At 69.5% G+C, this 57,671-nt stretch carries 44 protein-coding genes and 2 pseudogenes (1 of these 46 running past the window's edge); 23 read left to right on the forward strand and 23 right to left on the reverse strand.

The window, feature by feature from the left end; genetic code table 11:
• Window positions 1-31 precede the first annotated feature (31 nt).
• Both AB0M88_RS09130 and AB0M88_RS09135 read right to left on the reverse strand, forming a co-directional pair.
• Window positions 32-1,957: a right-handed parallel beta-helix repeat-containing protein gene (locus AB0M88_RS09130; RefSeq protein WP_364097805.1), complete on the reverse strand. Its 1,926-nt coding sequence runs from the start codon at window positions 1,955-1,957 to the stop codon at window positions 32-34.
• A gap of 102 nt (window positions 1,958-2,059) precedes the next feature.
• A complete protein-coding gene (locus AB0M88_RS09135) occupies window positions 2,060-2,830 on the reverse strand; it encodes a FadR/GntR family transcriptional regulator (protein ID WP_364097808.1) in 771 nt (256 codons plus the stop codon).
• Between the two features lie 159 nt (window positions 2,831-2,989).
• Between AB0M88_RS09135 and AB0M88_RS09140 the strand changes: the two genes are divergently transcribed.
• From AB0M88_RS09140 to AB0M88_RS09160, 5 genes are all read left to right on the forward strand, one after another.
• Window positions 2,990-4,333 carry an extracellular solute-binding protein gene (locus tag AB0M88_RS09140; protein WP_364097810.1) on the forward strand — a complete coding sequence of 448 codons (1,344 nt, stop codon included), beginning with the start codon at window positions 2,990-2,992 and terminating at the stop codon, window positions 4,331-4,333.
• A complete protein-coding gene (locus AB0M88_RS09145) occupies window positions 4,330-5,268 on the forward strand; it encodes a sugar ABC transporter permease (protein ID WP_364097813.1) in 939 nt (312 codons plus the stop codon). The genes AB0M88_RS09140 and AB0M88_RS09145 overlap by 4 nt, the downstream gene beginning before the upstream one ends.
• Before the next feature lie 5 nt (window positions 5,269-5,273).
• Window positions 5,274-6,185 carry a carbohydrate ABC transporter permease gene (locus AB0M88_RS09150; RefSeq protein WP_364097816.1) on the forward strand — a complete coding sequence of 304 codons (912 nt, stop codon included), beginning with the start codon at window positions 5,274-5,276 and terminating at the stop codon, window positions 6,183-6,185.
• A gap of 31 nt (window positions 6,186-6,216) precedes the next feature.
• The gene (locus tag AB0M88_RS09155) at window positions 6,217-7,386 is read left to right on the forward strand and encodes a mandelate racemase/muconate lactonizing enzyme family protein (RefSeq protein WP_364097819.1); all 1,170 of its coding nucleotides are present in this window, start codon (window positions 6,217-6,219) and stop codon (window positions 7,384-7,386) included.
• 238 nt (window positions 7,387-7,624) lie between these two features.
• On the forward strand, window positions 7,625-10,012 hold the full coding sequence (locus tag AB0M88_RS09160; RefSeq protein ID WP_364097822.1) for an RICIN domain-containing protein: 2,388 nt from the start codon (window positions 7,625-7,627) through the stop codon (window positions 10,010-10,012).
• Window positions 10,013-10,065: 53 nt separating this feature from the next.
• Here the strand turns inward: AB0M88_RS09160 and AB0M88_RS09165 are convergent, their stop codons facing one another.
• Window positions 10,066-11,814 carry an RICIN domain-containing protein gene (locus AB0M88_RS09165; protein ID WP_364097825.1) on the reverse strand — a complete coding sequence of 583 codons (1,749 nt, stop codon included), beginning with the start codon at window positions 11,812-11,814 and terminating at the stop codon, window positions 10,066-10,068.
• Window positions 11,815-12,168: 354 nt separating this feature from the next.
• Between AB0M88_RS09165 and AB0M88_RS09170 the strand changes: the two are divergent.
• Window positions 12,169-12,648: pseudogene (locus AB0M88_RS09170) on the forward strand (prolyl oligopeptidase family serine peptidase); the annotation flags it as partial.
• 263 nt (window positions 12,649-12,911) lie between these two features.
• On the opposite strand, the gene AB0M88_RS09175 reads toward AB0M88_RS09170, so the two are convergent.
• Window positions 12,912-13,100, reverse strand: a complete 189-nt coding sequence (locus tag AB0M88_RS09175) for a glycine zipper domain-containing protein (RefSeq protein WP_364098074.1) — start codon at window positions 13,098-13,100, stop codon at window positions 12,912-12,914.
• A 7-nt stretch (window positions 13,101-13,107) separates the two neighbouring features.
• On the opposite strand from AB0M88_RS09175, the pseudogene AB0M88_RS09180 reads away from it, so the two are divergent.
• Window positions 13,108-13,389, forward strand: a pseudogene (locus tag AB0M88_RS09180) (cellulose binding domain-containing protein); the annotation flags it as partial.
• A gap of 133 nt (window positions 13,390-13,522) precedes the next feature.
• On the opposite strand, the gene AB0M88_RS09185 reads toward AB0M88_RS09180, so the two are convergent.
• The 3 genes from AB0M88_RS09185 to AB0M88_RS09195 form a co-directional block, all read right to left on the reverse strand.
• On the reverse strand, window positions 13,523-14,938 hold the full coding sequence (locus AB0M88_RS09185; RefSeq protein WP_364097827.1) for a non-reducing end alpha-L-arabinofuranosidase family hydrolase: 1,416 nt from the start codon (window positions 14,936-14,938) through the stop codon (window positions 13,523-13,525).
• A 360-nt stretch (window positions 14,939-15,298) separates the two neighbouring features.
• On the reverse strand, window positions 15,299-15,796 hold the full coding sequence (locus tag AB0M88_RS09190) for an N-acetyltransferase (RefSeq protein ID WP_364097830.1): 498 nt from the start codon (window positions 15,794-15,796) through the stop codon (window positions 15,299-15,301).
• A gap of 96 nt (window positions 15,797-15,892) precedes the next feature.
• On the reverse strand, window positions 15,893-16,813 hold the full coding sequence (locus AB0M88_RS09195) for a helix-turn-helix transcriptional regulator (RefSeq protein ID WP_364097833.1): 921 nt from the start codon (window positions 16,811-16,813) through the stop codon (window positions 15,893-15,895).
• 144 nt (window positions 16,814-16,957) lie between these two features.
• Here AB0M88_RS09195 and AB0M88_RS09200 point away from each other — a divergent pair, with 144 nt between their 5' ends.
• The 6 genes from AB0M88_RS09200 to AB0M88_RS09225 all read left to right on the forward strand — a co-directional run bounded on the left by AB0M88_RS09200 (window position 16,958) and on the right by AB0M88_RS09225 (window position 22,552).
• Complete coding sequence (locus tag AB0M88_RS09200; RefSeq protein WP_364097835.1) at window positions 16,958-17,176, forward strand: hypothetical protein; 219 nt, start codon at window positions 16,958-16,960, stop codon at window positions 17,174-17,176.
• A 29-nt stretch (window positions 17,177-17,205) separates the two neighbouring features.
• Window positions 17,206-18,348, forward strand: coding sequence for an aminotransferase class I/II-fold pyridoxal phosphate-dependent enzyme (locus tag AB0M88_RS09205; protein WP_364097838.1), 1,143 nt, complete (start codon window positions 17,206-17,208; stop codon window positions 18,346-18,348).
• Window positions 18,345-19,268 (forward strand): NAD(P)-dependent oxidoreductase, encoded by a 924-nt coding sequence (locus AB0M88_RS09210; RefSeq protein ID WP_364097841.1) that lies wholly within the window; start codon window positions 18,345-18,347, stop codon window positions 19,266-19,268. The genes AB0M88_RS09205 and AB0M88_RS09210 overlap by 4 nt, the downstream gene beginning before the upstream one ends.
• 164 nt (window positions 19,269-19,432) lie before the next feature.
• The gene (locus AB0M88_RS09215; protein ID WP_364097844.1) at window positions 19,433-20,740 is read left to right on the forward strand and encodes a sugar ABC transporter substrate-binding protein; all 1,308 of its coding nucleotides are present in this window, start codon (window positions 19,433-19,435) and stop codon (window positions 20,738-20,740) included.
• 12 nt (window positions 20,741-20,752) lie between these two features.
• On the forward strand, window positions 20,753-21,694 hold the full coding sequence (locus tag AB0M88_RS09220) for a sugar ABC transporter permease (RefSeq protein ID WP_364097846.1): 942 nt from the start codon (window positions 20,753-20,755) through the stop codon (window positions 21,692-21,694).
• Window positions 21,695-21,700: 6 nt separating this feature from the next.
• Window positions 21,701-22,552, forward strand: a complete 852-nt coding sequence (locus AB0M88_RS09225; RefSeq protein WP_364097849.1) for a carbohydrate ABC transporter permease — start codon at window positions 21,701-21,703, stop codon at window positions 22,550-22,552.
• A gap of 9 nt (window positions 22,553-22,561) precedes the next feature.
• Here the strand turns inward: AB0M88_RS09225 and AB0M88_RS09230 are convergent, their stop codons facing one another.
• The 7 genes from AB0M88_RS09230 to AB0M88_RS09260 form a co-directional block, all read right to left on the reverse strand.
• Entirely contained in the window at window positions 22,562-23,548 is a 987-nt protein-coding gene (locus tag AB0M88_RS09230; protein WP_364097852.1) for a LysR substrate-binding domain-containing protein, read from the reverse strand.
• A gap of 24 nt (window positions 23,549-23,572) precedes the next feature.
• Window positions 23,573-25,465: a beta-L-arabinofuranosidase domain-containing protein gene (locus tag AB0M88_RS09235; protein WP_364097855.1), complete on the reverse strand. Its 1,893-nt coding sequence runs from the start codon at window positions 25,463-25,465 to the stop codon at window positions 23,573-23,575.
• Window positions 25,462-26,973 carry an alpha-N-arabinofuranosidase gene (locus AB0M88_RS09240; protein WP_364097858.1) on the reverse strand — a complete coding sequence of 504 codons (1,512 nt, stop codon included), beginning with the start codon at window positions 26,971-26,973 and terminating at the stop codon, window positions 25,462-25,464. Before AB0M88_RS09240 ends, AB0M88_RS09235 begins: the two co-directional genes overlap by 4 nt.
• A 4-nt stretch (window positions 26,974-26,977) precedes the next feature.
• Window positions 26,978-27,859 (reverse strand): carbohydrate ABC transporter permease, encoded by an 882-nt coding sequence (locus AB0M88_RS09245; protein WP_364097861.1) that lies wholly within the window; start codon window positions 27,857-27,859, stop codon window positions 26,978-26,980.
• Between the two features lie 2 nt (window positions 27,860-27,861).
• Window positions 27,862-28,812 (reverse strand): sugar ABC transporter permease, encoded by a 951-nt coding sequence (locus AB0M88_RS09250; protein WP_364097864.1) that lies wholly within the window; start codon window positions 28,810-28,812, stop codon window positions 27,862-27,864.
• A gap of 17 nt (window positions 28,813-28,829) precedes the next feature.
• Window positions 28,830-30,155, reverse strand: coding sequence for an extracellular solute-binding protein (locus AB0M88_RS09255; protein ID WP_364097866.1), 1,326 nt, complete (start codon window positions 30,153-30,155; stop codon window positions 28,830-28,832).
• 158 nt (window positions 30,156-30,313) lie between these two features.
• A complete protein-coding gene (locus AB0M88_RS09260) occupies window positions 30,314-32,395 on the reverse strand; it encodes an acyltransferase family protein (RefSeq protein ID WP_364097869.1) in 2,082 nt (693 codons plus the stop codon).
• 198 nt (window positions 32,396-32,593) lie between these two features.
• Between AB0M88_RS09260 and AB0M88_RS09265 the strand changes: the two genes are divergently transcribed.
• On the forward strand, window positions 32,594-33,340 hold the full coding sequence (locus tag AB0M88_RS09265; protein ID WP_364097872.1) for a GAF and ANTAR domain-containing protein: 747 nt from the start codon (window positions 32,594-32,596) through the stop codon (window positions 33,338-33,340).
• 79 nt (window positions 33,341-33,419) lie between these two features.
• Here AB0M88_RS09265 and AB0M88_RS09270 read toward each other — a convergent pair whose 3' ends face one another.
• Both AB0M88_RS09270 and AB0M88_RS09275 read right to left on the reverse strand, forming a co-directional pair.
• Entirely contained in the window at window positions 33,420-33,974 is a 555-nt protein-coding gene (locus AB0M88_RS09270) for a hypothetical protein (protein WP_364097875.1), read from the reverse strand.
• Between the two features lie 13 nt (window positions 33,975-33,987).
• Window positions 33,988-42,219 (reverse strand): DNRLRE domain-containing protein, encoded by an 8,232-nt coding sequence (locus tag AB0M88_RS09275; RefSeq protein ID WP_364097878.1) that lies wholly within the window; start codon window positions 42,217-42,219, stop codon window positions 33,988-33,990.
• A 358-nt stretch (window positions 42,220-42,577) separates the two neighbouring features.
• Here AB0M88_RS09275 and AB0M88_RS09280 point away from each other — a divergent pair, with 358 nt between their 5' ends.
• Entirely contained in the window at window positions 42,578-43,216 is a 639-nt protein-coding gene (locus AB0M88_RS09280; RefSeq protein ID WP_364097881.1) for a sigma-70 family RNA polymerase sigma factor, read from the forward strand.
• Window positions 43,213-43,812: a hypothetical protein gene (locus AB0M88_RS09285; protein ID WP_364097883.1), complete on the forward strand. Its 600-nt coding sequence runs from the start codon at window positions 43,213-43,215 to the stop codon at window positions 43,810-43,812. The genes AB0M88_RS09280 and AB0M88_RS09285 overlap by 4 nt, the downstream gene beginning before the upstream one ends.
• Window positions 43,813-43,905: 93 nt before the next feature.
• On the opposite strand, the gene AB0M88_RS09290 is transcribed toward AB0M88_RS09285, so the two are convergent.
• Window positions 43,906-44,247 (reverse strand): DUF6223 family protein, encoded by a 342-nt coding sequence (locus AB0M88_RS09290; protein WP_364097886.1) that lies wholly within the window; start codon window positions 44,245-44,247, stop codon window positions 43,906-43,908.
• Window positions 44,248-44,463: 216 nt separating this feature from the next.
• On the opposite strand from AB0M88_RS09290, the gene AB0M88_RS09295 reads away from it, so the two are divergent.
• From AB0M88_RS09295 to AB0M88_RS09305, 3 genes are all read left to right on the forward strand, one after another.
• A complete protein-coding gene (locus AB0M88_RS09295; RefSeq protein ID WP_364097889.1) occupies window positions 44,464-45,579 on the forward strand; it encodes a histidine kinase in 1,116 nt (371 codons plus the stop codon).
• A complete protein-coding gene (locus AB0M88_RS09300; RefSeq protein WP_364097892.1) occupies window positions 45,576-46,238 on the forward strand; it encodes a response regulator transcription factor in 663 nt (220 codons plus the stop codon). Before AB0M88_RS09295 ends, AB0M88_RS09300 begins: the two co-directional genes overlap by 4 nt.
• Window positions 46,239-46,385: 147 nt before the next feature.
• Entirely contained in the window at window positions 46,386-46,985 is a 600-nt protein-coding gene (locus AB0M88_RS09305) for a TetR/AcrR family transcriptional regulator (RefSeq protein WP_364097895.1), read from the forward strand.
• 132 nt (window positions 46,986-47,117) lie between these two features.
• Here AB0M88_RS09305 and AB0M88_RS09310 read toward each other — a convergent pair whose 3' ends face one another.
• Both AB0M88_RS09310 and AB0M88_RS09315 read right to left on the reverse strand, forming a co-directional pair.
• Complete coding sequence (locus AB0M88_RS09310) at window positions 47,118-48,077, reverse strand: aldo/keto reductase (protein WP_364097898.1); 960 nt, start codon at window positions 48,075-48,077, stop codon at window positions 47,118-47,120.
• An 85-nt stretch (window positions 48,078-48,162) separates the two neighbouring features.
• Window positions 48,163-48,441: a hypothetical protein gene (locus AB0M88_RS09315; RefSeq protein ID WP_364097901.1), complete on the reverse strand. Its 279-nt coding sequence runs from the start codon at window positions 48,439-48,441 to the stop codon at window positions 48,163-48,165.
• A gap of 142 nt (window positions 48,442-48,583) precedes the next feature.
• Here AB0M88_RS09315 and AB0M88_RS09320 point away from each other — a divergent pair, with 142 nt between their 5' ends.
• Window positions 48,584-49,288: a hypothetical protein gene (locus tag AB0M88_RS09320; protein ID WP_364097904.1), complete on the forward strand. Its 705-nt coding sequence runs from the start codon at window positions 48,584-48,586 to the stop codon at window positions 49,286-49,288.
• Between the two features lie 66 nt (window positions 49,289-49,354).
• On the opposite strand, the gene AB0M88_RS09325 is transcribed toward AB0M88_RS09320, so the two are convergent.
• The 3 genes from AB0M88_RS09325 to AB0M88_RS09335 all read right to left on the reverse strand — a co-directional run bounded on the left by AB0M88_RS09325 (window position 49,355) and on the right by AB0M88_RS09335 (window position 52,583).
• Entirely contained in the window at window positions 49,355-50,560 is a 1,206-nt protein-coding gene (locus AB0M88_RS09325; RefSeq protein ID WP_364097906.1) for a pectate lyase, read from the reverse strand.
• Between the two features lie 122 nt (window positions 50,561-50,682).
• A complete protein-coding gene (locus AB0M88_RS09330) occupies window positions 50,683-51,690 on the reverse strand; it encodes an aldo/keto reductase (protein WP_364097909.1) in 1,008 nt (335 codons plus the stop codon).
• Window positions 51,672-52,583 (reverse strand): EamA family transporter, encoded by a 912-nt coding sequence (locus tag AB0M88_RS09335; protein ID WP_364097912.1) that lies wholly within the window; start codon window positions 52,581-52,583, stop codon window positions 51,672-51,674. The genes AB0M88_RS09330 and AB0M88_RS09335 overlap by 19 nt, the downstream gene beginning before the upstream one ends.
• A gap of 116 nt (window positions 52,584-52,699) precedes the next feature.
• On the opposite strand from AB0M88_RS09335, the gene AB0M88_RS09340 reads away from it, so the two are divergent.
• Window positions 52,700-53,155 carry an Lrp/AsnC family transcriptional regulator gene (locus AB0M88_RS09340; RefSeq protein WP_364098077.1) on the forward strand — a complete coding sequence of 152 codons (456 nt, stop codon included), beginning with the start codon at window positions 52,700-52,702 and terminating at the stop codon, window positions 53,153-53,155.
• A gap of 21 nt (window positions 53,156-53,176) precedes the next feature.
• Here the strand turns inward: AB0M88_RS09340 and AB0M88_RS09345 are convergent, their stop codons facing one another.
• Window positions 53,177-54,331 carry an ROK family transcriptional regulator gene (locus tag AB0M88_RS09345; RefSeq protein ID WP_364097915.1) on the reverse strand — a complete coding sequence of 385 codons (1,155 nt, stop codon included), beginning with the start codon at window positions 54,329-54,331 and terminating at the stop codon, window positions 53,177-53,179.
• A gap of 113 nt (window positions 54,332-54,444) precedes the next feature.
• Here AB0M88_RS09345 and AB0M88_RS09350 point away from each other — a divergent pair, with 113 nt between their 5' ends.
• The gene (locus tag AB0M88_RS09350) at window positions 54,445-56,715 is read left to right on the forward strand and encodes a glycoside hydrolase family 95 protein (RefSeq protein ID WP_364097918.1); all 2,271 of its coding nucleotides are present in this window, start codon (window positions 54,445-54,447) and stop codon (window positions 56,713-56,715) included.
• Window positions 56,716-56,879: 164 nt separating this feature from the next.
• On the forward strand, window positions 56,880-57,671 hold the 5' portion of the coding sequence (locus AB0M88_RS09355) for a right-handed parallel beta-helix repeat-containing protein (protein ID WP_364097921.1). 720 nt of this gene lie beyond the right edge of the window; the window shows 792 of its 1,512 coding nt (coding positions 1-792); it begins with the start codon at window positions 56,880-56,882; its stop codon lies beyond the right edge, outside the window.

Here is a 57,671-nt window from a genome sequence, read left to right on the forward strand (position 1 = left end):
GGCCGGGCCCCCGGGCCCGGGCCCCGCACTGTCAGTGGGTGTCGATGCCGGCGTTCGCGATCACCTGCTGGGCGTCCGCCGGCCACGCCGTGCCGGTCACCTCGACGTTGTCGACCAGCTGGTTGTTGTGTTCCACCGCGTTCGGCGTCTGGGTCACGCCCGCGTTGTACCAGTTGTGGGCGATGACGTTGTCACTCGTGTTGTTGATCGTGCCGTACGAGTTCGTGAACACCCATACGCCGCAGTCCTGCACAACGTTGTTCCGCTCGGTCACATACCGGGAGCCCTCGTCGAGGTAGAGCCCGACCGTGTGCTGCGTGTCGTAGATGTAGTTGCCGCTGAAGACCGAGCCGGGATTGGCGGAGAGGTTGTACAGACTGCCGCCGTCGTGGAAGACCTTCTTGACTCCGTGGACCAGGTTGTCGGTGACCTGGGTGTTCCGCAGAGTCGTCGGCGTGGTGTAGACCGGCTGGTAGGCGTAGAGCCCGCGGTTCTGGTAGTCGGTGCTGCCACCCGCGTCGTTGGCTCCCCAGCCCCAGCCGACGTCGATCCCGTCGTAGGCGAGGTTCGACACCTCGTTGTGAGCGATGACGGTGTGGTCGGCGTAGGTCGAGAGAATGCCGGACATCTCCTTGTAGTCCCTGGCGACATCGGTCACGAGGTTGTTGTCGATGGTGATGTTCCGCAAGGCCATCGCGGCCGTTCGAGGATGATGTGCGTCCGGCTGGACGCCGCCCGCCACGACACCGGCGCCCCCGAGGTCGGTGAACACGTTGTGGTGGACGGTCGTCTCGGTGACGCCGAGGCCGATCCCGGTCGCGTTGGCATCGGCGTCCAGGCCGAGCCCCAGGCCGACCTGGCCGAGGTGAGCGAAGGTGTCGTCGGCGAAGCGAACCCGGGTGGCCGCGGCCACCTGCACCGCGGCCGGCATCTGGTTCCAGCCGTTGCGGGCGCCCTCGAACTGCGGACAGCCGGACTGACAGCTGGTCAGGTAGTCGGCCGGTTGCGGGTAGGCCTTCGGGATGAAGGCGCCGTTCTGCTGATCGGCGTAACCGATCGGGCTGCCCGGCGACAGCCAGGTCGAATACGAGAACTGAAGCCCGGAGAAGCTCAGGTCGTGGACCGGGCGAGCGTAGGAGCCGGCGATCTGGACCAACGACTCCAGCGACGGCAGAACGAACGACTCCTGGTTCGGGTTCTCACCGGCCGCGGCCCGGTAGTACAACTTCCCGGACGCCGGGTCCAGGTACCACTGACCTTCCTGCAGGAAGGCGTACGCGTTCTCCAGGAACAGCTGGCCGCCCGCGAAGGGGTGCGCCAGGGTGTCGTACCCCCAGTTGTTGTTCTGCCAGGCCGGCTGCCGCATCGTGACCGTGGTCCCGCTGATGCTCTGGACCGGGGCGTACCGGTCGGTGAACGAGTCCTGGCTCTCGACTTCGATCCGCTTCTGGTCCGGCAGGGTCGCCAGATAGTCGAGAGCGGGGTTGTTGATCTGCATGCCGGCCGTCGTGACCGTCATGTCGCTCCGAGAGATCTTGACGGCGGCCCGAGGGGCCGACTGGTCGTTGCGATAGAGCTGCCGGCTGTCCCGCCCTTTCGGCACCCGCGCCACGAAGATGTTCTTGGTCTTGTCGTAGGAGGTCCATCCGGTCACGTCCCGCCCGCCGGAGAGCACGGGGTGCGCTCCGGGAGCCGCGGTCCAGCTGACCCCGGAGTCGGCGGCGGTGAAGCGCAGCGGCCGGTCGAGCCGATAGGTGCCGTTCTTCAGCTCGACGGTGACCGTGCGTCCGGCGCGGACCGCCGCGCGGGCTCTGGCCTGTGCCTGGCTCAGCGCGCGGTCGTTGCCGGTGGGTGAAACCACGATCGTGGTCCGGCTGGGTTGAGGTGGTGCGGCGAGCGCCGGGCCGCCGCCGGTTACCAGTACGCCGGCTGCGGCGATTATCGGAAGGAGTCTCACGCGTTGCCTCCTCGTCTCGCGACGATCACGGCCATCATTCGTATGACGTCTGATCTATAGATACGCGTGACCCGGAAAGCCGTCAAGCCGGAAGGGGCGGCGCTAGCGCTGCAGGCGGCCGGGAGCAGTCCGGCCGCTGCGGCGGACGACCCACGCCTCGGTGATGTGCGTGAACATCGCCTCGGAGGCGCCGGAAGGATCATGGGCCGCGATGCGCTCGTAGATGTGGCGGTGGCCGGCGTTGGACGCGACACACAGCGTCCGGTCGGTGCGACCCAGATAACGAGCGGTGTTGATGGCCTGACTCTCCAGCGCGCGGACCACCGCGCGGGCGATCCGGTTGCCGGAGGCTCGCATGATCGTGTCGTGGAAGGCGCGGTCCTGGTCGGCGTAGGCCACCGGGTCGTCGACCAGCTCGTCCATGCGTCCGACGAGGCTGAGCAGCTGCTCGACGGTCTCCTCGTCAGCTGAGCGCGCCGTCACGTTGGCCATGTCCGACTCGAGCAGCCGCCGGGTGACCACGAGATCGTCCAATATCGCCAGAGTGCCGTCCTCGGCGATGGCGACCCCCAGCACCAGCTCGTCGAGCATGTCCCAGCTCGTCGCGGGGGTGACGATCGTGCCGGAACCCTGGCGGACCTGCACCAGGCCCTTTTCCTGAAGAACCTTCATGGCTTCCCGGACGACGGTGCGGCTCACCGAGAAGGTCTCGCACAGCACCGGTTCGGGCGGCAACGTCGAGCCCGGCGGATGCACCCCGCGGACGATCCGGTCGACCAGCTCGGCGGTGAGGGCCCGGGCCAGGCTCGCCGGCCGCTGTGACCACGCCGGGGCGGGAGGGGCACCGTCCGTCGCTCGCTGCCCTGCCGTCATGTCTCCTCCGGATGGCGCCCGCGCGGCCAGCACCGCCGGATGAGTGTACGCCGCAGAACCGGTCGGCCGTCAGGCGCGGTCTTGCAGACATCATACGTATGGCCTTACTCTCCTCGGCGTGGCGCTCCTTAACAGGGTCGACAAACAAAGGAAACCCCTATGTACGGTTTGACACGGGTGTTGAGCGGTACGGCAGTCGTGCTCCTCGGTCTCAGTCTCGTCGCCTGCGGCAACAAGGGTGGCTCCTCCTCTTCCGGCACCTTCGGCTTCCCTCAGGTCAAGCAGGACGACACCGCCACGATCACGGTGTGGGTGGACGCCGACCGGTCGACCGCGGTCGACGCCTTCAAGAAGGCGAACCCCGGCGTGAAGCTCAAGGTCGTCAGCTACGACGGCTCGGCGAACGGGTCGAACTCGTTCCGCACCAAGATGCAGCTTTTCGACCGGGCGGGCAGCGGCTGGCCGGACGTGGTCTTCTCAAGCCAGAACAACGACGCGGCGTGGGCGAGCCAGAAGAGCAACGGCAAACCGGCCTTCGCCGCGGTCCTGAACCAGGGCCTGGTCCCGAAAACGACCCTCGACGGCTTCACCGCCGGCTCGCTCGGGCCGTGCACCGTCGAGGGCAAGGTCTACTGCCTGCGTAATGACCTTGCCCAGGTGGTCCTCTGGTACAACAAGAGCCTGCTCGACAAGTTCGGCTACACCGTCCCCACCACGTGGGAGCAATACCAGGCCCTCGGCGAGAAGGTGGCCCAGCAGCACCCGGGCTACATCGTCGGCACGGTCGGGGACGCCTGGACCCCCGAGGTCTACTTCTGGGCCAGCAAATGCCAGGCCAACGACGTCACCGGCCCGAAAACGGTCACCGTCAACACCGCCACCGACGAGTGCAGGCGTGCCGCCACGATGCTCGACACGCTGATCAAGAACGGCACCACGCCGAACGTCAGCGTGTTCACGCCCGAGTTCGTCAAGAAGTACGCCGGCAAGGTCCTGATGGCGCCCGGCCCGGCCTGGTACGCCGGTGCGATCTTCAACAATCCCCAGTCGCTGAACGTGCCGAAGGGCCAGCTGGGCGTGGCCGCTCCGCCGGCCTGGGGTGGCGACACCCCGGTCACCGGCAACGTCGGCGGCGGCACCTGGTTCGTCAGCAGCCATTCGGCGAACCTCAAAGCGGCCGAGAAGTTCGTCGAGTTCGTCACGACCGCGGACGATTACCAGGTGAACCTCGCGCCCGGTTACCCGGCGTTCGCCGCGGCCGCCGACAAGTGGATCAAGAAGCAGCAGTCCAGCGGCTACTACGCCAGCGATCTGCAGCCGGTGATCAAGGCGGGCACGGAGATCTGGGACGGCTGGGGCTCCGGCATCTTCAGCCAGGAAGCGATCTGGGCCAAGACGATGACGCCGGCCGTCGCCGGCGGCAAGAATCTGACCGACATGCTGCCGCAGTGGCAGACCGCGATCAAGAACCAGGCCCAGGTCGACGGCTACACGGTCAAATGACGATCGCCGACGAACTGGCTACCCGATCCGCCAGCGCTCCGCGCCACCGGCCTTCCGGCCGGCGGCGCGGGGGCACCACGCGCAGCGCGACGAGCTACGGCTTCGTGGCGTTGTACGGGGCGTTGTCGCTCGCGTTCGGCGTCCTGCCGGCCCTCTACGCCGTGTACCTCGCGTTCACCGATGGTGACGGCGGCTTCGCCGGAATCGGCAACTTCCGCAAGGTGACCAGCGACTTCCGCTTCCTGCCCGCCGTGGCCCACGTCGCTCTGTATCTGGCGATCTGGCTGGTGGCCCTCGTCGTGCTCGTCACCCTGCTGGCCATCGTGGTGCACGCGGTGCGGGTGCGCTGGCTGAGCCGGACCCTGCGACTGGTCTTCTATCTCCCCGGCGCCCTGGCCGGAGCCTCGAGCGTCCTGCTCTGGCTCTTCGTGCTCGACCCGACGGCGAGCCCGGTCGGCGGGCTGCTCCGGCTGATGGGCTTCACCAGTTTCGTCCAGGTCATCGTGCCCGGTCATCTGCCCGTCATCTTCGCCGTCATCGCCTTCTGGACCGGAGCGGGCGGCTGGATCGTCATCATGTACGGCGCCCTGAACAACATCAGCGCCGAGGTGATCGAGGCCGCGCGGATCGACGGCGCCGGAGCGCTGCAGATCGCCTGGCGCATTCAGCTGCCGCTGCTCCGCAAGTGGATCTCGTACATGGGGATCATGTCGCTGGCCGCCGGCACGCAGCTGTTCGTCGAGCCGCAACTCCTCTCACAGGCCAGCAACGCGGTCGTGCCCAACGACTACTCGCTCAACCAGCTCGCGTACCAGTACGCCTTCCAGCAGAACGACTTCAACGGGGCAGCCGCGATCTCGCTGCTGCTGCTCGTCATCGCCCTCGCGTTGTCGGCGGTCTTCGTGACCCGCGGCGGCCTCTTCGAGACGGACTGACGGTCATGGTCACAGCGGAAATGGATCAGCCGGCGGCGGACCGCCGCGGCATCAGCGGATGGAGCGTACGGGCGATCCTCGTCGTCGTCCTGACGGTCTTCGTACTGTTTTTCGTCATCCCGATCGTCTGGTTGCTGCTGGCCACGACGAAGACGGCGCACGGGCTCATCGTCAGCGACCCGTTCCTGCCCGGCAGTCTCGGCAACGCGGCCGAGAACTGGAAGCAGCTCTTCGGGTTCCAGGACGGCGCGGTGACCACATGGGTCGGCAACTCGGCGCTGTACGCCCTCGGCGCTCTGGCGATCACGCTCGTCGCGAGCATCCCGGCCGGCTACGCGATGGCGCTGACCGAATTCCGGTTCCGGCGGCTGATGCTGGTCATGACGCTGATCGTCATGCTCGTCCCGGGCACCGCCCTGGTGCTGCCGATCTTCCTCGAGCTGAACGTCGTCGGGTTGATCGGCAGCCCGCTGGCGGTGATCCTGCCGATGGCCTTCTTTCCCTTCGGCGTCTATCTCACCTACATCTACTTCTCGACGAGCATCCCGCGCGACCTGCTCGCCGCGGCCCGGATCGACGGGTGCACCGAGTTCCAGGTCTTCCGCAAGGTCGCGCTGCCTCTGGCCGCGCCGATCGTCGCGCTCGTCGCGTTCTTCAGCTTCGTGCAGAGCTGGAACAACTTCTTCCTGCCGTTCGTGATGCTGCCCTCCAGCGACGGTTACCCGATCCAGGTCGGCCTCACCTCGCTACTGGCCTCGACGCCGGCGTTCAACCCCAGCTCGGCCGGCACCCAGTCCGTGCAACTGCCGACCCTGGCCCTCGCCACCGTCATCTCGGTCCTGCCGGTTCTCATCGTCTTCCTGTTCGCACAGCGCTTCCTGGTCGCCGGCATGACGGCCGGCGGCACCAAGGAATGAGCCCCACCACCGACGACACGATGGAGCATCTGTGAAGGTCACCGGGTACCGCAGCCTGACCACACGACACGACTGGCGACGGCTGATCGGTGACGCCAACGGAGTGATGCCACAACCGCTCACCGACGTACACGTCCTGATCCTCCAGACCGACACCGGCCTCGAGGGAATCGGCCTCGGCGAGCACGGCGACATCGAGCGGGTCTTCGCCGCGGTGGAGGGCCAGGACCCGCGGGCCGTCTCGGCGCTCTACGACCGGATGCTCGACCGTGTCTTCAAGACCGGCCATTCGGGAGCGACGTTCGGCGCGATCGGCGCCATCGACATGGCTCTGTGGGATCTCAAGGCCAAGGCGGCCGGTGAGCCGCTCTGGCGTACGCTCGGCGCGCTCGACCGTTTCGTACCCGGGTACGCCTCCGGCCTCGACATCGCGCTCGACGACGACGCCCTGATCCGCCTGTACGAACGCTTCGCCGAGCGCGGGTTCCACGCGGCCAAGCTCAAAGGGGGTCGCGACCTTGAGAGCGATCTTCGCCGGCTGGAGGCGCTGCGCGACCTGCTCGGTCGCAACTCCACCCAGCCGGCATTGATGTTCGACGCCAACGAATCATGGAATCGCTCGCAAGCCGTACGGTTCGTCACCGCGCTGGAGCGCCGGGTCGACCTCACCTGGGTCGAAGAGCCGGTGCGCCGCTGGGACGCGGCCGGCCTCGCCTCGGTCCGGCGCGGCATTCGGGCCGCGGTCGCCACCGGCGAGAACCTCACCGGCCTGGAACAGTATCGGCCCCTTCTGGACGCCGACGCGATCGACATCGTCCAGGTCGGCAACGTCTGGGGCATCACCCACTTCCTGCGGGTGGCCGCCGTCGCGCACAGCCGTGATCTGCCGGTCAGCCCGGTCGCGTACCACGCCAACCCGCTCGCGCACGCCGCCGCCGCGATCCCGAACCACCTGGCCTTCGAGGTGCAGGACCTGATCCCGCCGATCGGCCTGGCCGTCGACCAGGAATTCACCGATGGAGGCATCGTGCTCGGCGACGAACCGGGGCTCGGCATCCGAGTCGACGAGAGCCGCATCGAAGCCGCGCCGGCGGTCAACCCGTCGGCCGCGACAGCGGGCCCGCACGTCCGGCCCGGCCGCGCCGGTCTGCGACTGGTGCCCGACTCCGCCCGGGAGTACCGGGCCGGCGCGCCGGCCTGAGAGCGCGCGCCACCACGGTCGCATATCGATGAATGCCACTTGACATTCATCATACGTACGACCTATGTTGCAGGAACTTTACGCCCCGATTGCCTTCGAACCGGTTCGCGCGACTCCGGGTCCTCCACCGACCCGATACGGCGTCGCGCCGGTCGCTCCCCGACTCCCCGCCGGTCGACGCCGCCCGGCCGACGCGACCGTCGGCCGACCTCAGGCAGCGTTGAGGAGGACGAATCGCATGAACAGACATCGAAGCGGCCGCAACCCGCGCCGCCTGGCAACGGCCGCGGCCGCCCTCGCGGTAGCCGCGTCAGCCGTGGCGGCCCCCGCCTCGCCGGCCCTCGCGGCCACCACGACCCTCTACGCATCGCCGTCCGGCACCGGCAGCAGTTGCTCGAGCGCGCAGCCCTGTTCGCTGACCGCCGCTCAGACGGCGGTGCGGTCCGCGACCGCCGGCATGTCCGGCGACGTCGTGGTCCAGCTCGCCGACGGGACATACCGGCTCGCGACCCCGCTGCGGTTCACCGCGGCCGACTCGGGCGCCAACGGTTACACCGTGCGCTGGCAGGCCGCGTCCGGCGCGCATCCGGTGGTCACCGGCGCCCGGCAGATCACCGGCTGGCACCTCGCCGACACGTCGAGGAACATCTGGCAGGCGGGCGTCGGCACCGGGATCGACGCCCGGCAGCTCTCCGTCAACGGAAGCCCGGCGATCCGGGCACGCACCCAGGTGAGCCGCTCCGATTTCAGCGCGAACGGCACCGGCCTGCGATTCACCAGCTCCGCTCTGACCTATCTGAACTCCGTGCCGAATCAGAGCCGGATCGAGGTGGAGGCCGTCAACTCCTTCACCGACCGGTATTCGCCGGTGCAGAGCATCGCCGGCAACCTGCTCACGATGCAGCAGCCGGCCTGGAACAACAACAACTTCGGGTACGACACGCTCACCAGTCCCTTCCGGGCCGGACCGATGTACCTCGAGAACGCCTACGAATTCCTCGACGCCGCGGGGGAATGGTATCTGGACCCGGGAACGGGAACGTTGTCCTACATTCCCCGCTCCGGTGAGAACATGGCGACCGCCGACGTCGAACTACCCACCCTGCAGTCGCTGGTCGACGTGGGCGGAACCTACGCCTCACCCGCACACCACATCGCGCTGTCCGGGCTGACCTTCACCGGCACCAGCTGGCTCGGTCCCAGCAGCAGCCAGGGCTACGCCGACCAGCAGACCGGCGCCTACCTCGCGGGCAACTGGTCGTGGCCGTCGTTCGGCTCCTGCTCGTCCGGGTGCACCGCGTTCGAGGCGGCCCGCCCCCACTGGAGCCAGATGCCGGCCGCCGTCCAGGTCTCCGCCGCCAACACGATCACCTTCAGTGGCGACCAGTTCACCGGTCTCGGCCAGGCCGCGCTCGGCATCGGCAACGACGCCGGCGCGCACGCCTCCGGGATCGGGCTGGGCGCCTCCTCGATCAGCGTGACCGGCTCGACATTCACCGGAATCGCGGCCGGCGCCGTCGTCGTCGGGGGCGTGCAGGCGGACGCCCACCATCCCAGCGACACCCGCATGACCAACCAGAACATCACCGTCAGCGGCAATGTGATCCACGACGTAGGCCTCGACTATCGCGGCGTCACCTCGGTCCTCGCGACCTATGTCACGAACGCGGTCGTCGACCACAACGAGATGTACAACCTGCCGTACTCCGGCATCGCGATCGGGTACGGCTGGGGGGCCAACGACGCCGGCGGCAGCAACGACTACGCCAACCGGGGCCTCTACAACTACCAGCCCCGCTACAGCACGTCCACGACCGAGACCGGCAACCGGATCACCGGGAACTACGTCCACGATGTCATGCAGCAGATGAACGACGGCGGCTGTGTCTACACGTTGTCCGCCAACCCCGGCGCCGTCATCAGCGGCAATTACTGCCTGCACACCCACGGCTATTTCGGCCTCTATTTCGACGAGGGCTCCCGGTACTACAGCGCCACCGGCAACGTCTTCTCCGACGTCGGCGTCTGGTCCACGGCCAACGCCAACGGCAACAACAACACCGGCAACCTGACCGTGACGGGCAACTGGACGACGAACGGGACGACCTACATCGCCAACGGCGACCGGGGGAACAACGTCTCCGGCAACACCACCGTCTCCGGCGGCGGCTGGCCGTCCGGTGCTCAGCAGGTGATGGCCTCCGCCGGCGTCACCTCGTCGTCCTCCCCCGGCGGCCAGACCGGCGAGATCGTGGGGGTGGCCTCCGGGCGATGCCTGGACGTGCCGAACGCCGCCACCGCCAACGGCACCCAGGAACAGCTCTACGACTGCACGGGTGGCTCGAACCAGCGCTGGACGTACACCTCGAGCAGGCAGCTGCAGGTGTACGGCAACAAGTGCCTCGACGCCAACGGCCAAGGCACCACCAACGGCACCGCCGCGATCATCTGGGACTGCAACGGCCAGACCAACCAGCAGTGGAACCTCAACACCAACGGCACGATCACCGGCGTGCAGTCGGGCCTGTGCCTGGACGCCAACGCCGCCGGGACGGCCAACGGCACGAAGATCATCCTCTGGTCGTGCAACGGCGGCCCCAACCAGCGGTGGAGTCTGAGCACCTGACAACGGCTGAGGTGGCCGGCCCGGCAGACCGGGCCGGCCACCGCCGCGGGATGTCAGGCCCGGGCGAAGTTCCAGAGGTGGTCGGCGGTGCCGCTGTCCGACCACTGGAGCACCTGGGCGCCGGAGGCGGTGCTCATGTTGGTGACGCCGAGCAGCAGGCCGCTGTTGACGTTCCAGATCTTGTAGTGGCCGGAGCCGTCGGGAACCGCCGTCCAGAGGTGGTCGGCGGTGCCGGAGTCACCCCACACGAGGGCCGGCGCCCCCTGGCTGGTCGAGGCGTTCTGGATGCCGAGGACCAGGCCGTCGGCCTTGTTGGTGATCTTGTAGTGGCCGGCGCCGTCCGAGACCATGGTCCACACCTGTGACGTGCTGCCGTTCGCCGTGGCCTGGACGGCCGCGGTGCCCCACGCGGTGCCGCCGTTCAGCGTGGCCAGCGGCAGACCACTGTTGGCGTTGGAGATGCGGTAGTCGCCGGACAGCGACGGCGTGGAGCCGCCGGAGCCGGCCGTGATCGTGATGCGGTAGGCGTTGTTCGTGGCCATGGTGACCGGGATCGAGATCGAGCCGTTGGCCGGCGTGTAGGTGGCGGTCGAGACCGTGCTCGGCCCCGCGGACGCGACCGTACGGCCGAGCGACACCGTCTCCTCCACCTTCACCGTGACCGTGCTGCCGAGATTGAGCGAGTTGAGCCCGTTGACCGTCACCGCGCACGACCCGGAGCAGTTCCCGGCGACGATGCTGACCTGGTTGCCGCCGGACGGAACGGCCGCGAATCCGTCGATGCCGGTCTGGGCGGGCGGAGTGGTCGCCACCATGTTGCCGGTCATCGCGGCGTACCAGGTGTAGAGCCAGTACGCGGCGTTCGGGCTTCCGCCGCGTCCGGTCAGGAGGTCTCCGAGGGCACCGGACTGGTTCCAGAAGGCCAGCTCGGCATCGTGGATACCGAGCCGTTCGAACTTCGAGATGTAACCGACGAGCGGTCCGGGCAGCCCGACCTCGCTCGGAGCGGCGTACTCCTCGATCGCGATCGGCCGCCGGCTGATGCCCAGCGAGTCCTCGATCCCCTGGACGGTGGCCACGTCGCCGGCGATCTTCGACGACCGCGTGAGTTCGTGCCAGGCCAGGATGTCCGGCACGGTGCCGGTCGCGACCGCGTTCTGCAGGAAGTTCCGCATGTCGCCGATGTTGTCGGAGAAGCTGGGGCCCTGGATCGGCTTGTTCGGATCGAGCGAGCGAATCTGCCGGAACGTGGTCGTCCAGAAGGATTCGTAGGTGCCGTTGGCCGAATTCCAGGTGTTGTCCGACTCGTTCCAGGGCGCGTAGGCGGCGATGCTGTTGTAGTACGACGACTGCTTCATCGCGGTGATCTGCGAGTTGACGAAGGGCGTCCAGGTGCTCCAGCTGAACTGGTAGGGCCAGCCGGCGTAGTAGTCGGACAGCCGGTTGACCAGCTTCGCGCCGACGGCGACCGCGGTCGGAGCCACGACCGAGATGTCGCCGGTGGGCTGCTGGTGACCACCGGCGGGCATCTGGACGAAGGTGTTCGGCTTGATCGCGCTCGCCAGCGCGACCGACGGCTGTGTCGCGTTGGCCAGGCCGTAGAGGCTGCCGGTGGCGACGTGGGTCACCGGCCGCAGCACCTGGGCCGCGTTGACGGTAAGGGTGTTGGAGGCGGTCGCGGCCGACGCCGGGACGGCGGCGAGGCCGCTCACGACGAGGGCGCCCGCGAGGAGCGCGGCCGAGGACGCCAGCGGGTAGCGGCGAGGCGTCCGGCGGGAACCGACGGGGACGGTCGGGGTCATGGACAGGGGTCCTTTCCGAGGTCGCGTTTTCTGGCCCGGCTCGGTGGAAGCCGGATCCATCGTGGACGGCGCCCGCCCGGCGAGGCCGCGGGACAGGCGGGTGATCAGGAAACTAGGAAAACGTTTTCCGCCTCAACGTAGGAACCTCGCCCCCGCCTGTCAAGACACAACTACCTCGTGAAAAGCCGTTATGAGCGGCCCACTCGAATGGTCGGACCTGTTGCGTTCGGCAACGAGTTGGCAACATTGGTGAACGTAGATGGAAGCGCTCCCAAGACCTGCCCAGGAAGGAACCACCCCATGTTCAGACGTGCACTCGCCGCCGCTGCCACGCTGGCGCTCGGGGCCGCACTCATGACCGGACTGCTCGGTGGGACCGCCTCAGCGGCCGCAACCTCCACCACCGCCGGATGCGGCAAGTCACCCGCGCTCGCGAACGGCACTCACACGATCGTCAGCAGCGGTCTCAACCGGACCTACATCCTGCACATCCCCGACAACTACGACCGGAACCGGCCGTACAAGCTGATCTTCGCTTTCCACTGGCTGAACGGAACCGCCAACGACGTGGCGACCGGCGGCCCGGACGGATCGGTGTGGGCGTACTACGGGCAGCAGAAGTTGTCGGACAACGGCGCGATCCTGGTGGCACCGCAGGGGATCGACAACGGATGGGCCAACACCGGCGGCCGCGATCTGACCCTGGTCGACGACCTGACCAACCTGATCGAGGGCGGCCTGTGCGTCGACACGTCGCAGCTGTTCGCTCTCGGCTGGAGCTACGGCGGCGCCATGAGCTACGCCGTCGCATGCGCCCGCCCCACCGTCTTCCGCGCCGTGGCCGTCCTCTCCGGCGCCAATCTGAGCGGCTGCGACGGCGGCACGCAGCCCGTCGCCTACCTGGGAATCCACGGCATCCACGACAGCGTGCTCAACATCTCGCTCGGCCGCTCACTGCGCGACACCTTCGTCCGCAACAACGGCTGCACCGCCCAGAGCCCGCGCGAGCCGGCCCAGGGAAGCCTCACCCACATCGCGACCAGCTATGCCGGGTGCCGGGCCGGATATCCGGTGGAGTGGGCCGCCTTCGACGGCGATCACACCCCGGACCCGGTGGACGGGTCCACGGCGACCAGCGGCGCCCGGACCTGGACCGCCGGCGAGATCTCGAAGTTCTTCTCGCAGCTGCCCAGCACCATCCCGCCGAGCACGCCGCCCACCAGTGCACCGACCAGCGCGCCGACCAGTGCACCGACCACTCCCCCGGCCCAGTCCGCCGGGTGCACGGCCGGCTACCACGTCGTCAGCAGCTGGCCGGGAGGTTTCCAGGCCGACATCGCCGTCTCCAACACCGGCTCGGCGAGCACCACCGGCTGGCGGGTGAGCTGGACGCTCGGCTCCGGGCAGTCGGTCAGCCAGGTCTGGAACGGGTCGCTGAGCACCAACGGGAGCACGGCGACGGTGACCAACGCCGCCTACAACGGCACGCTCGCGCCAGGCGCCGGCACCAGCTTCGGTGTGATCGTGTCGGGAACCGCAGCCGCGACACCGACCATGACCTGCACCGGAATCTAGGACGCCGGTAACCGCCCGGTCCCCTTGGTCGTCGACAGTGGACGACCGCGTCGTACAGCATCGGCCAGGTCCGCCGGAGCGGCGGGCCTGGCCGAAGTCGGTTCCTGGGCGGAAAAGCCCCCGCCCTGTTGCGTCAGCGCTTCAGGGTCAGCACACCCGGCCGCCACGGCAGCTGGTCGTAGGAGCCGCCCGCGCTCGGGTCCTTGCCCTGATAGAGCAGCTGCAGGTTGCAGGGGTCGACGGTCATGGTCTGGTCGGGGTTGCTGCGCACCAGGTCGCCGTGGCTGATGTCGTTGGTCCACGTCGCGCCGCTGTTGGCCTTGCCCGCGAACGGGTTGCTCTCACTGGCCGCCTGCGGGGTCCACGAGCCGCCCAGGCTGGAGGCCGTGAACGAGCGGAAATAGCGGCCCTGGCTCCCGATCGCCTCGACGATCATCAGGTACTGGTTCTGGCCCTGGACCTTGTAGACCTGAACCGCCTCGAACAGGTTGTTCGTCGAGTCGCTCATCACCGTGGTGTACGACGAGCCGAAACTGCCCGGGAAGTTCCCGATCGGCATGCTGGCCCGGTAGATCTTGCCGTTGTCACCGGCGAAGAACAGATACATGTTCTGGCCGTCCCCGATGACCGTCTGGTCGATGACGCCGGTGCTGGAGCCGGAAATGCTGCCGGTGAACAGCGTCTGGGCCGACGACCACCCGTTGGCGTTGGTCGGGTCGCTGGAGGTCTTGTAGCTGAACGCGGTCGGGCCCCACTGGTACGCGAGCACCCAGATGTTCTTCGGCGCGAAGTAGAACAGCGTGGGCGCCACCGTGCCCTGGCTCATGCCGTTCTGGCTCGCGGAGGCCATGTCCGACCAGTTGGTGAAGAGGCCGAAGTTCATCGAGCCGTACCCGGAACCGGAGACGTTCGACGCATAGACCAGGTGCTTGCCGTTGTAGACGACGTTGGTGAAGTCCTTCAAGGACACCCACCCCGACTTCGGGGTGGCCAGCGGCCCGGTCGACGTCCAGTGGTAGCTCGACGACAGCGTGCAGCTGCCACCCGTCGGCGGCGGTGTCGTGGGCGACGTGGTCGGCGGGGTGGTCGGCGGGGTGGTCGGCGGGCCCGTGGTCGGGCCGGTGGTCGGGCCCGTGCTGCCGGTGCAGGCCACGCCGTTGACGGCGAAGTTCGTCGGCGCGGGGTTGCTGCCCGTCCACGAGCCGTTGAAGCCGAAGGACGCCGTGCCGCCGGCGGCGACCGCGGCGTTGTAACTCACGTTCTTCGCGGTCACCGCCGAGCCGCTCTGGGTCACCGACGCGTTCCAGGCCTGCGTGACGGCCTGCCCCGCACCGAACGACCACGTCAACGTCCAGCCGTTCAACGGGTCGCCCAGATTGGTGACGGACACGGTGGCACCGAATCCGCCCTGCCACTGCGACGACACGGCATAGGACACCGAACAACCCGCGGACGCGGCCTGCGCCGGCAGCGCGACGGCGACCGCGGCCGACGCCAGCAGCACGACACCGGCCGCCAGGCCGACATTCGTCACCCTGAATCTCTTCATAGCACTTTCTCCTGACAGGATCGCGTTCTACGCATTCGCGGGGGTCGCTGCGTAGTGAGCGTTAACAACGCGTGTCAGGGATGCTACGGGAGCGCTCCCACGGGCTCAATGCGGAGACGCCGACAACGAATCAGCGAGCAGCCGAACCAGGCCGGACCTGCCGGAAGGCCGCAGATCAAAGCACCGGCGGCCGGCCGTAACACCTTTTCAGCGAACAGTTCTCGCTCATTGCGCTAAACCGCACGATCATCCATCACCCAATTGGCAGAACCGATTGAAGTTCTGACGTCGCCGGCCCCGCGGCCGGGCGGAGCAGCACGCCCGGGGCTTACACGCCGGTCGACGGGCAGACCGCGGCCGTCAGTGATCCGCGAGCTCAAATTCGCGGTCGCGCGGAGCGTAGCGGACCTGCTCGAACGGCCACTCGTCGCGTAACCAGCTGCCGATCATCTCGTAGAGCGGCCGGTCCAGCGCCGCGTGATCCGCGCGAACCCAGGACCGGACCTCGGCCACACCGGGCTCGCGTGCCGCGGAGGGGTAGATGTAGACGCAGCCGATGATCTCCGAGCCCTTGAGGACCGAATAGGTGAAGCCCTCGCGCTGCTTGAACTCGGTGTAGTGCTGCTCGAGATCCTGGAGGTTCTGGGCGAGGGTCATCTCGATCGGCCAGCCGTAGGTGGCGAAGCCGGGCGTGTCACGGATGTGAGCCTGGCTCGTCTGCCAGGCGGCGTAGTCCTCGTCATTGAACTCCGGGCGCAGCGGCACCAGCCGGAATCCGGCGCGATCCAGCTCTTCGGGCACCACGAAGGAGCCGGGCACGAAAGACCACTCCGGGGATGACGAGGCTGCTGAGGTCATGTCGTGCTCCCACCGATCCAAGAAAAGGCTGCATGGGAGCATACCTCCCGGGCCGGACACCGCGATCGGATACCGGGAGCTCGGGCATTTGGCGGTTTATAAGGGTTTGGCGATATTCCAATCGCGGCTGAATTGCCGCAGGGTCGACTGGAGGTAGAGAGGCTCGATCGTGACGCCTCCCTGGGCGTCGGCCCGCTCGATGGACAGGTAGGCCCATACGCCATGCGGCGAAATGTTGTCGCGATGGCGTTCCAGCAGGATGGGTTCGCGCCGCTCGATCAGCGACATGTCAAGATCGAGAATGCAGACCGAAGTCACGAGTTCCTCGGCGACGCACCTGAACTGCAGGCTTTCTCGCAACAGCTCGGTCGAGAGGCCCGCGCGCTCGACCAGCAAGCGGAATTTTTCGACCTGGGGCGCCCAGTCGGCGCGTTCGCCGTAGAGCAGGTATTGGTAGGGCCGCGCCCGGCGCAGATTTTCGGCGACCACCTCGAAGAACGCTCCCGGCTCGCCTTCGTTGGTGTCCGATTGGAAGAGCCGGGTCATGATCCTCATCCGCGTGATGCAGGCTTCCATGCCGATGGCCTCAGCGTCGGTCACGAACCCGACCGGACGTTGACTATCGCCGATCTCGGTCAGGCTGCGGGCGGCCTCCTCGATCTGGGTCTGCAGGCGTCGGCTGATCCGTGCCACCATGTCGAGCTGGCGTCCGCGCAGGTCGCTGGCTTCGACAACCGCACGCCGGATGTCGGCGCGCACGCCGGTGGACTCATCCTGTAGTGGAGCCAGCGGCCGCTCGCCAAAGACCAGATAGTCGAGGCTGACGTTGAAGAAATTGGCTATCGCCAGCAACACGTCAAAGCTCGGCTTGATCCGCCCATGCAGGTAATGCGAGATCGTCGCCTCGTTGACGCCGATCGCGCGAGCCAACTTTTTTCTGTTCCCGACTACCGACGGGGCGTTCAACAGATCTTCGAGAACTGCCTCAAACACAACGTTGCGCTGGCGTGGGAACATGATCCGTTACCTCAACGCATCTTTATCGGGGACAGACCGCGCGTCCCGTTTAGTGTCGCTAACAGGCTCTGACTCCATAGTACAGAGACCCCTTGCACCCCCGGTCGAGCCGTCCGTACCGTCTGGTGCAAAGAAGGAGGTCCGATGATCAGGGCCAGGGCGTCAATGAAGGCGGTGCGACAAAGATCTTCCATTGTCGTCACACCGGCATTCGGATTGATCATTACCGCCTCCATCCTGATCGAACCCACCGTTGATCGATATCTCGCAGCAGCCCTGCTCGCCTATGACCTGGTCGGCCGGTTCACCATCCGCGACCGTGGCAATGACATTCGAGATCATGAGAATGGAAGATCCTTGTGAGCACTACACCCAGATTCACCAATCTCACGATGTATGAGCGAGTCGGGCTGGGCAAGCAGTTCAACCTCGCTGACGGCCATGCACATCAAATGCAGGATCCGGTGCAGCGCGAGATCATCAGAGGGCTGCCGACCGTCTTCGCCGACGGCGAGCGGACGCCGCAGGCCGACCTCGAGGCCTCCTTCCAGGAGACCTTCTACCGGTTGGCGCACCAGCACCGGGCGATCCGGCATCCTCGCACGCTGTTGTGCCCGTCGGCATCCCAGTCCATCGACCTCGTCGCCGCTTTCCTCGGCGCCCGGAGGATGTCCGTGGGCCTGCTGCAGCCCTGCTTCGACAACCTGGCGGCGATGCTCACGCGCCGCGGCGTGAAACTGACGGCGGTGAGCGAGGCGAGCCTACGTGGTGAACGGCTGGCCCAGACCATCGCCGCGACTGCCGTCGACGCGCTCTTCCTTGTTCTGCCGAACAATCCGACCGGATTCACTTTGGACCCGGCCGGATTACAGAACCTTGCCGAGCGGTGCGCGGCGGCCGGCAAGATGCTCATCGTGGACTGGACCTTCCGCTTCTTCGACGGTCAGCCGGCGTGGGACCAGTACGAGATGCTCGACCGGTCCGGCGTCAGCTATGTCTGCATCGAGGACACCGGCAAGACATGGCCGACTCTGGAACTCAAGTGCAGCATTCTGGCGTCGAGCGCCGACGTGTACGGCGGGCTGACGGCGCCCCACAGCGATCTACTCCTGAATGTGAGCCCGTTCGTACTACGACTGCTCGTCGAGTACCTCGCGGACACCGAGAGGCGGGGATTCGAGCGTTCGGTGTACCACCACATTCGAAGTAACCGCGAGTTGCTGGACGATGCGCTGCGGGGATCGGTGCTTTTACCCAGGAGGCAGGGCCGGCTGCTGAGCGTCGAATGGGTGTACGTCGATTCCGAGCATCTCAGCGGCCTCGACGTGGTACGCGCGTTCGGCGCCGACGGCATCGGGATTCTGCCTGGTGAGCATTTCTTCTGGGGTGAGCCCCGGCTTGGCGCGGCGTATGTCCGCGTTGCTCTCGCACGCGACTCGGTCATGTTCGACAGCGCCTGCCGGCGGATGCACGACGTCATCACCCGCGTTCCGGGCCTGCTCGGAGCCGGACAACCGCTGTCGGACGCCCGATGAGGATCATCTATCTGGACACGCCGACCTACCTGCCGGGTTCGTGGCATTGCCGTATCGCGGCTCTTGGGGAATTCGAGGTGTTTCCGGATCGTCCCGATCCCGAGACGGCCATCCACCGGCTGTCGGCGTGCGACATCGCGATCGTCGAATGGACCGCATTGACGCGCGAGATACTCAGTGAGGTGCGGCGCGTGCGCCATCTGAGCCTGGTGACCACGAGTTTCGACTTCGTCGACCTGGACGCGGCGCGAGAGGCCGATATTTCGGTCAGTTACTGCCCGACCTATTCTCAGACGGCGGTGGCGGAACATGTATTCGGCCTGCTGCTCGCGGTCACCCGTCGGCTGCCGGCGGCCGACGAGGCGGTCCGACGAGGAGAAAGCCACGTCTACGGACCCTTCCTCAGCATGGGATTGGCCGGCCGTACGTTGGGGCTGATAGGCACCGGACGAACAGCCCGGGCGACCGCCCGCATCGCCGGCGGATTCGGGATGCGGGTCATTGCCGCGAGCCGCAACGGCGCGCCGGTTCCCGGGCTGACAGTGGTGCCGTTGGACGATCTGTTACGGCGAAGTGATGTCGTATCACTGCATGTGCCGTTGAACGACAGCACCCGCGGCCTGCTCGGCGCCGATCGGCTCGCCTTACTGAAGCCCTCGGCGGTGCTGATCAACACGTGCCGCGGCAAACTGGTCGAACAGGCGGCCCTGGTGCGGATGCTGGCCGCCCGGCGGCTCGCCGGCGCCGGTCTGGACGATCTGGACGACACGGCGGACGGTGACATACGCAGTCTGGACAATGTGGTGCTGAGCCCCGGCACGGCCTGGTATACCGCCGACGCTCGAGCTACGAACCTCGTCGAGTTGTACGCCAATCTGAGTGGCTATCTGGCCGGCCGTCCACAGAACCTTCTGACTTGATCCTGCCGTCCGGCGGTCGGCCGGTGCGCCGCGCGGCGATCTTTCGCAATTCGCGATCGGGCCTTCTGGCCTTGCGAAAGGCGGGATGTTGACCGGCGTTCCGGGCCGGCGGGAGGCTGAACGCGCCTGTCGGAAAGGGGCCGGCGGCAGGACGGGAGGGAGCGATGAACCGCCGGGACATGCTGAAGATCGCCGGCCTCGGCGCGGCCGGTGCCCTCCTGCCGGCGTGCGGCGCGACGCTGCCCGAGCCGGACGTGAGCGTCGCCGGGTTCGGCGAGGGCGCGAGCGGCACCGTGCGGCTCTGGTGCCGGTCCGCCACCCGCACCGGCGTCGAGGTCGTCGTGCAGCGCTTCAACCAGGCCCACGACCGGCTGCGGGTGGAGCTCACCCCGGTGCTCGACAGCCAGTACGTCACGAAGCTGGCGACCGCGATCCGCGGCCGGCGGGTGCCCGACGTCGTGGACATCGACGACATCAACTCGATGCTGTTCCTCTACCGGGACGCACTCACCGACATCACTCCGGTCGTCGACGCGCTGCCGTACCGCTCCAAGCTCAGCCCCGGTCACCTGCGCCTGGCGACGCGCGACGGGCGGCTGTACGCGGTGCCGTTCCTGGCCGACAACTCGGCGCTCTTCTACAACCGTGAGCTGCTGGACCGGGCCGGCGTGGATCCCGAGCGGTCGTTGTCGAGCTTCGACGGCTATCTGGACGCGGCCCGGCGGGTGCGCGCGCTGGGGCCGGAGATCTACGGCTGGTCGATCGCCGGCAACTCGCCGGGCGTTCTCGGCTTCGTCGTGCAGCCGCACATCTGGGCCGCCGACGCCCGTACGATCGCCGGCGACGTCGGCGCTCAGACCGGCGATGTCGCCGGCAATGCCGTGGTCCGCCGCACGCTCGAGCTCTATCGGACGATGTGGCAGGAGGGGTTGCTGCCGAAGCCCAACTTCGCCGACGCCGCCACCGCCTGGGGCAGCGACTTCCGCGCCGGAACGGTCGGGCTGTTCCCGGCCAACTACGCGGTCGCGGTGCTGTCCGCGGACGACAAGATGCGCGCCCGTACGGGCGTGGTCCTGATGGCCGGCCCCGACGGCGGGCAGGCGTTCTTCGACGGCGGTGACAACTTCGCTATTCCGCGGGGCGCGCAGAACCCGTCCGGCGCGTGGGAGTTCATCCGGTTCGCGCTCGATCCGGCGCAGCAGGCCGTGCTGCCCACCGGCGGGTACACGCCGGTTCGGTCCGACGTCGCGACCGCGGACTTCCGCCGGAAGTTCCCTCAGGCCGTGGCCCCGCTCGACCGGCTCGGCCGCGGGTACGCTCCGCCGACGCTGGCCTACAACCTCCTCTACAACCAGCCGGACAGCCCGTTCATCGCCATGTTCCGGCGAGCCGTGTTCGACGGTGACGTCGACGGTGCGCTGAAGGCCGGGCAGGTCAGCTTCGACCGCATCCTGAAACTGGCGCAGCTGTGAGGTGAGCAGAGCATGGCGGTGTCCGAGGCCCCGGCCCGTACCCGTGCGGCGGCGAAGGCCGCCCACCGCGCCCGGCGACGGCGGGGTTCGCTGACCCATCCCACCCGGACCGCGTGGGCGATGGTGACCCCGGCGCTGTTGTTCGTGGCCGCCTTCGTGCTGGTGCCCCTGGTCTTCGCGATCTACATCTCGATGACGAACTGGCCGCTGATCGGCTCCTACCGGTTCATCGGTCTCGGCAACTACCGGGCGATGTTCACCGACACCGCGTTCGGGCAGTCGGTGCTCTACACGCTGCTCTACACCGCGATCGTGACGGTGCCGATCCTGCTGATCGGCTATGCGATGGCCGTCGTGGTGCGGGCCCGGCGCCGGGGTTCCACCCTGCTGCGGACCATCTTCTTCCTTCCGTACGTCATCGGCCTGAGCACGCTGAGCTTCATCACCGTGCTGGAGGCGCAGCCGGACAGCGGCGCTGTCAACGTCGTGCTCAAGGCGCTGGGCATCACCGACGGCAGCACCGCCTGGCTGGTCGACGCGCCGCTGGCCACCGGGCTGGTCAGCGTGCTGGTCGTGTGGGGCGTCTCCGGCCTGACGATGGTGCTGCTGCTCTCCGGAATGCAGGCGATCCCGCGCGAGACCTACGAGTCGGCCGAGACCGACGGCGCCGGGTGGTGGCAGCGCGAGTGGCACATCACGATCCCGATGATGCGGCGCACGATCGCGATGAGCCTGATCCTGTCGGTGATCGGGTCGTTCCTGGCCTTCACCCAGTTCTTCATCCTCACCCAGGGCGGCCCGGGCCGGCAGACCACGCCGGTCGTGATGTACATCTACCAGCGCGCGTTCGTGCAGCTTCAGGTGGGCGCGGCGACCGCGCTGTCGATCGCGCTGGTGATCGTCGTCGGCCTGATCAGCGCGGCCCAGTTCTGGCTGTTGCGCGAGAGGGACTGAGCGACCATGACCGAGCGTTCCCGCACCGAGCAGAACACCAAGATCTTCCTGTACGTGGTGGCGGCCGTGCTGTCGCTGGTCGTGTTCGTGACACCGCTCGCCTGGGCGCTGCTTCGTTCGCTGCAGTCGAACGCGGTCATCACAGCGGCGCCCGACCGGTCGACGTTCTTCGACCTGACCGTCGGCAACTTCCGGCATATCTCGGCCGTCGGCAACATTCCCCGGGCAACCCTCAACAGCCTCATCGTCTCGGCCGGGACCGCCGCGCTGACCGCCCTGCTGGCCACCGCGGCCGGGTACGGCTTCGGCCGGTTCCGCTTCCGGGGTTCCGGTGTCGCGTTCGGGCTCATCCTGGTCACCCTGATGATCCCGTTCCAGGCGATCCTGACGCCGCTGTTCCTTGAGTTGAACGCCATGCGCCTGACCGACAACCTGCTCGGGCTGGTGCTCTTCTACACCACGGTCAATCTGCCGTTCGGCGTGTTCGTCATGCGGACCGCGTTCGCCTCGGTTCCGAACGAGCTGGAGGACGCGGCCAACGTCGACGGCGCCGGGCCGGTGCGGACGCTGACCCGGGTGCTGCGTCCGCTCGTGCTGCCGGGCATGGCGACCACCGCGCTGTACGCGTTCCTCGCCTCCTGGACCGAGTTCCTGGGGGCGCTGACGTTCCTGACCAAACAGGAGCTGTACACCCTGCCGGTGGCGCTGCTCAACCTCCAGCAGGGCGCGTACGGGTCGATCGACTACGGCCTGCTGGCGGCCGGCGCGGTGATCGCCATGGTGCCGTGCGTGGTGCTGTTCGTCGCGCTGCAGCGCTACTACGTCGCGGGGTTGTCGGCCGGGGCGGTCAAGGGCTGACCGGCGGGGTCAGCTGGCGAGCCCCAGGTCGCCGGCCACCCAGCCGTTCCGGCGGCCCAGCCGGCGCGCGGTCGCCACCAGTGCACCGACGTGCGGTGGCGCTTCGCGCGCCCGCCACAGCAGCGACCACGGATATCGCGGCGTGGGCTGCACCAGCGGCCGCCATCGCACCTCGGCCACCGGGTCGGACGGAGCGGGGCCGAACGGAGCCGGGCCGAACGGAGCCGGGCCGCCGGGAACGGGGACGGCTGGAACCGGGACCGCCGACTCCGGCACCACCATCGCGCAACCGCCCCGCGCGACCACGTCGGCGCCCGCCCGCAGGCCGTGCACGCTGCCGCGGAACCGGCTCGGGAAGAAGCCCGAGGAGCGGCACAGCTCGGTCAGGAACCGGGCGCACTCAGGGGCCTGCGCCTCGTCGGGCAGCAGGAGCCGCTCGCCGGCCAGCAGCGGCACCGGCACCGCCGCCAGCCGGGCCAGCCGGTGGCCGCCGGTCACCAGCACCCCCAGCGGATCGAGCCGGAACAGCTCGGTGGCGATCTCGGGCGGCACCGCCGAGGCGCGCCCGACGCCGACGTCGAGGCGCCCGTCGGCGAGGCCCCGGCACTGCTCCGGCACGCCGGCGTGCACCAGGTGCACCTCGACCTCGGGGTGCTGACCCAGCAGCTCGTGCAGGACCGGGCGTACGGCCTCGTAGCCCTCGTCGAGCACGCCGATCCGCAGCACCGGTCCCCCGCTGCCGGCGCCCTGCGCGACCACCGCCGCGCGTTCGACGTGGGCCAGGATCTGCCGGGCCTCGGCGAGGAACCGGGCGCCGGCCTCGGTCAGCTCGAGGTGCCGGGTGTTGCCGGCGACCAGGACGACGCCCAGCGCCCGTTCGAGGCGCCGAACCTGCTGGCTCAGCGCCGATTGCACGATGTGCTCGCGGGCGGCGGCGCGGCCGAAGTGCAGTTCCTCCGACAGGGTGACGAAGTAGCGAAGCTGGCGCAGCTCCATGCGGGAACCCCCCGGTCGGCGGTGTCAGGCACGCAGCGGAAGCCATATCCGCATGGCGCCCGCCTCGCGATTGCCCCAGGCGTGGTACGGCACGGCGACGAGGCGTACCGGTCGCTCCTCCGATTCCGGGTGACCGGACCGATAGGGCGCACCGCCCACGGTTGCGGGAACCCGGACCGTGGCGTCGAACTCCAGAGTGTCCAGTCCGCCGCGACGGCCCGGAGCCGGCCGCAGGTCGGCGGCCACCGCGATGTCCGCCAGGTCGGCGTCCGGCTGGTCCACCTGTTCCAGGCAGTAGACGACCGGTCCTCGGGCCAGGGCCACGGTGCCGCGGACCGCGTCGATGCGCGGATGCGGCCACAGCACCCGGGGCGGCAGGTCGATGTCGAGGGTCACCATGTCGCCGAGCCGCCAGGTCCGGGTCAGTACGGCATACCCGCGCCGGTCCGGAACCGCGGGCCGGGTGGCGCCCGCGACTCTCAGGGTGGCGCCGTCCGCCCAGGCCGGGATCCGCAGCGCCAGCGACCACGGCGACTCGTCGGTGCCGGTGATCCGGATGGTCGTCCGGCCACTCGCCGGGTAATCGGTGTCGACGGCGAAGGCGACCCGCCGGCCGTCGGCCAGGTGCGTGTCGACCGTGCCGGCGGCGTAGTGGTGCAACTGGACGCCGCCGGCGTCGCGCGTGACGAGGTACGCCTGCATCGACGCCAGCAACCGCAGCAGGTTGGGCGGGCAGCAGGCACACTCGTACCAGTCCGGGCGCGCCGGGCCGGGGCCGCGCCGCTGCAGCGGGTTGACGTAGCAGAAGTGCCGGCCGTCGTCCGCGGTGGAGGCCGCGACGACGTTGTAGAGCGCCCGTTCCATGTCGTCGGCGTACCGCGCCTCGCCGGTGGCCAGCAGCAGCCGCCAGGTCAGCATGACGCTCGCGATGCCGGCGCAGGTCTCGGCGTACGCCCGGTCGGGCGGCAGCTCGTACGGCTCGCCGAACGCCTCGTCCAGGTGCCGCGAGCCCTGCCCGCCGGTGACGTACGTCTTCGTGGCCAGCGTGGCGTCCCACTGCGCCACCACGGCGTCCAGGAGCGAGGTGTCGCCGGTCTCGGCGTACGCGTCGACCATGCCGGTGGCCAGGTAGAGCGCCCGCACCGCGTGCCCGACCATCGCGCGGTGTTCCCGCACCGGCCGGTCGTCCTGGTAGTACGCGGAGCCGAACCGGCCGGATCCGAGCAGTCCCCGCCCGCGCCGGTCGAGGAACAGCGTGGCCAGTTCCAGATACCGCTGTTCGCCGGTGGTGCGGTACAGCTCGACCAGTGCGGTCTCCACCTCCGGATGTCCGGGCAGACCCTCCCGCCGCCCCGGCCCGAAGAGGTCCACGGCCCGGTCGGCGAAGCGGCATGCCACCTCCAGCAGGCCGTCCGCGCCGGTGGCCCGGACGTCGGCGATCGCCGCCTGGGTGAGGTGGCCGAGGCAGTACAGTTCGTGCCCGGACCGCAGGTCGGTCCAGCGGCGGCCCGGCTCCCCGAGCTGGAACGCGGTGTCGAGGTAGCCGTCGTCGTCCTGGGCCGCCCGCAGCAGGTCGGTCGTCGTGCGCAGCGCCCGCTGAAGTTCCGGCGCGGGTTCGCGGCCCTGCTCCCAGGCGACGCCCTCCAGCCACTTGTAGACATCGGAGTCGGCGAACACCATGTTGCGGTGCCGCGCCGTCGTGTCGCCGGCCGCGACGGCGCGCAGGTTGGCGAGGTTTCCCGCCTCCTCCAGCTGCCGGGTCACGTGCGGCAGGGTGGCGGTACGGTTGCGCCGCTGCCGGTCGCCCCAGAACCCGCCTCGCAGCACGACCTCGTCCAGGCCGAGCGGAAGCAGCACCGACGTGCCGGTACGCGCCGGGGCCACCGGGCCGAGCCGGGTCGTCGGCGGTGCCGTCACGCCGCACCTCCGCGCAGCCGGAGCATGCTCCAGGACAGCGGCGGCAACACGACCGTGGCCCGCCGGTCGGCCACCTTGACGTCGTCGCGGCGGCGCGGCGTGACCCGGTCCGGCTGCGCGGCGGTGTTCACCGCGTCCGGGTCGTCGTCGAACACCGCGACGTGCTCCCCGGTGGCGAGCGCCGGAAGCGCGCGCAGGTCGAGGTCGACGACCATCTCCTGGTGCTGGTCGCGGTTGACGGCGAACAGGGTGACCGCGGACGGGTCCGCACCGGCGACCGCGACGGCGTCCAGCACGGGCACCTCACCGTGCGCGGCCGTCTCGTACACCGGCGAATCGACCTGGGTGCGCAGCACCGAACCGCGGCCGTGCCGGGACGTCAACGCGAACGGGTGGAAGCTCGCCTGCCGCCACGCCGGTCCGCCCGGCTCGGTGCGAATCGGCGCGATCACGTTGACCAGCTGGGCCAGGCAGCCGATCTTCACCCGGTCGGCGTGCCGCAGCAGCGAGATCAGCAGGTCGCCGACGACCACGGCGTCGGTCACCGAGTACGTGTCCTCGATCAGCCGCGGCGCCTCGTCCCAGTCGAGGTTCTCCTCGCCGGCGAACCTCGACTGGTACCAGACGTTCCACTCGTCGACCGCCAGGTTGATCCGCTTGCGATGGCGCCCGACGGCCCGGACGTGGTCGCAGGTGGCCACCACCGCCTCGATGAACCGGTCCAGATCGACGGCGCTGGCCAGGAAGCTGCCGCGGTCGCCCGCGCGCTCCTCGTAGTAGCTGTGCAGGGAGACGTAGTCGACCAGGTCGTACGTCTCGGCCAGCACGGTCGCCTCCCAGCTGCCGAACGTCGGCATCCGGGCATGCGAGCTGCCGCAGGCCGACAGCTCGATCGCCGGATCCACCCGGCGCATCGCCTTGGCGGTCTCGGCGGCCAGGCGCCCGTATTCGTACGCGGTCTTGTGCCCGATCTGCCAGGGCCCGTCCATCTCGTTGCCCAGGCACCAGAGCTTGACACCGTACGGGTCGGCGGAGCCGTTGGCCCGGCGCAGGTCGGAGAGGTAGGTGCCGGACGGATGGTTGCAGTACTCCACGAGGTGGCGCGCCGCGTCGACGCCCCGGGTGCCGAGGTTCACCGCCATCATCGGCACGCTGCCGACGCTCGCGGCCCAGCCGATGAACTCGTCGACGCCGACCTGGTTGGTCTCGATCGAGCGCCAGGCCAGGTCGAGCCGGCGGGGACGCTCGGCGCGCGGTCCGATCCCGTCCTCCCACGTGTATCCGGACACGAAGTTCCCGCCCGGGTAGCGCAGCAGCGGCACGCCCAGTTCGCGGACGAGAGCGCTGACGTCCCGGCGGAAGCCGCGCTCGTCCGCTTGCGGGTGCCCCGGCTCGTAGATTCCGGTGTAGACGCACCGGCCCATGTGTTCCACGAACGATCCGTAGAGCCGGGGGTCCACCTCGGACAGCGCAAGCGCCGGGTCGATGGTGAGCGAAGCGTGGTTCACGGAGTCACCCCTTGAGACCGGTGCCGGCGATGCCCTCGACGATGCGGCGCTGGAAGAACAGGAAGAGCAGGACGAGCGGGAGGGCGCCGAGGATGGCCGAGGCCATGGTGTCGGCGTACCGGATGCCGTAGCTGCCCTGGACCGTGGCCAGGCCGACCGGGATGGTCATCAGCCGCGGGTTGGACAGCACGAGCAGCGGCCAGAGCAGGTTGTTCCACGACCACACGAAGGTGAAGATCGCCACCGCGGAGACGACCGGGCGGCTCAACGGCATGACGATCCGCCAGTACGTGCGCAGATAGCCGGCGCCGTCCACCCGCGCCGCCTCGTCCAGGTCGTGCGGCAGCCCGTCGAAGAACTGCTTGAAGATGAACACCGCGATGGCGGTGGGGATCTGCGGCAGGATCACCGCCCAGTAGGTGTTGAGCAGGTGCAGCGCGCCGAACTCCTTGAACTGCGGGACCATCAGCACCTGCTGCGGGATCATGATGCCGATCAGCACGAACCAGAACATCAGGTAGCGGTGGCGGAACCGCATCCGGGACAACGCGAACGCGGCCAGGCTGGCGGTCAGCACCGTGCCGGCGGCGGTCAGCGCCGAGGTGATGAAGCTGGCGGCGTACCAGTTCCAGATGTCGCCGTTGCCGAGCAGCGTGCGGAACGACGCGAACGTCGGGTTGTGGATGATCCACGTGGTGGCGGTGGTCTCGGCGTTGGGCTTGAGCGCGGTGTCGACCGCCCACGCGATCGGCACGAGCCAGATCAGCGCGAACGCGACGAGCACCCCGGCACAGGTGCGGTTGAACAGCTTCACCCGGCGGTCGACGCTCGCCTGGGTCACTTCGGGCCGGGCGGCGGCCGGCCGGGTGCCGGCGGCGGTGGTCATGATCAGACTCCCTGCTGTTCCTGGCGGCGGGTGAGGAAGAGCCAGACGGCGGAGACGGCCAGCACGACGACGAAGAAGAGTGTCGAGGCGGCCGCGGCGTATCCGGTCCGGAAGTCGGTGAACCCGATGTCGTAGATGTATTCGAGCACCGAGCGGGTGGCGTAGTTCGGCCCGCCGCTGGTCATGATGTACATCTGGTCGAAGACCTTCAGCGAGGCGATCACCTGCAGCACGACCACGAGCGTCGTGGTGCGGCTGAGCATCGGGATCGTGATGCGGGTGACCTGGTTCCACGGGCTCGCGCCGTCCATCGACGACGCCTCGTACAGATCCCGGGGGATCTCCTGGAGCCCCGCCAGGTAGAGCACGAAGTTGAAGCCGAGCGTCCACCACACGGTCGTGATGGCCAGCGACCACATCGCCAGCTTCGGGTCACCCAGCCAGTTCGGCTCCGGCAGACCGAGCCCGGTGACGACCTTGGTGAGCAGTCCGAGCGCCGGCGTGTAGAGCCAGATCCAGATCAGCGCCACGACGGCCGACGGCAGGATGTACGGCAGGAAGAACGCCAGCCGGAAGAACGCGCGTCCGCGGCGTACCCGGTCGGCCAGCAGCGCGAACAGGAACGCGAGCACGACCAGCGGCGGCGTGGTGAGGATGGTGAACCAGACCGTGTGCCACATCGATGACCAGAAGTCGGCGCTGCGCAGCGCCTCGGCGTAGTTGCCGAAGCCGGCGAAGTCGCCCAGCCCCGATTTGACGAGGCTGGTGTCGAAGAAGCTCATCACCACCATGTAGAGCGCCGGTCCGATGATGAAGGCGAGGTACAGCACGAGGAACGGGGCGAGGAAGAGCATCGCCGGGCCGGCATGGCCGCTTTCCTCCCGGCCGCCCCGGGGTGCGGCGACGTCGGCGGGTACGCGGCTGGCGACCTCGGGGCCTGCGGTGGTGGTCACGGGGGGACCTCCCGGGTTCAGATGGGCGACGCGGCGCCGGCCAGCGCCTGGATCTTGGTGCGCATCTGCGCGATGGCGGCCTCCGGCGACAGCTGTCCGGCCTCGACGGCGCCGACGGAGGAGCTCATGAGGATCTCGAAGTCGGACCCGGAACCCGAGTACCAGCCGGCCGGGTCGTACACCGCGGCGTTGGCCGCCGCCGCGTAGTTCGACTGCGGCGTGAGCTTGTGGTACTCGGCGCTCCGCGCGGTCGGCTGCCACGCCGGGACGTGGCCGCCCTGCGCCCAGGTCATGCTCTGGTCCAGCAGCGACCGGACGAAGTCCAGCGACCGGTCGACCTTGGCCTGGTCGGCGTCCGGCCACTTGGGCAGCACGAGGGTGTGTGAATCGGCCTGCACCATGTAGGTGCCGCCGAAGACGTTGGGCACCAGCGTCATGCTGAACGGCATCTTGGCGGTCTGGAAGGTCGTGATCTCCCACTCGCCGTTGAGGTGGAAGCCGGCCGCACCGCTCGCGAACAGCGCGATGGCGCCCTGATAGTCGATGCTGCCGGGCATGACCTTGCGCTCGACCGTCAGGGTGCGCAGGTAGTTCAGCACCTGCATGGCCTTGGCGTCGTCGAGCACCACCTTCGTGCCGTCGTTGGCCAGCACCTGGCCGCCCAGCTGCGAATACAGCGTCTGGAACACCCGCCACGGGCTCGCGGCGTCGCTGTTGATGCCGTGCGTGGCCCCGTACTGGCCGGTGACCTTCTGCACCTTGGTGAGGGCGTCCAGGAACCCCTGCGGGCCGGCGATCGGCTTGAGGTTGCCGCTCGCGTCGAGCAGACCGGCCTGCTCACAGATCTTGGTGTTGTAGAACAGCACCAGCGGGTGGGTGTCCAGCGGGATCGCGTACGCCTTGCCGTCGACCAGGCCGGCCTGCCACGCGCGCCGGTTGAACTGGTCCGGCGTCATCCCGTGCCGGGCCAGGTCCTCGGGGCGCAGCTCCTGCAGGAGCCCCGCCTGCACCAGGGTCTTCATCCGGGTCAGGTGGGACACGGCGACGTCCGGCGGCTTCTGGCCGACCGTCGCCAGCGACAGCTTGGTGTAGTACGGGTTGCCCCAGGCCAGCGTGACGGCCTGCAGCGGCGTACGCGGGTGACTCGAGCGGTAGCCGTCCTCCATCTGCTGCATCCGGACGCCGTCGCCGCCCCCGAAGAGGTTCCAGTAGTCGACGGTGCCGGGGTTGACGGCGGTGTCGGCGAGGCCCGCCACCACGGGCGAGGAGCAGCCGGCGAGCGCGGCGACGCCCAGGCCGGCGGCGCCCCGGAGAAGAGAACGGCGGCTTACGGGTACGTCCATGATGACCGTCCGCCTTGGGTAGCGCCCACGCTCACCCCCCAAGTGAACGTGAACATCCGAATGTGTTACGGGCCGACTACCCATCGGTTGAGCGATCATCACATCCATCGGTGGATATGCGTCAAGATTTTTCCCGCGTGCGGACGCCGATGACGTCGTCAAGGACCCTGGGGAGCCCGGTACGTCCCCGCAGCGACCGCGGCGAGCTTCGGCAGCAGCCAGGGCGCGATGATCCGCTGGACACCGCCGGGCGTGTAGTGCAGCCCGTCGCTGCGGATCCGCAGGCCGCCGATCCGCCACGTGAACCGGCCGGCCGGGCAGACCACGCGGTTCAGGTCGAGCACGGTGATCTCGCCGGGATGCCGGGCCGCCTCCGCCCACAACAGCGCGTTCCAGGCGTCCACCCGGGCCGGCTGATCTTCCGGGTACAGGCTGCCGTCGGGCTTCTCGGCCCGGTGGGTATAGGCGGCGGTGAGCAGCACGACCGCGGCGCCCCGGGAGCCCGCGATCCGCACGGCCCGGTCGAGCTGCCCGCTGAGGTACCGGTCATAGTCCGGCTCGCCGACGTGCTGATACTCACCGTGATACCTGCGGTCCATCAGCTCCCAGCGGTTGAGCTCGATGACGGCCACGTCGGGATTGTCGGCGTCGACGCCCCTCTGCCAGCGCTGTTGCCACGAGGTGCAGCCGGGATAGTTCGTGTGCGGCGTGCCGAGTTCCCGGATGTCGGGCAGGGTGGCGATGCCGCAGCCCTGGATCGCCCGGTCGCTCGTCCACATCCCGGGGTGCCCGGGCAGGTAGTCGCCGATCACCCACGACACCGAGTCACCGAGGAAGGTCACCCGGGGCGTATTCCCGGCGCCCGCCGGACGCCCGGGACGGTCGATCGGCGCCGGACCGCGTACGGCATGGACCGCGCCCCGCGGCAGGCGGAGAACGGCCGAACTGGGAATCGTGATGATGACCGGCGCCGCCGTGGTGGCCGGCGACCCGGGCCCGGCCGTCGCCGACGCGACCGCGAAGATCATCAGCGTGACGGCACCCACGGTGACCGCGCCCGGCATCCGGCGGGGCAGCCGCCGGCCCAGAACGCCGCGCCGGACCGGCTGCTCGATCAGGTAGAAGCTGATGGTGGCGAGGGCCACGGTGGCGGCCAGCCGCACCGCGAGCAGCGGCCAGCGGGACAATCCGGTGGCGTCGGCGGTCACGAAGGTGAACAGCGGCCAGTGCCACAGGTACACGCCGTACGAGATGCGCCCGAGCCAGACCAGCGGCCCGGTGCCCAGAGCGCGGGCGAGCGGCGAGCCGGGCCGGAGAACGACCTGGGCGAGGACGAGCGCGGTGGCCAGCGCCGCCGCGGTCAGGCCGCCCCGGTAGAGCCAGGACGCCTCGTCGGACGCGGCATGCCACAGCCAGAGCGTGCCGGCAAGACCCGCCGTCCCGGCAACGCTGAGGGCCACCGATGCCACCCGACGCGGTTGCCCTGAGCGCCCGACCTCGGCGCTCAGCAACGCGGCCAGGCCGGCCCCGATCAGCAGCGCCTGGGCCCGGGTGTCGGTGCCGTAGTACGCCCGCGCGATGTCGCCGGGCCGGAACAGACCGGCGCACACGAGCTGGGAGGCGACGGCGCCGGCGCCGCACGCCACGATCAAGGCCGTACGCGCGTGGCGCGCCGCCAAGCCGAGCGTCAACGCCGTCACCAGCAGCGGCCAGATCAGGTAGAACTGCTCCTCGATGCCCAGTGACCAGGTGTGCTGCAGCGGCGACGGGGCGGCGGTGGCCGCGACGTACCCGGTCCCCCGGAAGATCATCCGCCAGTTCGCGACGTACCCGAGCGCGGCGTACGCGTCGGTGCGCAGCAGCCCGAGCGCGCCGCTGTCGAGCAGGAACCGTCCGGCGACCACCGTGGCGAGCAGCATGGCCAGCAACGCGGGCAGCAGCCGCCGGGCCCGGCGGATCCAGAACCGCCGCAGGTCGATCCGGCCCCGCGACCGGTGCTCGGCCAGCAGAAGCGACGTGATCAGAAAGCCGGACAGGACGAAGAAGGTGTCCACGCCGAGAAAGCCCCCGCCGATGCCGGCCAGCCCGGCGTGGAACAGCACCACGGCGGTCACCGCCAGCGCCCGGAGGCCGTCGAGCGCCGGCCGATAGGCAAACGATCCCGGGCGCCGGGCGTCCCCGGCCGGCACCACGACGGAGGGCTGCCCGGCCCGAGCCGGGTCGACGAGAGCGTCCGGCATGGCGTGTCCCCTTCCGGCCGGGGAGGTGCGACTGCCCGTGTCGCATACCGGATCTCGGAGGGTTCAAACCGATCGGCGCGGTTTGGCACATCGCCGGCCGGCGGCGCCCGCCTGCGAGGACGACACCTCAGGAGACCCGCATAGGCCGGTCGTGGCCGGGTATCCGGTCGTCCCGTCCCATCGCCGCGGGGAGCGACCATGGCAACGCCTGCATCCTTCGACAATCCCTATCCGTCGGCCCAGGGTCCCCTGGCCACCGGACTGGCCACCCTGGCCGGGACACCGGAGTACGTATCCACCATCGACCCCCAACTGCGGGAGATCGCCGGGCTCGCCGCGGCACGGGTCGGCGCGGCGGCCTTCGCCTCGATCACCCGGTTGCGCGGCCCGTTCTACATCACGGTCGCCCTGAGCGACGAGATCGCCCGCGCGATCGACGACGCCCAGTACGCCGACGACGCCGGCCCCTGCCTCGAGGCCCTGCAGACCGGAAGGCCGGTCGGCGTGCCCGACATCGCGGCGACGACGATGCGGTGGCCCGGCTTTCACGAGGAAGCCCCGCGCCTGGGTCTGCACGCCTCGGTGTCGGTTCCGCTGCACACCGCGCGCGGCGGGCCGGTGGCGGTCCTCAACCTCTACGGCCGCGATCAGGCCGCGATGGCGCCGCTGATCGCCGGGATCTGCTCCGTGCAGGGATATCCGCTCGAGGAGGCGGCCGGACCCGGCCACCCGGCTCTGACCGACGAGGGCGGCCGCGAACTGGTCGCCGGTTACGCCGAGGCACTCGCCGTCCGGGCCCGGATCACCCGCGCGCTCACCGTCATCATGACCGAGAACCGGTGCACCCCGGATGACGCGTACGTGAGCTTGTGCATTCGCGCCGCCCAGGCGGGCACCGGCCTCGACGAGGCCGCCGCCGCACTCATCCCGCCGAAAGCTACCTGATGCCCCCGGCTGGTGTGCGCCGTCGACTCCGGCGGCCGGCCGGGCCGGCCGGCTCCGGTGGGAGCCGGCCGGGGCTCGCTCAGGACCGGTTGGCCCAGGCGTTCCACTCCTCCGCGGTGTTGATCTCCACCCCTTCCGGGATGACGAACGGCCGTTCGCTCCAGCCGGCCACGGTGAACGGCGTGAAGTCCCGGTCGGTGAGCATCCGGAAGGTGAACTCCGACATCGTCATCTCGTATCGATGCCACGGGTCCACGCCGTCCTTGCGGGCCACGACCGGCCAGCTGTCCGGGTCGGCGCCGGCGTCGGCCAGCCAGTAGTACTCGCCCTCGGTCTGATCGGTGCCCCACTGCAGCAGGCCTGGCTGCCCGGGCCCGCCGTACGGCACGTGGGGCCGGTAGAGGCCGGCGTTGCCGCGCACGACGCGCAGCCAGTAGAGCAGGCTGTCGACGTCGCCGACCGGCTGCAGAACCGAGAGGTAGCCGTTGTACAGCGCACCGCCGAGCGACGAGCACAGCTCGCGATAGTCGGCCGGCAGGGCCGTGCCCAGCTCCCCTTCGATCGGCGCGAGGTCGATATCGCGCGGCCGCGGTGTGGCGCCGGTCGACTCGATGATGCGCTGCGTCCAGGACATGACGACCTCTCTCTCAGGGAACGTTGGCGATCGTGGTGTTGACCAGGGGCACGCCGTCGGAGGTGTAGGCCTCCAGCGTGATGCTGCTCGGTATCGCGTTGTTTCCGCTGTAGCTGGCCCAGGCGGCGTAGTAGACGGTAGCGCCCCCGTCGATGGCACCGGCGATCTTGTCTTCGTACGCCTTCATCTCGGTCCGGTTGACGCGCGAGTACAGCGGTGTCAGGTTCCGTACGTCGGTGCCGCTTCCGCCGAGCTGCCGCCCGAGCAGGTGACCGCGGTCCATCGTCGGGCTCATCCCCAGACGCCAGCCGTTCGGGATGCTGTTCGCGAAGTCGTCCGATCCGGGCGGCCAGCCGGCCCGGCTGCCGACGATCTGGGTGTCGGGAATCCCGGATTTGACCATGTTGCCGTTGTCGTCGGTGTAGTTGAAGCCGGACTTGCTCAGACAGGCCATGGCACCCTGCGCCCGGCCCTGGCTGTCCAGCGGCATGTAGTACGTCCAGTTCGCCGCCCCGGCCCCGCAGTCCTCCCGGGTCTTGGGGTAGATCGTGTCGACCGGCTGGAACTCCTGCTTCTGGTCCTGGGTGATGTAGAGGCCCTTGGTGAGGTCGGGCTTGTCGCCCGGGGTGCTGAAGTTGCCGTTCGGGGCGGTGGAGTCGGCGTGGCCGACGATGCCGAGGAAGACGCCGATCGGCAGCGTGAACGGGTCGTAGTCGAGGGCGCCCTCGGCGACGACCTCGGGGTTCTCGGCCGCCGTGGCGAGGAGGTCCTCGGCGCCCTTGACGATGTCCTTGCCGGCGTCCTCGAGACTGCCGATGAGGCCGCCGACGCTGAAGTGCCCGTCGATCTCGATGTTGCTCAGTGGGTTGCCGCCACCGAAGGCGTACCGGTTGCCGGTGTACGGGTCGACCGACATCGCGGTGTCCGAGAGTGCGCCCTCGTACATGTCGCGGGTCAGGAAGCGGTTGCTGGAGGGGTCGTAGTCGCGGAACCCCGTGTCGTAGTTGCCGGTCGTCGGGTCGATGCGGTCGGCGTTGAACCGGTAGACGTTGTACGGATCGGCACCGCCCGCCGAACCGCCGGCGGTTCCCTTGTCGACGCCCGTGTCCTGGCTGGTGTCGTCGGAGCCGTACGCCGTGTAGCCGTACGTCGACTTCGTGTTGCCGCTGTTGTCGGTGATCGCCTGCACGTCGGTGTGTGCGTTGTAGCTGTAGAAGGTCGGCGTCTCGGAGCCGTCGGCGCCGTGTACGACCTGGTCGAGCCGTTCACCGGTCGGCGCGTACTGGTAGGTCTTGGTGACCGTGCCGCCGGTGGACTCCGCGACCAGCGCCTTCGAGCTGGCCAGGTAGTCGAAGGTGGTGGTCTTCGTACCGGTGGTCTGCGAGACGGTCCGGTCGAACGGGTCGTAGGTGTAACTGGTCGTGCTGCCGCTCTTGGTCTCGGTTGCGACGTGGTCGAAGCCGTCGTAGGTGTACCGCTGCTGCACGGTTCCGCCCGAGGTGACGGTGTCGGTGCGGCCGAACGGGTCGTAGTTGTAGCCGGCGACCGCCCCGCCGGCGGACGCCGTCAGCAGCCGGTTGCGGTCGTAGGTGTTGGTCGTCGTCGTGCCGGCCACGGTCTGGCTGGTGACGTTGCCGGCCAGGTCGTACGTGTAGCTCTGGTTGTTCTTGCCGTCCGAGTTGGTGACCGTGGCGATCTGGTCGGCCGGTGTGTACGTGTGCGTCGCCGTACGGTCGAGCGTCGTCGCGTGATCGTCCGCGCTCTGGGTGGCCGAGACGTCGCTCGTCTCGTTGCCGTTGGGGTCGTAGGCGTACGTGTGCTGGGCGACCAGGGTGCCGCCGCTGGTCTTCTCGACCGTGCCGGCCAGCGAGTTGTCCAGGTTGTACGTGGTGGTCACCACGTTGCCGTTGCCCTTGGTCTCGGTCGCGATCTTCCCGGCCGGCGTGTAGGTGTACCTGGTGGTACGAGGCGACGGGTCGGCGGCCGATTCCTTGTTGACGACCTGGCTGAGGGCGTTGCGGGCGTCGAAGGTGTAGGTCGAGGCCGTCCCGTCGTGGGTCTCGCCGGAGGTGTTGCCGGCCGCGTCGTAGGTGAAGCCGGTGGTGTGCTTCACCGCGCCGGCCAGCTTCTCCTGCATCTGGGTGAGCCGGTCGAGTCCGTCGTAGGCCAGCGCGTAGTCGTCGTACCGGGCGTTGGGCGAGGTGTCGCGCAGGTCGGTCATGGTGCCGTCGAGGTCGTAGCTGTACGCGAACTGCTCCGGCGTGGGCTGGGTGTCGGCCGAGTTGTCCCGCACGATCTTGACGGCGTCGGCGGTGACCACCCCGGTCGCGTTCTGTGCGAGCGAGATCGTCTGCCCGGTCCCGTTCTGGGTGAGGGCGAAGCTGCCGAGCGGGACCCAGGTTCCGGCGTTCCTGCTCTGATCGACGGTCACCGGCGTGGTGGTTCCGCCGTGGCCGACGGTGTACTGCGCCGCGGTGGCGGCACCGGCGACGGCCGGGTATTGGACGTAGACCTGGTAGGTGCCGTCCTGGGGGACGGTCAGGTTCCAGGTGAACGCGTCGGTGCCGGAGCCCGCGGCGTGCGACCGGTAGTCGTACCCCTGGAAGCCGGTTGCCGCGGCCCCGGAGGTCCAGGTGCCGGTGGCGGCGGTGTTCTGCGTGTCGGAGTCGTCGACCATCTCGACCTGCAGGCCGGCCGGCACGCCTTTGTCGCTGCGGCCCTTGAGTTTGCCGTCCGGGTAGTAGTCCCAGCCCTGGATCCGCGACGACGAGCCGCCGGCCGAGGTGATGGTGCGCGACGTCTGCTTGCCCAGCGCGTTGTAGTCGTAGGCCGTGGTGATGCCGAACGGGTCGGTCGACGACCTGGTCCACCCGTTGTCCCAGTAGCTGTAGGTGGTGACCGGGTGCACCGTGGATCCGCTGGACGGCGGCGCGGTGACCTTGGCGATCCGGCCGGCCGCGTCGTACGTGTAGTCGGTCTCCGGGGCGGTCTTGTAGGTGGTGTCGTTCGGGTCGTACGCCCCGAAGGTCGCGCTCTTGCGGTTGTCCGCGTCGTACGTCGTACGGGTGGTGAACGCCCCCGAGGCGCCGGAGGCGACTCCCCGCGGCGAGATCACCGCGGTCTTGTTGCCGACCTGGTCGTAGGTGTACTGGGTGACGTTGGACGTCGTTCCGGCGTGCGGCACCTTCTGCTCGACGACGTGACCGTCCTGGTCGTAGCCGAACAGGGTGGTGTTGCCGTTCTGGTCGGTCGCCGAGGTCTTGAGCCCGTCGATGTCGTAGGCGGTGGACGTGGTGTACCCGGCCGGGTCGGTCACGGTGACCGGCCGGTGGTCCAGGTCGTAGGCCGTCCTGGTGACGTGCCCGAGCGGGTCGGTGACGCTGGTGGCGTTACCCAGGTCGTCGTAGTCGGTGGTGGTCTTGTTGCCGGCCGCGTCGGTCACCGAGACGGCGTCGCCGACCGCGTCGTAGGCCGTGGTCGTGGTGTACGCGCCGGCGACCGCCCCGGCGGCGTTGCCGTTCGGGGAGGTGACGGTCAGCTGCTGGCCCACCGCGTCGTACGTGTAGGTCAGCGTGCGGGCCGCCGAGGTCGCGGTGTCCGGCGGCAGGGTCGAGGCGGTCGCCCGGTCGTCGGCGTCATAGGTCGCGGTCGACGCCGCCCCGTCGGGCGCCGTGCGCTGGGTCATGTTGTCGTTCGCGTCGTACACCGGCGCGGGCGTGCTCACGTAGACGTTGCCCGCCTGGTCCTTGGGCACCTTCGTGTCCAGTGGGCGCAGGAAGACGTCGTAGTTCGTCGTGCTGGTGTGACCGAGCGGGTCGGTCACCGACTTCACCTCGCCGCGCGGCCCGTACGCCGTGGTGCTGCTGTTGCCGAGCGCGTCCTTCGTGACCGTCGGGTAGCCGGTCGCGTCGTAGCCCGAGTACGTGGTGCCGTGCCCGTTCGCGTCGGTGATCGTGAGCAGCTGACCGGTGGTGTCGTAGGCGTACTTCGTGGTGTAGCCCGCCCCGGCCTTCGTCCCGTTCGGGTCCTGGACGGTGAGCAGGTTGCCGTGGGTGTCGTAGGTGAAGTGCCAGTGCCGCCCGCTCGGGCTGGTCTTGTCGGTGAGGTCGGCGACGTGTCCGCCGAGCGAGGTCTGGTAGGCGTACGTCTGGGCGGCCGTCCCGTCGTGGTCGGCGACGGCGTCCTTCTTGCTCAGCGGATAGCCGGTCAGCTGGTCGTAGCCGAACGTCGTCCGGGCGCCGTTGTTCTCGGTGATCGAGCTGACGTTGTTGTCGCCGTCCCAGCTCAGCGAGGTCTTCTGGCCGAGGGCGTTGACCGCCTGCAGCAGCCGGCCGGCGGTGTCGATCTGGTAGGTCGTGACGTGCCCGCCGGCGTCGGTCACCGCGGTCTGGATCGCCGACCCGGTCACCGTCCCCGGCTCGGTGTAGGCCAGGCTCGCGGTGGCGTGGCCCATCCGGTCGGTCACCGTACGGGTCCACCAGTGCACCTTGGGGTCGGTCACCGGGTCGTAGTAGGAGAGCTTGGTGGCGTTGCCGCGGGGGTCGGTGACCTGCACCAGCTTGACGTTCTTCATGCCCTGGGTGGCGTCGTACGCGAAGCCGAAGGTCTTGGCCGCCGCGTTCCCGGCGCCGTCGACCATCCGGCCGAGCAGGCCCTGCACGGTGTAGAAGAAGTCGATCTCATGGCCGGAGACGTCCACGATGGACTTCACGTGGTCGATGATGTCCGGGTCGGTGAGCTTGGTGTCGGTCGCCAGGTTGCCGGTGCCGTCGACGTACTGGTAGCTGTCGCCCTTGGCGTAGTAGTCGACGGTCAGCGTCTTCCGGCCGCTCGCGTCGGTGATGTACGCCAGGAACTCGGTCGGCTTGTTCTGCGACTTGCGCACCGTGTAGGTGAAGTCGGATTCGTTGCCGTTGCGGTCGACGACCGAGGTGGGATAGCCGTCGCAGTCGTAGAAGAACTGGGTCCGGTCGGGCCGGGTCATCTCCCAGGCCCGGGCGTTGGTGACCTGGGGACCGCAGTCGGCCAGCTGCTGCAGGTAGAGGTGGACGCCGGGCGGCGCGGTCCAGGTGCTCGCGGTCGCGTTCCAGGCGAACACGTGGCTGGTTCCGTCGCCGTCGGTGAAGGTGACCTCGGTCGGGTGCGGGTTGGGGTGGAAGTCGAGCGGCGTGCCCAGCCGGGTCGGCGTGGACAGCTGCACCGACCAGCCGAAGCCGGTGGTCGAGTCGGTGGTGTCCAGCGAGTTGTAGGACATCCGGGCGAACGTGGCGAAGCCGCGCGACGGGTTCGAGAAGGCGTTGTAGTTCCAGACCGTGTTGCCGGACGACGCGTTGCTGTAGAGCGCCGAGCCGGCCCCGGTCGCGGTCGTCGCGTACTGGTAGAAGCTTTCCAGGCCGAGCTGGTCCGAGCCGTTGCGTTCGACATCGGTCGCCTGCGGAAGCGAGCCGACGCCGCCGGTTCCGGCGGCCGAGAGGTACGCCCCGGTCGAGGTGTTCTTCATGTCCCAGGACAGCGTGTAGCCGTCCTTGTTGTTGGTGTCGGTCGGCGCGGGCGGAGTGACCTGGGCGTTGACCGTGGCCGCCGCGCCCGGAGCCATGTCGGCCGGCAACGCGGTGGTGAGCTGGTCGCCGGCGTCGGTGGCGTCCGTGCCGTCCGGCTTCGTCCAGTGGTAGGTCAGCTTCTCGGTGCTCGCGGACCACGAGGTGGTCGTGGTGTTGTTGATCGTGACCGGCACGGTGTACGTCGTCCCGGGCACCATCTTGTCGGGCGTTGTCGGCGCGTAGTAGGTGTTCTCGCTCGTACGGTCCAGATAGGTCACGACGAGCGTGGGCGACAGCAGCGGCTCGGCGGTGTCGGTGCCGGCGAAGATCGTGCGTTCCTGCGGGCCGGTCGTCGCCTCGTTCGCCAGTTTCAGCTCCAGGCCGTGGTTGCTGGCCGGGGTGGTGACCCAGCCCTGCACGATTCCGGTCGCGTCCAGGTTCTGCCGGTTCGGGTCGTTGGTGAGCCCGCTGACCGTGCCGGCCGCGGCGGCCGTGTAGTCGCCGCCGGCGGCCGTCCAGGCGGTGCCGGTGGCGGCGCTGTTCCAGGTCGCCTGCGCGGCGTTGAAACTGCGGGTCAGCGCGTGCAGTTCGTAGACGGCGCCGGTGCTCGTCGTGGTCGTCTGCTCCTGCCAGAGCTTGAGGTGCGCCTCTTTGACCAGGGCATTGGTGCCGATGGTGGCGGGCAGCGCGCCGAAGTCGACGACCGCGCGAGCCTTGCCGAGCGACGACGAGTTGTCGCCGACCTCGATCCAGGGTTGGGCGACGCCGCTGTCGGTCAGCGTCGGGAACGCCGTCGCGGGCTGGGCCGAGCCGAGCGTGGTGGCGGCGCCCTTGCGCAGCAGGACGGTGGTCAGGCCGGCCTTGGGCAGCCGGACCAGCTGGCTCGGCCCGGGGATCAGGGCGCCACCGACGGTTTTCACGGCGACCATGTAGTAGTAGGCGTTGCCGTCCGGCGTCGGCGAACTGGTCGGTGTCGGCTCGGCGGTGCTGTCGACGAACGCCCGGGTGGCCGCGTTCACCGGGGCCACCTCGGTCGACGCGGACGGCGTCCAACTCTGGAAAACGCTGCGGTGCACCTGGTATTCGGCCAGGTCGTTCGCGGGATTGCCGGTGGTGTTGGTGTACGCGGGCCAGGACAGCTCGGCGCCGGTGGAGTGGACCACCGTGGGCGCGTCGACCGCGACACCGGGCACGCCGTAGGTGATCAGCAGCTGGGGATAGTTCGCGGTCTCCCCGCTGTACGCGTACAGGCTGCCCTCGTAGCGCGGGCCACCCTGCCCGAGCGTGGACTCGTTCTGCGCCTTGATGACGAAGCCGTTGTTCGTGGTCGTCCCGTTGAGCCAGGACTGCACCGCCGAGGTGACCGGGAAGGTGTTCCACACCCCGACGACGCCGGCCTGCTTGCTGGTCGAACCGGCCAGGGCCCCGGTGATGCCGTTGGCCGAGTTCCACGTCGCGGTGGTCGGGTCCCAGGCGGTGGTCGCCTGGTGCGCTTCCAGAGGCACCGTGGTCGAGCCGGTCGTGTGGGTCTGGTCGTAGTAGAGCCGCAGGCTCGCCGACGTCACGGTGGTGCCGGCCGGCACCGACGGCATCGGGAAACGGATCAGTGCGCGCGATACCCCGCTCGTGGTGGTGCCGACCGACAGCCGCCAGCTGGTGTCGTAGTTGGTGGTCGCGCCGTCCGAGCTGATCATCACGTTGGCGGCCTGCGTCGGCACCGGCGCCACCAGCACGGTCGGGTCCACGGTCACCGGGAAGACCCGGTCCGGCGAGCGGAGCCACCCGGCGTCCGGGCGTACGGTCAGCCGCAGCACCCCGGACTTCGCGTCCCAGGTCATCGCCTGTCCGACCTTGGCCGAGAAGCGGTAGCCGTAGGGTGAGCCGGCGTCCGGGTGCGCGTCGGTCATGAACGGGGCCGGGATGACGTACGCCGGCCGCCCGGATTCGCCGCCGTACAGGGCGACCGAGCCGTCCGGCCGCTGCTTCGGCGTCAGGCCGCGCAGGGTGAGGGAGAACGCGTACGCGGGCTCGGCCGTCGGTGCGGCCGGCAGCACGATGCGTTCCTTGAGCCCGCCGTCGCCGACCTGGTAGCCGAGGTCGGCCCCACCGAGCGCGCCGGCATAGGTGACCGTGTCGCCGGCGACCTTCGGGGTTCCGGTTCGCGCCTGGTCCGCGCCCACCTGGATCGAGGTCGAGCCCTGCTCGATCCGGACCAGCGCGCCGGCCGAGCCGGAGAAGTAGCTGCGGAACGCGTTGTGCTCGGCGCCCAGCGAGAAGCCGTCGTGGGACACCGGCGTGACCGCGGTGGAGATGTCCTGCCAGGCGCCCTTCGCGTCCCGGTAGTGCACCGGGCGGGTCGAAACCGCCTCCTGCACCCGGCCGTCGGAGAGTTTGTAGAACGACTCGTCGGCGGTACGCATCCGGGTCAGCTCACCGATCCGGTGGGCCTTGGGGTCGACGGGCGGCGTCGCCGCGGCGTGACCTTTCGGGGGCGTCCACCGGAACTTCGTCGCCTTGGCCGCCGGGGCGGATCGCCGCTTGGTGGCCGGGCCGCTCACGAAGGAGCGCAGCGACATCGCCCAGTCAGCGTGGGCCGGTAGACGCACGTCCCCCGTGCCCGGTCCGGCGAATCCCGCTTGTCCGGATGCGGCGATCACCAGAACGGCCGCGGTCGTGGTTACGGCCAGGCGTTTGGGCCAGCGCACAGACACCAACTCCTTCGGGCATCGGCGCGGCGGTGTCCGCGACCGGCCACCACAGACCGCAGCCGCGCCCGAAAACGTCACACCCGGCGGACCATCGAGGCCCATAGATGACATAGGTCACACTCGGCCCCACCGTCCTGTCCACTTTGGTCCGGGTTCGGCCCGTCGCTCGGCGGTAGTCACTGCGCAACGCACGGCGACACAGGGCTTGAACAAAGACCGTCCGGCGGCTGAGCATGTGCCCGGACCACGTCTCCACAGGCGTCCACAACCGAGGGAACAGCTATGGCCGAACCGACGGGGAGTCGGACATACATCGCGGGGCCGCCCACCGGCGTCCCCGCCGACCGGCATCGACATGCCTGACCTGCGACGCCTTACCGAACGATGGACGGGACGCCGCACCCGGGAACAGTCCGAACCGGACCCCCTCGACGACGCGGTGGATGCCGCGCGAGACGGCGACGAGACGGCGTTCGCCCAGCTCTATCGAACGATCCAGCCGGGCCTGCTCAACTACGTCCGGGCCATCGTCGGCGAGACGGACGCCGAGGACGTGACCTCCGAAGCGTGGGGAAACATCGCCCGCGACCTCCGGTCGTTTCGTGGCGGCGGCCGCGCGTTCCGGGCGTGGGCCGCCGTCGTGACCCGCCACCGGGCGATCGACCACCTGCGCGGCCGGCGGCCGTCGATGACACTGCCCGCCGAGGCGTGGCCGGCCGTGACCGCCGGCGACGACGTGGAGGGCGAGGTTCTCGACAACATCGACACCGCAACCGCGCTCGCCATGATCGCCGCCCTTCCACCGGACCAGGCGCAAGCGATCCTGCTGCGCGTGGTCGTCGGTCTGGACGCGGCCACAGCGGGCCGAATCCTCGGCAAGAGACCGGGCGCCGTCCGGACCGCCGCCCACCGCGGCCTGCGCAACCTGGCCGGTAGCCTGGACGCGGCCGAGACGGACCGGTCCCCGGCGACACCACGACGGAGAGGGCCATGAACGGACCCGGAGAACCCGAGCAGGCCCGGCCCTCCCCCGGTCCGGCCGACGAGCTGCTCGCCGAGGCCGGAGTGGACGACCCACGAGTCGCCGCCCTGCTGGCCCGGGCGGCGGCCCCGGACTCCGCCCGGGCCCACCACGGCGAACAGGCCGCACTCGCCGCCTTCCGGCAGGCGCGGGACACCCGGGTACGCCGCACCCGGGCCCGCGCCTCCCTGATCGCGGCGGCTCTGGCGGTGACGCTGATCGGCCTGCTGTCGTTCGCCGCCCTCGGCGACCGGCACCCTCAGGACCCCTCCCCGGACGGCGACTCCGGCCCGATCAGCACCGCGACCGCGCCCGCCGGCCGCCCGGCCGGATCGGCTCCGGTTTTCGACGGCGCTTGCCCCTGCCCGCCGTCCGGCCCGTCCGGCTCGTCGCCCCGGCTCTCGCCCACCGCGACGCCATCGCTGAGCGAATCGCCGGCCCCGCCCGCGAACGGCAACAGCGCGAAGACGCACGGCAAGTCGGCCGTCAAGAGCCATCCCGCCAAAGCCCACAGCACGCCGCCGGGCAAAGCCTCGTCGCACTCGCCCGGCAACAGCCGGAAGCACTGACACTCCAGCGGCCGCCCCGCGCGCCGAAGCGGGCTGGGCGGCGACGACGACGGCGACGGTCGGCTCGGCCGGGCCGGGGTGCCGGATCGGCGTTCAGGCGGTACGGCGGGAACGGCCACGGGCCAGGCCGCCGAGCAGCACGGCGAGCAGCCCGACGAGCACGGCCACGTAACCGCCGACGATGCCGTTGCCGGTGCCGGGCCCACCGTCGGCGGTCGCCACCACCAGGGCGCCGACGACCGTGCCGGCGATGCCCGCCACCAGCGCGACAGAAGACCTCCGCTTCCTGCTGGGCCCGGTGGAGCGGGCCAACGCGAGCCCGCCGATGACCGCACCGGCCACCGCTACGACGACTGCCGCGGTGGCCACGATCCGATCGGTGGTCAGGGTGTGCGCGCCGACTGGGTACGCGGCGAACAAGAGACGGACATGCATGGCGTACTCCTTGTTCCGCAGGGCTGAATGTCACTGATCCTGTCGGTCGGATCCACCGCCTGGCATCGTGCCGGGGACGGCATTTCCCGCTGCCACACCCAGGGAGCCCGGCTGCTGCGATCGCGGTAGAAGCCGGCGATCTACCACGTACGCGGTATCCGGTTGCCCTTCCCCGGCACGACTCGCCCGGGGCGGTGGTCCGGCTAGGGTGCCGACATGGGCCGTGCACGGATCGGTGTCCTGGACTGGATGATCGCCGTCGGCGTAGCCGCCGTCCTCCTGATCGCGGGGCTGTCCGAACACCGCCCCGCGACCGGCTTCGACCTGCTCGGCGCCGTGCTGCTGACGGCCGGCGGCCTGGCACTGGTGGCACGCCGGCGCGCCCCGGTTGCCGTCCTGGTCGCGACCGGCCTGTGCACAGTGGGCTACCAGGCGGCCGGCTTCGACGTTTTCGCGGTCGCCTACCTGGTCGCGGTGTACGCGGCAGTGCGCGCGGGACACCGAACCGTCACGGTCCTGGCGAGCGTGATCATGCTGGCCGCGCTGCCGGTCGCGGCGATGACCTCGGGTCTGCACGACACGAGTGAGGCGTTCGCGCAGGCCCGGGGCGTGCTCGAGATCGCCTGGCTGATCGCCGCCGGCGCGGCGGGCGAGGCGCTGCGCCAGGCCGAATGGCGCGCGGACGAGGCCGAGCGCACCCGCGAGGAGAGCGCGCTGCGCCGCGCCGACGAGGAACGGTTGCACATCGCGCGGGAGCTGCACGACTCGCTCACCCACCAGATCTCGGTCATCAAGGTCCAGGCCGAGGCCGCCGTGCACCTGGCTCAGAAACGGAGCGAACCCGTGCCGGAGGCGCTGCTGGTGATCCGGGACGCCGGTCGTGAGGCCGCCCGCGAGTTACGCGCGACCCTGGAGGCGCTGCGCGACGACGACCGGAACCCACCCCACGGGCTCGACCACGTGCCGGACCTGGTCCAGCGGGCCCGGGCGGCCGGACTGGACGCGTCGTTGACGATCGAGGGACAGCGCACCGTCGTGCCCGCCACGGTGGACCGCACCGCGTACCGGATCGTGCAGGAGTCGCTGACGAACGTCGCCCGGCACGCCGCGGCCGGCGCCGCGTCGGTCCGGATCGTCTACCGTCCCGGCACGCTCCTCATCCAGGTCGACGACGACGGCACGGCCACGCCGGAGTCCACGCCGGCGCCCGGGGTCGGCCTGCTGGGGATGCGGGAACGGGTCACCGCCCTCGGCGGCCGGCTACGGGCTGAGCCGCGGAGTAGAGGCGGCTTCACCGTCCACGCCGAACTTCCCGTCGAGCATCCGTCATGATCCGGGTCCTGCTGGTCGACGACCAGCCCCTCATCCGCAGCGGTTTCCGGGCCCTACTCGACGCCGAAAGCGACATCGAAGTCGTAGCCGAGGCCGGTGACGGCGCCGAGGGCGTGGCGCTGGCCCGGCAGCACCTGCCCGACGTCGTCCTCATCGACGTGCGGATGCCCGTGGTCGACGGCATCGAGGCCACCCGGCGAATCGCGGCCGACCCGGTCCTGAGCGGCGTGCACGTCGTCGTCCTGACCAACTACGGCCTCGACGAATACATCTTCAACGCGCTACGCACCGGCGCGGCCGGCTTCCTCGTCAAAGACATCCTGCCCGAGGACTTCCTGCACGCCATCCGCGTCGCCGCCCGCGGCGACGCGCTGCTGGCACCGTCGATCACCCGCAAGCTGATCGACCGGTACGTCACCCAGCCACCGCACGCCGACCATGCTGCCCTCAGCGGCCTGACCACCCGCGAACGCGAAGCCGTCACCCTCGTCGCCCGGGGCCTGTCCAACCACGAGATCGCGGCCCGGATGGCGATCAGCCCGGTGACCGCGAAGACCCACATCAACCGGGCCATGACCAAGCTGCGCGCCCGCGACCGCGCGCAACTCGTGATCATCGCCTACGAATCCGGCCTGATAACCCCGCGCGACGCTGATTGAGTCTCCGCGCTCGCAAGCTGCTGCTGCTGCTCATCCCAAGCTTTCGCGCTCCCCGTGCGCGAGCTGGATCCTGGTTTTGATCGATGCAGCCACCCTGGGGCGATATGTAGGATGTCATAGATAGTACGGTCGGGCCAGGGAGTCGGCATGCCGCGAAAGTCAGACGCCAGGCGCCAGATGGTGCGGGCGGCCAAGGACCTCATCCGCGAGCGCGGCTATCACGCGACCGCGTTCGCGGATGTCCTGGACCGCAGCGGCGCCCCTCGCGGCTCGGTGTATCACCACTTTCCCGAGGGCAAGAGCCAACTCACGATCGCCGCCGCCGACCTGCACGGCGAGGAGCAGATCGAGTACCTCGACGATGCCGCCGAGAAGGCGCGCGACGCCCAGGAATTTCTCCTGGCCTACGTCCACCTGGCTCGCGACGGCATGGCCGCGAGTGGCTATTCACGCGGCTGCGGTATCGCGCCGCTGGTGATCGAGGCAGGCGACGAACTCGGCGACGACGGCCTCACCAGCCGGCGCAACTTCGCCAAGATGATCGATCGGGTGGCTTTCCACCTCGCCGCCTTCGGCCTGGACAGCGCGGACGCCCGCCTGCTGGCCGAGGCGACCGTCGCGGGGCTGGAAGGCGCCATGATCACCGCGAGAGCCGGCCGCGACACGGCACCTTTCGACGCCGTCGGGACAGTGCTGGCCGCACAGCTCCACGCGGTCGCACCGAATGCCGCCCGCCATAGCGAGTGAACCGCCGAACGGCCGGCAAGGTGGATCCGGAACGAATGCATCGTGGCCGTCGCCCGGAGCGATGGCCACAATGCACGATCGCGTCGCCTCGCGGTGCCTAAAGCCGAGGAGGCGGTCGCCGGCTGCGTGCTACTACTTCGCCGGGAACAATTCGTCGAGCCGGGCCGCGATCTCTTCGGTCCAGGGAAACTCCGTGGCTTCGCGCACGTTCCGCCACTGCGAGTCGCGGCTGATTCCGATGATCGGAGCGGTCATGACCGGGCGGTTGATGACCCAGGCCAGCGCGAGGCAGGCCGATGAAACACCCTGTTCGGCGGCGATCTCGTCGAACTGCTTGACCCGCTTCATCGCCGTGGGGTCGTCGAGGAGTCCCTTCGCCCGCGGCCCGGTGCTGGCCCGGCTGCCCTCGGCCGGCTTCTCTCCCTTGCTGTAGCGGCCGGCCAGAATGCCGTTCGCGAGGGGCGAGTAGGGCGTGTAGGCGAGGCCTTCGGACTCCACGATCGGCAGAACAGCCTCGTCGTCGGAGCGAACCAGCAGGGAGTAGCCGTTCTGGATGAGCTCGGGCCGCGGCAGGCCGAGCCGGTCGGCGGTGTCGAGCGCCGAGGTCAGCGCGGCCTCATCGACGTTCGACAGCCCGTAGGCGCGGATCCGGCCGTCCTGGACCGCGCCGCCGAGTACGGCGAGCGTGCCGGACCAGGGAGTCTTCGGATCGACGGTGTGCGCCAGGTAGAGATCGACCCGGCCCAGCGTCTCGACGCTTCGCCGCAGCTGTCGCTCGACCCGCCCCGGAGACAGGTCGGGCCCGTTGGCCGTGACCCCGGTCTTGGTTTGAATCAGGAGGTCGGAGTCCGGGTGCCCCTTGTTCCACAATCCGATGACCCGCTCGCTGTTACCGCGGGTGTAGAAGTCGGCGGTGTCGAGAATCTTGAACCCTTCCTCCACCGCTCGATCGATGAGGCCGAAGCCTTCGGTATCGGACAGCCCGATCCCCGGGCCGACGGCCGACCCGCTTCCGCCGATGTTGCCCGCGCCGAGCAGGAAACGCCCGAACTGAGCCCGGCGGGCAAGGGTTGTAGATGCGATCCAGGTCACCGCAAGGACCTCTTCTCTGGGAGGGCGGACGGCATGGCGACCGCCAACCTTAGTATGCATGTCATCATACATAGCTCGGCCGGCCTCAGCTAACTGCTGGCGGACCCCGTGGCCGGGGCGCTTTGAGCGCGATCATCGCGACACCGGACAGGACCACGAGCGCGATGATGATGCCGAATCCGGTTGCCACCGAGGTCACGCCGAACGGCTTGACGAACTGACCGGCCGAGATGACCGAGACCCCCATGGCGAAGTAGGCCACGAGGTAGACCGCGGAGAACAGCCCGGCCCGGCGCGCACGACGAGTACCAGCTGACCCCCCAAGGGCGAGCGGCTCTGGCCGGTCGTGCACGGGCTCGCCCACTGGGGCGACGAGAATTACATGAAGCCGGCATCCCGCCAGCCCTACGTCCACGGCAGCTGCGGCACGCCGCTCGACGACGGCGGCATGTGCATTCGCGTCGGCGGTGCGTTGAACCCGGACAACGTCCGGCCGTTGCTATGGCGTGTACCCAATCACCCGAATCTTCTGGCTCAACTCGCTCGTCGTCCTGGCCGTCACGGTCGAACGCTTCTCCCGGACCACCCGGGTGGTGCTGCCCCCGCACGACTTCCTCAGCCTGCACCAGTTGATCCAGACCGCGGTTCTCATCCTGGCCTCGCTTGTGCTGGCGATGCTGTTGTTCTGGGAGACCTCCGGACATCTCAAGGCTCTGCCCGGCCGCTCGGCGGTATGGCTCATTGTGCTCTTCACGGCCGGCGCCTATCTCTACGGCGCCGGCGAAGGCCTGCACGAACTGGCGTCCTATCTGCTCGGCACGAGGTGCGACGTCGATCATCCGGTCGGCGACCTGTGCGGCGGCCTGTTCGTCAACGACTTCTACACCGGCAACATCCTGTTCTTCGCCGGCGCGGCACTCGTCACGGCCGTACCGGTCGTCGCCGAACGCCTCAACGCGAACCCCGACCCGCGGCGGCCGGGCCCGCTCCCCCTGATCGTCAACGCGACCGTGTTCGCGTTCACGGTCGTCGCCTACGCCGCCTTCGACACCGTGCTGGTCGGGCTGGTCTTCGCGTTGGGCATGCTGGTGTTCACCGCCGCGATGTGGTTGCCGGTCCGGGCCCGGGCCGCGCGGTATCCGGTCACGACCTACTCGTTCATCACCTACGCGCTCGGCGCCGTGATCTCGCTGGTCATCCGCCTCGTCTGACCGCACGCCGCCCGGCGAGCGAGGGGCGCCCACCTCGCGGTGAGCGCCCCCTTCCAGACGTACGCCCTACTTGTAGGTGATGTCGCTCTTGTTGACCTTGCAGTTGCCGTCGTTCCAGCCCTCGCCGAGGTAGGTCGGTTCGCTGCCCTTGGCGACGCCCTTGTACTCGCCGCAGACCACGGCGCTGGAGCTGTTGCTGATGGTGACGCGGGTGATGATGGCGGTGTCGCCCCAGTTGGTGTTGATGCCGGCGACCATGTCGATATCGCTCAGCAGCACGTTGTCGATCACGACGTGACGCTCGTACGAGCTGGAGCAGTTGCCGCAGGCGCGGTACAGCTTGCCGGCGCCGTCGAGGTAGAAGCCGGAGATGTTGACGGTGCCGTTGCCGTTGTGCTGGAACGTCTTGTCGCTGCCGGACTTCGCGCCGCCGCCGATGACGTAGCTGGTGCCGCCGCTGGTGCTTTTGAAGGTCGCGGCGTCCTCGCCGATGTCGTTCCACCACACGTTCCGGATGGTGCAGGTTCCCTCGCAGTGCACGCCGTCACCGGCGGGCGAGCCGAGGATGACGTTCTGCAGGGTGCCGCCGTTGGCGATGGAGAACATCGGGTCCTGGGACTCGCTCTGCGAACCGTCCCCGATGCAGCAATAGGTTTTCATGCCGCCGTCGAAGGTCCCCGAGACGTTCACCGTGCCGGAGATCGAGACCGAGCCGGTCGAGGTCGGCCACACGCCGGTGGGAGTTCCGGGGTTGCTGGGCGGGCTGGTCGTGGGGCCGGTCGTGGGGCCCGTGGTGGGGCCCGAGCCGCCGCTGGCGTACGTCTCGAACTCGGCGATCCGCGGCGCGCCGGACGCACCGGTGATGTCGAAGGTGAGCTTCTTCAGCGACGTCGAGGCGAAGGTGATGGTGCTCGGGCTGCCGCTCCCGTTGGCCAGGACGGCGCCGTTGTCGGCGTCGAGCAGTCGCCAGGCACTGATCGAGCCGCCGCCCGAGGCCTGCCGGATGACGGCCGAGGACACCGTCGTGGCGCTGCTCCACTTGACCGAGACGTAGCCGGTCGTGCCGGCCGGCGCCCAGTAGGTGCTGGTGCTGCCGTCTTTGACGTTGCCGTAGCTGGTGCCGGCGGCCTTGCTGGAGCCGTCGGCGCCGCCGTTGAGGCTCAGGTTGTCAGCGGCCGAAGCGGAGGACAGCGGCAGCGCCAGGGTGATCGCGGCGGCTGCGACTGCGGTGGCTCCCGCAGCGATCCATCGGGTAGCGACTCGCCGTTTCATCAGTGTCTCACCTCATCGTCAAGAGCGCGCCGTGCGGTGGGCTGACCGCAGGTAAGCGCTTTCCTGGAGAATAGACACCTGTCGATATCAACGCAACCCGTGGCCGGCGGCCACCCGGCGGGTCAGGTGCCGTCGGCGGCCGGCTGGGAGTGGCCGTACGGCGCGCGGGCCCGGTACGGGGCCTCGAGCCGGGCTACTTCGTCGTCGCTGAGGGACAGCTCGGCGGCCGCCAGGGCGTCGTCGAGGTGGTGAGCCTTGGTCACTCCGACGATGGGTGCGCTCACCGCCGGCTTGCCCAGCAGCCAGGCCAGCGCGAGCTGAGCCGGCGGCCGGCCGCGTTCGGCGGCGACCGAGCGCAGCGCGTCCACGACATCGAAGTCGCTGCCGTTCTCCTCCTCCCACAATTTGTCGCCCTTTTCGGCGATGGCTCGAGGCGTACGCCGCAGGCCGCCGCGTTCGCGGGTGCCGGCCAGGAGTCCCCGCGCCAGCGGGCTGTAGGGCAGGATGCCGACGCCGTCGTCGCCGCAGAACGGAATCATTTCCCGCTCCTCTTCGCGGTAGACGAGGTTGTAGCGGGTCTGCATCGACACGAAGCGGGTCCAGCCACCGGCCCGCGCCGTGTACTGGGCCTTCGCGAACTGCCAGGCGTACATCAGGGACGCACCGAGGTAGCGCACCTTGCCCGCGCGGACGACGTCGTGCAGCGCCGCCATGGTCTCCTCGATCGGTGTCTCGGAGTCCCACCGGTGGATCTGGTAGAGGTCGATGTGGTCGGTGCCCAGTCGCCGCAGCGAGGCGTCGACGGCGTCCATGATGTGTTTGCGGGACAACCCGCGGTCGTAGGGACCCGGGCCCATCGGGTAGTAGACCTTGGTCGCGAGGACGTAGTCGCTGCGCCGGCCGAAGAGTTTGCCGAGCAGCCGCCCGGTGACCTCCTCGCTCGCGCCGTCGGAGTACATGTCGGCGGTGTCGAAGAACGTCACCCCGGCAGCGATCGCGCGCCGGACGATCGGCTCGGCCGCGTCCTCGGACAGATACCACGCCTCGGCGCCGGGATCTCCGAAGCCCATCATGCCCAGGCCGATCTGCGACACCTTCAGACCGGACCGGCCTAAACGGACGTACCGCATCGTGTTTCCTCTCGTTCGTGATGACGGGTGGGCTGCTGGTGGACCGCGACCGCGGCGATCACCAGCGCCACGCCGAGCAGGTCGGAGACCGTCGGCAGTTGGGCGAGGACGAGCAGGCCGATGACCGTGGCGCAGGCCGGCAGGATGCTCAGCATCAACGCGAAGGTCGCCCGTCGCAGCCGGGCCATCGCCAGCTGATCGGTCACGTAGGGGATGACCGAGGAGCAGATGCCGACCGCGACCCCGGCCAGCAGCCAGACCGGGTGGGTAAAGGCGGGCGCCGCGTACCCGAGTCCCAGCGGCGTGGTCACGATCGCGGCGATCAGCATGGCCGCACCGAGCTGGTCCACTCCGCTGACGGGAGAGCCGTCGCGCGATCGAGTGTTGGCGATTCGGTGGCCGAGCGTCACGTACAGCATGAACAGGGCGCAATTCGCGAAGGCGTACCCGAAACCGGCCGGCTCGCCGGCCAGGCGGATGCCGGTGAGGGTGACCACGCCGGCCACGGCCAGGCCGAGGGCAAGCGCGTTGCGAAGGCTTCTGACCCCGGCGGCGGCCAGGACGATGACGCCGAGAAACTCGACCGAGCCGACCGTGGCCAGTGGCAGCCGCGCGATCGCCAGATAGAACATCGTGTTCATCGCCGCCAGCACCAGACCCAGCCCGAGCAGGACCCGGCGCTGCCCGGCGGTCAGCCGCGGCCACAGCCGCCACGGCCGGCGCCAGCCCGCGAACACCACGGCCGCGCCGGCGATCCGCAGCCAGGTCACTCCGAACACATCGAGCCGGGCGAACAGCAACACGGCGAACGCGGGGCCGAGGTAGTGGAAGACCGAGCTGACCGCGATGAAGGCCGGGGCGGCCAGCCGGGCCGGCTCGCTCAATTCCTTCATGGGAGTATCTTCCAAAGCGACGAGCGAGCTGAGAAGGACAAGATGAAGGCGGGAGGCTCGACTTGCCTGGAGATTCGAGGTCGAACGGCCCGATTTCCTTCGACGGCCGGGCGAGACTGCTGGATTCGGTCAACCTGCGCCTGTTGTCGGAGTTGCAGGACAACCCGCGCCTGTCGATGTCGGAGCTCGCCCGCCGGGTCGGCATGTCGGCACCCGCGATCACCGAACGGGTGCAGCGGCTCGAAACCGCGGGCGTGATCGTCGGGTACCGGATGGAGATCGACCCGGCGGCGCTGGGCATGCCGGTGGCCGCGCTGGTACGCATCCGGCCCGGCCCCGGCCAGCTGCCCAAGATCGCACAGGCCGCGCAGGAGACCGCACAAGTCGTCGAATGCTATCGAATCACCGGGGAGGACTGCTTCCTCCTCAAGATTCACGCGCCGTCGATCGGCGAACTCGAGGAGCTCCTCGACAAGTTCCTCCTGTTCGGGCAGACGACCACCTCCATCGTGGTCTCCACCCCCGTACCGGCGCGGCCGCTGCCACTCCCCGGCGGGCAGGCGGACACCTAGACGCCGTGCCGCCGCGCGTGCTCAGGAGGCGACCAGAGCCTTGATGCTCACCGCGGCCGCCCCGCGCGCCCACTGTTCGAAGGGCAGCTGGCGGATCGAGAGCGGGCAGTCGGCGGCGGCGCCGAACGCCTGTCGCTGAAAGCCGGCCCGGATGTGCGGCTCGTACAGGTCGTAGGCCTCCACGCCCTCGCCGGAGACGACGATCCGGGCCGGGCCGACCAGGTTGGCGACCGCGGCGATGCCGGAGCCGATCGCGTCGCCGGCGCGGGCGAAGACGGCGCCGACCGGGCCGTCGCCCCCGCGGGCCAGCGCCACCGCGTCCTCGAACGTGAGGCCGGGCCGTCCCGCGGCCTCCCGGGCCTGGCGGACGATGGCGTCGGCACCCGCGATGGCCTCGACACAGCCGCGGCTTCCGCAGTAGCAGGCGGGACCGTTCACATCGATGCCGATGTGGCCGATCTCGCCGGCCACCCCGTGCGAGCCGGACACGAGGCGGCCCCCGATGACCAGGCCGCAGCCGATGCCCGCGCCGACGGTCACGAGGGCGAACGACTCGGCGCCCACGCCCTCGCCGAACCAGTGCTCGGCGGTGGTCAGCGCCTTCACGTCGTTTTCCACGGTGACCGTCAGCCCGGTGATCTTCTCGGCCCGCTCCTGCAGGGGCACGTCGTGCCACCGCAGGAACGGCGAATAGCGCACCAGGCCGGTGGAACGGTCGACATCGCCGGAGATGGCCAGCCCGAGCCGGCGGGTGCCGGCCCGGTAGTCGCCGGGACCGTCCAGCAGCTCGTCGACGAGCTCGCCGAGCTCGGTGAGGACCTGATCGACGTCGGGAACGGCCAGTCGCCGGTGCGCGGCCGTCCGGACCTCGGCGCGAAGGTCGCAGACCACGCCGATGAGCTCGTCTCCGGTGATCTTCACGCCGACGAAGAACTCGCGGTCGGCCCGGATGGCCAGCGGGCTGGCCGGGCGGCCGGCTCCGGGCCCGGTCCGCTCGGTCGCGGCCAGTTCCTCGATGTAGCCCATCTCGATGAGCGGGCGCGCCGCCTTGGTGACGGCGCCGGCGGACAGGTCGAGTCGACGGGCGAGGGCGACCCGGCTGAGCGGACCCTCGGTCAGCACGGTCGTGAACACGGCGGTCACCGCGGGAGCGAAGGCCTCGACGTCGGGAAACACGGCAGAAATCTAGGCTGAATAATTTCCTTCGTCAAGTATTGATTTAGCCGAGAACGCCCACTTACGCTCGGCGCACTCAACGGCCACCCTCCCACGATCATCTCCGAGGATCCATGGCGTCCAGCGTTCTGTTCTACGACCGGCCGGCCGCGCGCTGGTTCGAGGCATTGCCGATCGGCAACGGCCGGCTCGGCGGCATGGTCTTCGGAGGTGTCGGCACCGAGACCGTGCGCCTGTCCGAGTCGACCGCGTGGTCCGGGGCGCCGTCGGACACCGATGTGAGCCCGACCGCGCTCCGCGAACTGCCGGAGATACGACGGCTGCTGTTCGCCGGCCGGGCCGCGGCCGCCCAGCGGCTCGCGGCGGAGCACCTGCCCGGCCGCATGTCCTCGTTCGGCACCAACATGCCCCTCCCCCGCCTGCGGCTCGAGTTCGCCGGCGACGCGGCCCGGAACTATCGGCGCGAGCTCGACCTGGACACCGGCATCGTCCGCGTCGATTTCGATCAAGATCAAAACCATTACGTACGCGAGGTCTTCGCCTCCCACCCGCACGGCGTGATCGCGATGCGCCTCACCGCCGACCGCCCCGGTGCCGTCAGCTTCACGGCCACCCTGGACGACACCGTGCTGCCCGGCGCGACCACGACCACCGAGACCGGCGTCGCCTTCCGGGGCCGCGCCGTCGAGTCCCGGCACAGCGACGGGGAACAGGGAACCGAGGTCGAGATCCGCGCCCGGTTCGAGGTCGAGGGCGGAACGCTGCGACGCGACGGCGACCTGATCGTGGTCACCGGCGCGGACGCGGTCGTCGTGCTGGTGGCCGCCGGCACCGACTGGGCCGGCGAGGACCCGGCCGGGCGCGCGGAGACGCTCGTCGCCGCGGCCGCCGCGGCCGGCTACGAGACGCTGCGTACCGCCCATGTCGAGGACCACCGGCGGCTGATGGGCCGGGTGTCGATCGACCTCGGCGATCCGGTCGCGCTGCCCACCGACGTACGCCGGAAGCGTCTCACCCAGGGTGAGCGGGACGACGACCTGATCGCCCTGTATTTCCAGTACGGCCGCTACCTCACCGTCGCCGGATCCCGGGCGGACTCTCCCCTGCCGCTGGCGTTGCAGGGCGTGTGGAACGACGGGCTCGCCAGCACCTCGGGCTGGACCGACGACTTCCACCTCGACATCAACACCCAGCAGAACTACTGGGCCGCCGAGCCGGCCAATCTCGCCGAGTGCCACGCTCCGCTGATCCGGTTCGTCCGGCGGCTCGCCGAGACCGGGCGCGAGACGGCGCGGCAGATGTACGGCGCCGACGGCTGGGTCGCCCACACGGTCGCCAACGCCTGGGGCTACACCGCGCCCGGTAACGGGATCGGCTGGGGCCTGAACGTCACCGGCGGGGCCTGGATCGCCCTGCAGCTGTGGGAACACTACGAATACCAGCCCGACGAGGACTATCTGCGCGAGCAGGCGTACCCGGTCCTGCGGGACGCGGCGCTGTTCCTCCTCTCCTACCTGGTGCCCGAGCCGGCCGAGGGCCGGCTCGTGGCCGGGCCCTCCGAGTCACCGGAGAACTGGTACCTGGCGCCGGACGGGACGCCGTGCTCGGTCGCGATGGGCAACACCGCCGACCGGGTCTTCGCCGAGGCGATCCTGCGGATCTGCGGCCGGGCCGCCGCGATTCTCGGCGTCGACTCCGAGCTGCGCGAGCGCGTCGCCGCCGCCCGGGAGCGGTTGTCCCCGTTCCGGATCGGACGCCACGGCCAGCTGCAGGAGTGGCTGGGTGACTTCGAGGAGGCGGATCCCGCCCATCGGCACACCGCCCACCTGTGCGCGGTGTTCCCGGAGCGGCAGATCACCCCGCGCGGAACCCCGGAGCTGGCCCGAGCCGCCGTGGTCACGCTCGAACGCCGGCAACAAGCGCCCGGGTGGGAACAGACGGAGTGGGTGGAGGCCAACTTCGCCGCCTTCTACGCCCGCCTGCTCGACGGCGATCAGGCGCTCGTCCATCTCACCCGGCTGATCACCGACGCGAGCGAGGCCAACCTGCTCAGCTACTCGGCCGGTGGCATCGCCGGTGCCCCGCAGAACATCTACTCCTTCGACGGCAACGCCGGCGCCACCGGCGCCGTCTGCGAGATGCTGCTGCAGTCCGACGGCGGGGAGATCGAGCTGCTGCCCGCACTTCCCCGGGCCTGGCGCCGGGGCTCGGTTCGCGGACTGCGCGCCCGCGGCGGCTTCACCGTGGACCTGATGTGGGACGACGGACAGTTGCGGGAGGCCCGGATCCGCTCCGCCGGCGCCACCCGGGGACGCATCCGCTACCGCGGCACCGTCACCGACGTCACCTGGGAACCGGCAGAGGAGTTCACATTCACCGGCTGAAGATCGACGCGTTCGGAGCCGACCCGGCCGGGCGGGCCGATTCGGCGCCCGCGGTCGCCGCCGCGCTCCGGTACGCCCGGACGCTGCACGGTCCCGTCGAGATCGTTTTCTCCCGCGGCACGTATCAGCTGTACCCCGAGCACGCCGAAACCCGCGAGCTGTACGTGTCCAACACCGTCGGCACCGATCAGCGGTACCGGCACAAGCGGATCGGCCTGCTCGTCGAGGACATGCGGGACGTCACCGTCGACGGCGGCGGCGCCCGGCTGGTCTACCACGGGCTGCAGACGGCGTTCGCGGCGATCCGATCGGCGAACGTGACGTTCACGAACTTCTCCTTCGACTACGCCGCGCCCAAGGTCGTCGATGTCACGGTCGCCGAGGCCGGCGTCAGCGGCGGCCAGGCCTGGCGGGTCCTGTCCGTCCCCGCGGGCAGCCCGTACCGGATCGACGGCGGCCACGTCGTCTGGCTCGGCGAGACCAGTCCGGCGAACGGGAAGCCGTACTGGTCCGGGACCGACGGCCTGGAGTACACGCAGATCCACGACCCGGCTGCGGCGCGCACCTGGCGCGCGGACAATCCGCTGTTCACCGGCGTCGCCGCCGTCACCGACCTGGGCGGCCGGCGGATCCGCGTCGACTACACGGGCGCGACGCCCCCGCACGACGCCGGGCTGGTCTACCAGATGCGGCTTACCGACCGGACCGAGCCGGGCGTGTTCCTGTCGGAGTCGGCGAACGTCACGCTGCGCGCGCTCAACGCGTACCACCTGCAGGGGTTCGGGGTCGTCGGGCAGTTCTGCGAGGACATCACGATCGACCGGGTGAACTTCGCGCCCGACCCGGCGTCCGGCCGCACGACCTCGTCGTTCGCCGACCACGTGCAGATGTCGGGCGTCAAGGGCCGGGTCGCCGTCACCGGCTGCCTGTTCGACGGACCGCACGACGACCCGATC

This window comes from Actinoplanes sp. NPDC051411 (assembly GCF_040682075.1).
Taxonomy (GTDB): Bacteria; Actinomycetota; Actinomycetes; order Mycobacteriales; family Micromonosporaceae; genus Actinoplanes.

Coding starts and splice junctions, on each gene's coding strand:
- AB0M88_RS09185 (WP_364097827.1), bottom strand. CDS start 14,938: ATGAAGAGATTCAGGGTGACGAATGTCGGCCTGGCGGCCGGTGTCGTG.
- AB0M88_RS09215 (WP_364097844.1), top strand. CDS start 19,433: ATGAACCGCCGGGACATGCTGAAGATCGCCGGCCTCGGCGCGGCCGGT.
- AB0M88_RS09230 (WP_364097852.1), bottom strand. CDS start 23,548: ATGGAGCTGCGCCAGCTTCGCTACTTCGTCACCCTGTCGGAGGAACTG.
- AB0M88_RS09285 (WP_364097883.1), top strand. CDS start 43,213: ATGAACGGACCCGGAGAACCCGAGCAGGCCCGGCCCTCCCCCGGTCCG.
- AB0M88_RS09350 (WP_364097918.1), top strand. CDS start 54,445: ATGGCGTCCAGCGTTCTGTTCTACGACCGGCCGGCCGCGCGCTGGTTC.
- AB0M88_RS09195 (WP_364097833.1), bottom strand. CDS start 16,813: ATGTTCCCACGCCAGCGCAACGTTGTGTTTGAGGCAGTTCTCGAAGAT.
- AB0M88_RS09265 (WP_364097872.1), top strand. CDS start 32,594: ATGGCAACGCCTGCATCCTTCGACAATCCCTATCCGTCGGCCCAGGGT.
- AB0M88_RS09330 (WP_364097909.1), bottom strand. CDS start 51,690: ATGCGGTACGTCCGTTTAGGCCGGTCCGGTCTGAAGGTGTCGCAGATC.
- AB0M88_RS09270 (WP_364097875.1), bottom strand. CDS start 33,974: ATGTCCTGGACGCAGCGCATCATCGAGTCGACCGGCGCCACACCGCGG.
- AB0M88_RS09200 (WP_364097835.1), top strand. CDS start 16,958: ATGATCAGGGCCAGGGCGTCAATGAAGGCGGTGCGACAAAGATCTTCC.
- AB0M88_RS09290 (WP_364097886.1), bottom strand. CDS start 44,247: ATGCATGTCCGTCTCTTGTTCGCCGCGTACCCAGTCGGCGCGCACACC.
- AB0M88_RS09135 (WP_364097808.1), bottom strand. CDS start 2,830: ATGACGGCAGGGCAGCGAGCGACGGACGGTGCCCCTCCCGCCCCGGCG.
- AB0M88_RS09335 (WP_364097912.1), bottom strand. CDS start 52,583: ATGAAGGAATTGAGCGAGCCGGCCCGGCTGGCCGCCCCGGCCTTCATC.
- AB0M88_RS09245 (WP_364097861.1), bottom strand. CDS start 27,859: ATGACCACCGCCGCCGGCACCCGGCCGGCCGCCGCCCGGCCCGAAGTG.
- AB0M88_RS09295 (WP_364097889.1), top strand. CDS start 44,464: ATGGGCCGTGCACGGATCGGTGTCCTGGACTGGATGATCGCCGTCGGC.
- AB0M88_RS09145 (WP_364097813.1), top strand. CDS start 4,330: ATGACGATCGCCGACGAACTGGCTACCCGATCCGCCAGCGCTCCGCGC.
- AB0M88_RS09225 (WP_364097849.1), top strand. CDS start 21,701: ATGACCGAGCGTTCCCGCACCGAGCAGAACACCAAGATCTTCCTGTAC.
- AB0M88_RS09325 (WP_364097906.1), bottom strand. CDS start 50,560: ATGAAACGGCGAGTCGCTACCCGATGGATCGCTGCGGGAGCCACCGCA.
- AB0M88_RS09260 (WP_364097869.1), bottom strand. CDS start 32,395: ATGCCGGACGCTCTCGTCGACCCGGCTCGGGCCGGGCAGCCCTCCGTC.
- AB0M88_RS09205 (WP_364097838.1), top strand. CDS start 17,206: ATGTATGAGCGAGTCGGGCTGGGCAAGCAGTTCAACCTCGCTGACGGC.
- AB0M88_RS09165 (WP_364097825.1), bottom strand. CDS start 11,814: ATGACCCCGACCGTCCCCGTCGGTTCCCGCCGGACGCCTCGCCGCTAC.
- AB0M88_RS09220 (WP_364097846.1), top strand. CDS start 20,753: ATGGCGGTGTCCGAGGCCCCGGCCCGTACCCGTGCGGCGGCGAAGGCC.
- AB0M88_RS09190 (WP_364097830.1), bottom strand. CDS start 15,796: ATGACCTCAGCAGCCTCGTCATCCCCGGAGTGGTCTTTCGTGCCCGGC.
- AB0M88_RS09305 (WP_364097895.1), top strand. CDS start 46,386: ATGCCGCGAAAGTCAGACGCCAGGCGCCAGATGGTGCGGGCGGCCAAG.
- AB0M88_RS09210 (WP_364097841.1), top strand. CDS start 18,345: ATGAGGATCATCTATCTGGACACGCCGACCTACCTGCCGGGTTCGTGG.
- AB0M88_RS09280 (WP_364097881.1), top strand. CDS start 42,578: ATGCCTGACCTGCGACGCCTTACCGAACGATGGACGGGACGCCGCACC.
- AB0M88_RS09160 (WP_364097822.1), top strand. CDS start 7,625: ATGAACAGACATCGAAGCGGCCGCAACCCGCGCCGCCTGGCAACGGCC.
- AB0M88_RS09300 (WP_364097892.1), top strand. CDS start 45,576: ATGATCCGGGTCCTGCTGGTCGACGACCAGCCCCTCATCCGCAGCGGT.
- AB0M88_RS09150 (WP_364097816.1), top strand. CDS start 5,274: ATGGTCACAGCGGAAATGGATCAGCCGGCGGCGGACCGCCGCGGCATC.
- AB0M88_RS09255 (WP_364097866.1), bottom strand. CDS start 30,155: ATGGACGTACCCGTAAGCCGCCGTTCTCTTCTCCGGGGCGCCGCCGGC.
- AB0M88_RS09140 (WP_364097810.1), top strand. CDS start 2,990: ATGTACGGTTTGACACGGGTGTTGAGCGGTACGGCAGTCGTGCTCCTC.